The sequence below is a fragment of the Falsirhodobacter sp. 20TX0035 genome, assembly GCF_028307215.1.
Lineage (GTDB): Bacteria > Pseudomonadota > Alphaproteobacteria > Rhodobacterales > Rhodobacteraceae > Falsirhodobacter.
This window is the reverse complement of record NZ_JAQMHV010000004.1, coordinates 166,230-221,608: the sequence shown is the minus strand read 5'-3', so window position 1 is coordinate 221,608 and position 55,379 is coordinate 166,230. Positions and strand designations below refer to the sequence as shown.

Here is a 55,379-nt window from a genome sequence, read left to right as displayed (position 1 = left end):
GGCGGTGCGAGGCATAGCGGGGATCGCGCGTGTCGTTCAGCTTCTCGATGGCCAAGGTGCCTCTCCGTCTCGGGCCTTGGGTCTAGCCCGCGCGTCCCCGCGAAGCAAGGCGCGCCATTGACGCGCCGTGCCGCCGGTCGTAGCGATCACGTGTCCACAGGAGTGTTCGCATGAGTCTTGCCAACGGTCGCCATTATCTTGCCATTCCCGGCCCCTCGGTCATGCCGGACCGCGTGCTGGCCGCCATGCACCGCGCCGCGCCCAACATCTACGAAGGCGCGCTGCACGACATGGTGAACGGGATCGTGCCCGATCTGAAATGGCTGGCCGGCACTTCGCAGAACGTGGCCATCTACATCGGCAACGGCCATGCGGCGTGGGAAGCGGCGATTGCCAACATGTTCTCGCGCGGGGAGAAGGCGCTGGTCTGCGTGACGGGGCATTTCGGGCTGGGCTGGGCCGAGGCGGCGCGCGCCATGGGCGTGGAGGTTGAGGTGATCGACTTCGGTCGCAACACGCCCGTCGACCCGGGGCGGGTGGAAGGGGCGCTGCGCGCCCATCCCGACACGAAGGCCGTGCTGGTCACGCATGTCGACACGGCGACGACGGTGCTGAACGACGTGGCCGCCGTGCGCCGCGCCATCGACGCCGCCGGATCGCGGGCCCTTCTGGCGGTGGACAGCATCGCATCCTTGGGCTGCGACGTGTTCCGGATGGACGACTGGGGCGTGGACGTGCTGGTCGCGGCCAGCCAGAAAGGGCTGATGGTGCCCCCCGGCCTTGGCTTCGTGTGGTTCTCGGACCGCGCGGCCGAGGTTGCGCGATCCTCCGACCTGCGCACCCCGACATGGGACTGGACCCGCCGCGCCAACCCTCGGATGTTCCACGAACGCTTCGGCGGCACCGCGCCCACGCATCATCTGTTCGCCTTGCGCGAAGCGTTGGACATGCTGAAGGAGGAAGGGCTGGACGCCATCTGGCACCGCCACGACACGCTGGCCCGCGCGGTCTGGGCGGCGTTCGACGCGTGGGGGGCGGACAATCCGCAGATCGGCCTGAACGTGGCCGACCCCGCCCATCGGGGCCGGTCCGTCACGGCGGCGCGCTTCGGTGCGCCCCACGCCACCGCCATCCGCCGCTGGACCGAGGAAAAGGCGGGCGTGACGCTGGGCATCGGCCTCGGCATGGCCGATCCCTCCACCCCCGAATATCACGGCTTCCTGCGGGTCGCGCATATGGGCCACGTGAACGCCCACATGACCTTGGGCGTCATCGGCGTGATCGAGGCGGCGATGCTTGCCTTGGACATCCCGCACGGCACCGGGGCGATGCGGGCGGCGGCCGCGATCGTGGCGCAAGGCGCCTAGGCGCTTTTGCGCACACCATGGCGCGCGTCGGACCAAGCGCGCGCCGCATCCCCGAAGGCGGAAAACAGCGGGCGCGACACGGGATCCACGGCCGCCTGCCATTCGGGATGCCATTGCACCGATAGGGTAAAGCCGGGGGCGCCGTTGATGAAGATCGCCTCGGGCGTGCCGTCGGGCGCGTGGCCGTCAACGACCACGCGGGCGCCCGCGGTCTTGATGCCCTGGCCGTGCAGGGTGTTCGTCATCACCTCCACATTGCCCAGAAGGCGGTGGAAGGGCCCGCCTTCGGTGAAGCGCACGGCGTGGCGCAGGGCAAACTTCTCCTCGGTCGTGCCGTCAGGGGGCATGCGGTGGTTCATGCGGCCGGGCAGTTCCCGGATCTCGGGCCAGAGGGTGCCGCCCATGGCCACGTTCACCTCCTGAAACCCGCGGCAGATGCCGAAGAAGGGCTGGCCGCGTTCAACGCAAGCGCGGATCAGGGGCAGGGTGACGGCGTCGCGCTGCCGGTCGAAGGTGCCGTGGGCGGGGGTGGCGTCCTCGCCATACTCCTCGGGGTGGACGTTGGGGCGGCCGCCGGTCAGCAGGAAGCCGTCGCACAGGTCCAACAGCTCACGGGTGGAGACAAGGCGCGGATCCGAGGGAATGACGATCGGCATGCAGCCCGCGGCCTGCGCCACGGCTTCCGAGGTCAGATGCGCGCTGACATGGGCGTTGAAGCCTTCGGACAGCGACTGGTTGTTCCCGATGATTCCGATGATTGGACGTGTTGGCATGGTCTTCTCCCGCAATGCGTCCAACATAGGCGGGATGGCGGCCCCCCGGAAGGGACCGCGTTTTCGCCGGACGCCCAAAGTTCGGGCGCCCGCGCCGCCTTAACGCACGGGGGTGGTGTAGACGGGCGCTGGCGTCGGCGTTTCCGGTGTGGCCGGTGCCGCATCCGCGGCCGGGGCCGGTGCGGTGGATTCGGTGGCCGGCGCGGTGGGGGCCGCAGTGTCGTCCTCCGGGGCCGCCGTGTCGGCGGCGGGCGCGTCGTCCAGCGCCTTGGCGGTATCCTCCACCAGCGAATCCGCGGTTTCGGGCGTTTTCGACGCGTCGAGGGTGGTCGTCTCCACCGCCGCCGGGGTCACGCTGGCGGCGGGCTTCGGGGCAGACCGCTTCGGCGCGGGCGAGGGCGGCGGCAGGGTCAGCTTCGTCGGAACTTCACCAGAAGGGGTGAGCACGACGACCTTGGTCCCGTTGGGCACGCGTTCGTACAGGTCCATCACGTCCTGCTGGATCATGCGGAAGCAGCCCGAGGAGGCGCGCTTGCCGATCGTGCGCCATTCCGGAGTGCCGTGGATGCGGAAGCCGTAATCTTTGCCGTTGATGTAAAGATACAGCGCGCGCGAACCGAGCGGGTTCGTCGGTCCGCCGGGCTGGCCCTTGCGCCACTTTTCAAGGCTGGGCTGACGCTCGATCATCTCGGGCGGCGGGGTCCAGGTGGGCCAGGTGGCCTTGCGCGCCACCACGGAGGTGCCGGACCAGCCGAAGCCGTCCCGCCCGACCGAGATGCCGTAGCGGATGGCCTTGCCCTCGGGCTGCACGAGGTACAGCACCGCGTGGGCAGGGTCGATGATGATGGTGCCCGGCGCCTCGGCCGTCTGGTAGTCGACGATCTGGCGGCGATAGGCCACCGGGATCTGATCTTCCGGGATCGCGGGAACCGAAAATTTGCCGTCGCTGCGCGCCGCATAGGCGTTCTCGAAGAACTGCGGCTGGCTGACGGCGGCGGCGGCCGGAGGCTCCTTGTTGAAGCTTCCGATCTGCTCGCACCCTGCCAGTGCCGCCATCATGGCCGTGGCGGCCAGCATTGCCTTCAGTGTCATGGTCCCGTGCCTGTCGTTGCGGTCGTTCTTGGCGGTACTTAATGCAGCGAAGGCGCGGGACCACAAGTCCCGGTTCAGCCCAGCCGGACGAGGTGGTGCTTTTTCTTCCCGATCGACACCTTCAATTCGGTCCCGATCAGGTCGGAGGTGACCAGCATGTTGGCGTCACCCACCGTTTCGTTGTTGAAGCGCAGACCGCTTTCGGACACCAGCCGCTTGGCCTCCTTACCCGACGCCACGAGGCCCGCTTCCACAAGGAACTTCACGACCGACAGCCCGTCGCCCAGCGTGTCGCAGGGCAGGGTCGTCACCTCCAGCTCCCCCCCGACGCCGCCCTGTTCGAAGACGGCACGGGCGGTGGCCTCGGCGGCCTGCGCGGCTTCGGCCCCGTGCAGCAGGGTCGTGACCTCATTGGCCAGAAGCACCTTTGCCGCGTTGATCTCGGACCCCTGCAGGGCGCCCAGACGCTCGCACTCCTCCACCGGAAGCTCGGTATAGAGCTTCAGGAAGCGGCCCACGTCGGCGTCGGTCGAGTTGCGCCAGAACTGCCAGAAATCGTAGGGCGCCAGCATGTCGCCGTTCAGCCAGACCGCGCCGCCCGCCGACTTGCCCATCTTCTTGCCGTCCGACGTGGCCAGAAGGGGCGAGGTCAGGCCGAACAGCTGGCCGTCCATCACCCGCCGCGTCAGGTCCACGCCGTTGATGATGTTGCCCCACTGGTCCGACCCGCCCATCTGCAGCACGCAGCCATAGCGCTTGTGCAGCTCCAGGAAGTCGTAGGCCTGAAGGATCATGTAGTTGAATTCGAGGAAGGACAGCGACTGTTCGCGGTCCAGACGCGTCTTCACCGATTCAAAGGACAGCATCCGATTGACCGAGAAGTGACGCCCGATCTCGCGCAGGAAGGTCAGGTAGTTCAGGTTGTCCAGCCATTCGGCGTTGTTGAGCATGACGGCGTCCGTCGGCCCCTCGCCATAGGACAGGTAGCAGGCGAAGACCTGCTTCATGCCGTCGATGTTCTGCCCGATCTGCGCGTCGGTCAGCAGCGGGCGTTCTTCCGACCGGAAGGACGGATCGCCCAGCTTCGTCGTGCCGCCGCCCATCAGCGTCAGCGGACGGTGGCCCGTTTTCTGCAGCCAGCGCAGGATCATGATGTTCAGAAGGTGACCGACATGCAGCGAGGCCGCCGTCGCGTCATAGCCGATATACGCCGACACCGTGCCCGCGCGCAGTTTCTCGTCGAGGCCCTGAAGATCGGTGCAATCGGCCAGATAACCGCGGGCCATCATCACGTTCAGGAAGTCCGATTTGGGATGATAGGTCATGGTTGTTCTCATGCGTTATATCGTGCAGGGCTGCGGTATAACCCGAGGGTGGAGGTTTGACCATGTTGAATTCAGGGCCGGTCTGGGCGCTTGGCACCATGTCGGGCACGTCGCTGGACGGGGTGGACGCCGCGATGGTGCTGACGGACGGGGAGCGGGTGCTGGAGTTCGGGGCCAGCCGCTATCGCCCCTATTCCACGGCGGAACGCGCCGTGCTGCGCGCCGCCCTGGGGCTGTGGGAGGGCGAGGCGGTGGAGGCCGCCGCGCGCGTGGTGGAGGAGGCGCATGCCGACCTGCTGGCGACTTTCAGCGGCGCCGACGTGATCGGGTTCCATGGCCAGACGCTGGCCCATGATCCGCGCGGACGCGGCACGCTGCAGGTCGGATCGGGCGAGGCGCTGGCAAAACGGCTGGGCCTTCCCGTGGCGTGGGACTTCCGGTCCGAGGATGTGCGTCAGGGCGGGCAGGGCGCGCCGCTGGCGCCGTTCTTCCACTTCGCGGCGGCCCACTGGACGGGGGAGGCGCAGCCGGTCGCCTTTCTGAACCTGGGCGGCGTCGGCAACATCACTTGGGTGGATCCGCGCAAGTCCTCCCCCGAGGAGGAGGGCGCGCTTCTGGCCTTCGACACGGGGCCCGCCAATGCCCCCGTCAACGATCTGGTCGCAGCACGGTTGGGCTGGGTGCAGGATGACGGAGGGCGACTGGCGGCGACGGGTCAGGTCGACGAAGCGGTTCTGGAGGCCTTCGCAAGCCATGACTACATCTCAAGACTCCCGCCGAAGTCCCTAGATCGGAACGACTTCCACGCGGTGATGGACCGGGTAACGCATCTGTCCGATGCGGATGCCTGCGCGACGCTGACGGCCCTGATCGCGGCCACGGTGGCGGCGGGTCTGCCGCATCTTCCGGTGCCCGTGCGCCGGATCCTGGTGACGGGCGGCGGGCGGCACAACGCGACGCTGATGCAGATGCTGGCGGCGCGCACCGGCCTGGACGTGCATCCGGTGGAGGCGGTGGGTCTGGACGGCGACATGCTGGAGGCGCAGGCCTTCGCGTTCCTTGCGGTGCGCGTGGCGCGAGGGCTGCCCATCTCCGCCCCGATGACGACAGGGGTGCAGCGGGCAGTCGCGGGCGGAAGGCTGGCGGGGGCGGGTGAACCGAAGGCGGACGGGTTACCATAAGGCTCACCGGATGATCGGAAGGCCGGCGGGGCAACCGAGGGGCTGGTGGGAACAGGGTAACCCAAAGGCGGACCGGTAATCGTAAGGCTGACCGGGTGATCGGAGAGCTGGCGGGATAGTTGAAAGGCGGGGAGTGACGCCCGCACCTCAAGCCCCCTTCGGAAGCCATCGGCGCGAGCGGCTGCCGCGGAAGGCCGCAAGGCGCGGCGCGAAGGGGGCTTCCCGACGCGCCGCAGGCGATCTTCAGCCCTTCAGGATGGAGCGGCCGGCATATTCGGCCACTTCGCCCAGCATCTCCTCGATCCGGATCAGCTGGTTGTACTTCGCCAGACGGTCCGAGCGGGACAGCGAGCCGGTCTTGATCTGGCCGCAGTTCGTGGCCACGGCGAGGTCGGCGATCGTCGCGTCTTCCGTTTCGCCCGAACGGTGGGACATGACGTTGGTGAAGCGCGCGCGGTGGGCCATGTCCACGGCCTGAAGCGTTTCCGTCAGCGTGCCGATCTGGTTGACCTTCACGAGCATGGAGTTCGCGCAGCCCTTGGCGATGCCTTCGGCCAGACGCTTGGGGTTGGTCACGAACAGGTCGTCGCCCACCAGCTGGACCTTGTTGCCCAGACGGTCGGTCAGCGTCTTCCAGCCGTCCCAGTCGTCCTCGGCGCAGCCATCCTCAATCGAGATGATCGGATAGTCGGCGCAAAGGGCGGCAAGGTAGTCGACGTTCTCGGCCGAGGAGAAGACCTTGCCTTCGCCCTTCATGTCGTAGCGCCCGTCGCGGAAGTATTCCGTGGACGCGCAATCTAGCGCGAGGAAGATGTCCTCGCCCGGGCGATAGCCGGCCTTTTCGATGGATTTCAAAATGAAATCAAGCGCGTCGCGGCTGGAGTTCAGGTTCGGCGCGAAGCCGCCCTCGTCCCCCACATTGGTGTTGTGGCCGGCCGCCGACAGTTCCTTCTTCAGCGTGTGGAACACCTCCGACCCCATGCGGATCGCGTCCTTCACGTTCTCTGCCGACACCGGCATGATCATGAATTCCTGGATGTCGATCGGGTTGTCGGCGTGTTCGCCGCCGTTGATGATGTTCATCATCGGAACCGGCAGGACGCGGGCCGAGGTGCCGCCGATATAGCGGAACAGCGGCTGCGTCGTGAATTCGGCCGCGGCTTTGGCCACGGCCATGGACACGCCCAGGATCGCGTTCGCGCCCAGGCGCGACTTGTTCGGCGTGCCGTCCATCTCGATCATGGTGCGGTCGATGCCGACCTGCTCGGTGGCGTCGAAGCCCACCAGTTCCTCGGCCAGCTCGCCGTTCACGGCAGCAACAGCCTCCAGCACGCCCTTGCCCTTGTAGCGGGCGGCGTCGCCGTCGCGGCGTTCCACCGCCTCATGCGCGCCGGTGGAGGCGCCCGAGGGAACGGCGGCGCGGCCCATGGAGCCGTCTTCCAGCGTCACGTCGACCTCGACCGTAGGGTTGCCGCGGCTGTCGAGAATTTCCCGTGCGTGGATGTCGATGATGGTGCTCATTGGCCAGTCCTCCTTTGGCGCCTGCGGTGTGTCTAACGGGCCGGAAACGCCAAGGAAAGATTGTTTGCGCGAACGTCAGTCCTTCTTCGCGGGAACGCCGTACAGCTCCAGCCGGTGGCCCTTCAGGCGGTAGCCCAGCCGCGCGGCGATCTTTTCCTGAAGCGCCTCGATCTCGGGGTCCACGAACTCGATCACCTCGCCGGTGTGCAGGTCGATCAGATGGTCGTGATGCTCGCGCTCGGCATCCTCATACCGGGCGCGCCCGTCGCCGAACTCCAGCCGGTCCAGGATGCCCGCCTCCTCGAACAGCTTCACGGTGCGGTAGACGGTGGCGAGGGAGATGCGGGGGTCAAGGGCGCTGGCGCGAAGATACAACTCCTCCACGTCCGGGTGATCGCCGCTGTCGTTCAGCACGCGGGCCAGGGTGCGTCGCTGGTCCGTCATGCGCAGGCCCTTCGCCTCGCAGCGGCGTATGATATCATCGGACATGTGCGCCCCCATTTTGGCGCCCATTTAGGCGATCTTGCGGTCGGGCACCAATGAAAAACGGGAATCAACCGCAGCGCGAAAGAAAGGGTTTGATTTTCCGAAGGGCTGGATTACACGAGGCACCAGCAACATGGCACGAGTAATCATGTCGGAATCAACCTCCATGAAGCAGATCGCGGACGCCTTGGGCGTGTCGCGGGCCACCGTTTCCAACGCTCTGACGGGCAAGGGCCGGGTGTCGGCCCCGCTCGTGGAACGTGTGCGCGCCATGGCCGAGGAGATGAACTACATCCCATCGCACGCCGCGCGCAGCCTTCGCCTGGGGCGCAGCACCCTGATCGGCATGGTCGTGCCGGACTTTTCCATGCCGCTGTTCGCCAGCTTCGCCCAAGCGTTCGAGCGTGCGGCCCGTGCGCGTGGTCTCGCCCTCATGGTAGCGGACGCGCTGAACGATCCGCAACTGCAAAGGCAGCGGATGCAGGACTTTGTCGCGCGGGGCGTGGACGGGCTGGTCGTTGTGCCCATGCGCGGCGCGTTGCTTCAACTGGAAGGGCTTCCCGTGGCGCTGGCGGTTGTGGACGCCGAGGGCAATCCGGCCAACACCGCGTCCTGCGACCACCGGGCGGGCGGGCGGCTTGTGGCGGGGCATCTGGCCGATCTGGGCCACCGCCACGTGCGGATCGTGGGGGTTACCACCTGTTCCCATGTCAGCCAAGCGCGCGTGGCTGGGATGACCGAAGGCCTGCGCGCCCGCGGCGTTGAGTTTTCCGTCGACCTGATCATTCCCGGCCTCGAAGGCGGACGGGCCTACGGTCTGGCCTGGAACCGGTCCGCGACGGCCATCGCTGCGGCCTATGATGGCTGCGCCATCGGCATCGTGAACGGGTTGCTGGAGGCGGGGCATCGCGTGCCGCAGGACGTGTCCGTGTCGGGCTTTGACGACGTGATCTGGGGCCGCATCATCACCCCGCAGCTGACCACGGTGCGGCAGGACCTGTCCGCCATCGCCGATCATGCGCTGGATGTCGTGACCCGTCAGGCCGAAGGCCCGCGGATATTCCCGGTCGAACTCGTGATTCGCGGATCGACCGCACCCCCTTCCGACAGGAGAGACCCATGATCCTTCGCACCGCGCTGGCCCTTGCGGCGCTGGCCGGTCCCGCGCTTTCGCAGGACCGCACGCTGACCATCTCCGTCTACGGCATCGCCCAGGACGCCTATCGCGAGGCGCTTTACGCCCCGTTCGAGGCGCAATGCGGCTGCAAGCTGGTGATCGAATCCGGCAACAGCGTCGAACGTCTGGCTAAGCTGGAGGCGAACGCCGCGTCGCCGGTGGTGGACGTGATCGCCTTTTCCGACGCCAACGCGCTGGAGGCCGCCGCCAAGGGCCTGATCGCGCCGCTGGACCCGGCCCGGCTGACGAACCTTTCCAACATCTATGATTTCGCCCGAGATCCGGTAGGGGATGCGATGGCCGTGGGTTACACCTTCTATGGCACGTCGATCGTTTATCGGTCGGACGAGGTGACGGTGAACAGCTGGCTCGACCTCTTCTCGGACGATCTGGCGGGGTATGTGGCGCTGCCGAACATCGCGACGACGCAGGGCCCGATCACGCTGATGATGCTGCAGAAGGCCTTGGGCAAGGACGATCCCACATTTGCCGACGCCATCGACCTTGTGGCCGAACACAAGGACGACGTCGTGACCTTCTATGAACGCGGCTCTCAGATCCCGCAGCTGCTGCAGCAGGAGGAGATTCTGGCCGCCGTGGTCGGACGCTTCGGCTGGGCCAACATCGCCAAGCTGGGCCTGCCGGTGGCATGGGCGCAGCCGAAGGAAGGGCAGACGGGCGGCATGAACGTGCTGTCGATGGTGAAGGGCACAAAGGATCCGGAACTGGCGCAAGAGTTCATCGACTTCTGGCTGTCTGCCGAAGTGCAGCAGAAGCTGGCCGACGGCCTGGTGGACAGCCCCGTGAACACGCAGGTTTCGGTGGAGGGTGCGACCGCCGACGCCCTGACCTATGGCGAGGAGATGGCCGCTCAGATCCACTTCCTGCCCGCCGCCCAGCAGCTGGAACACCGCGAGGACTGGCTGTCGCAGTGGAACGCCAAGGTCGCGCAGTAACACCATGTTCCAGGACCGCCGCATCGGCCTTTGGCTTCTGGCCCCCGCGACGCTGTTCGTCGTCGTGGGGTTCCTGGTGCCCGTGATCATCCTTCTGTCGGGCGCCTTCCGCACCGACGGGGGGTGGAGCCTCGGGAACTACCTCGACTTTTTCGGATCGTCCCTGAACCGCGAGGTGTTCTGGCGCACCTTCCGGCTGGGCCTGACGGTCACGCTGGTGTCGGCCATCCTCGGCTATGGCGTGGCGATGGCGGTCGTGGACAAGGGGCCGAAGACGAAGGGACGGCTGATCGCGATGCTGGTCCTGCCGCTCATGATCTCTCCCGTCGCGCGGACCTATGCCTGGCTGGTGATCCTGGGCCGAACGGGGTTCATCAACGTGGGGCTGGAAAACCTCGGCATCATCGAACGACCGCTGCGCATCCTGTTCACGGAAACGGCGGTGTTCATCGGGCTGATCCAGCTGTTCTTCCCGCTGATGGTTCTGCCCCTGATCTCGGCGCTGGAAAACATGCCGCGCGACGTGGTGCCCGCGGCGCGGGTGCTGGGCGCGAACTGGCTGACGGTGTTCTGGAAGGTGATCCTGCCCCTGACGAAGGAGGGGCTGGTCGTAGGGGGCACGCTGGTCTTCGTAGGGTCGCTGACGGCCTATGTCACGCCCGCGATCCTGGGCGGGTCCAAGGTCCTGATGCTGGAAACGCTTCTGTATCAGCGGGTGTCGGTGGCGAACGACTACGCCTCGGCGGCGGTGATCGGGGTGATCCTGATCGCGATGTCGGTGCTGACCAACATCCTTTTGAAGAAACTCGCCAGCGTGAGGAAAGCATGAGGATCTCCGGCAACATCCTTCTGGCGGCGGTCCTTCTGTTCCTGATCGGGCCCTTTGTGATCATCTGCATCGCGGGCCTGTCGGCGGGGGAAACGCTGTCCTTTCCCCCGCAGGGCCTGTCACTGCGCTGGGTGGCGCGGGTGTTTCAGGTGGAAAGCTTCCGCAACGCCTTCGCGCTGTCGATGACGCTGGCCATCGGGGCGACCCTTGCCGCGCTGGTTCTGGGCATTCCGGCGGCCTACGCGCTGGAACGCTATCGCCCGCCGGGGGCGGAGGTGATCCGCAACATCGTGACCGCCCCCATCGTGGTGCCAGGCATCATCGTGGGCCTCGCGCTGCTGCGGCATCTGGTGATTCCGACAGGCATCGGCGTGACGGTCGCGCTGTTCATCGGCCACACGGCGCTGCTGGTGCCCTATGCCGTGCGGGTGGTGTCGGCCAGCCTGGTCAACCTGCGCCCCGACATCGAGGAAGCGGCGGTGATGCTGGGGGCCTCGCGTCTTGGCGCATTCATGAAGGTGGTCCTGCCCAACATCCGGTCGGGGATCATGGCAGCCTTCATCATAGGGTTCATCACCTCGTTCAATCAGGTGCCGGTGTCGCTGTTCCTGTCGGGTCCGGGGGTTACGACTTTGCCGATCGACATGATGTTCTACATGGAATTCAACTACGACCCCTCGGTGGCGGCGCTGTCGGGCCTTCTGGCCCTGATGTCGCTGGCGGTGGTGATGGTGGCCGAGAAAGTGTTGGGGTTGTCGCGTTATGTCTGATTTTCTGAAGCTGGACCGCCTGACGCTGGGCTATGGCGATACCGTCGCGGTGGAGGGGCTGGACTTTGCGATGCAGCCGGGGGAACTGGTGGCCCTTCTGGGCCCGTCGGGCTGCGGCAAGACCACGACCATGCGCGCCATCGCGGGCCTGATGACGCCGATGGGCGGCACGATCACGCTGGACGGGCGCGACATCACCCGCGTGCCGCCGAACAAGCGCGGGGTGGGGCTGGTCTTCCAGTCCTACGCCCTGTTCCCGCACCTGACCGTGTTCGAGAACGTGGCCTTCGGCCTGCGGCTGGCGCGCGTGGCGCGGGCGGAACTTACGCAGCGGGTGGACACGGCCCTTGCCGCCACCGGTCTTCTGCATCTGGCCCAGCGCCTTCCGCGCGAATTGTCGGGCGGCCAGCAGCAGCGCGTGGCGCTGGCGCGGTCCATCGTGGTGGAACCGAAGCTGCTGCTGCTGGACGAACCGTTGTCGAACCTGGACGCCCGCCTGCGGCTGGAGATGCGGTCCGAATTGTCCCGGTTGCAGCGCGAACTGGGGATCGCGATGATCTACGTGACCCACGACCAGTCTGAGGCGCTGGCCTTGGCCGACCGCATCATCGTCATGCGCGACGGCCGGATCGAACAGTCGGGCACGCCGGACGCGATCTATGAGCGGCCCGCGTCGGTCTTCGTGGCCGGGTTCATGGGGTTCGAGAACACCTTCGTCATCCACAACGGGCTGCTGGCCGGCATCGCCCCCATCGGGTTCGAGGTGCGGGACGCGGTGGGGCTGGCCTGGCGTCCGCATTCGGTCGTGCTGGGGCAGGGTCCGCATCGCGGCACCGTGGCCGGCGCCTCCTATCTGGGGCAGGTGGTGGAATATCTGCTGACCACGCCGCTGGGGGATATCAAGGCCGAAGCCCCCGCTTCGGCCCCGCGCCATGCGGCGGGCGACACGATCGCCTTCGACCTGCCCGAGGCCGGTGTCGTGAGGTTGCCCCGTGCGTGATCTTTGGCTGGACACCGACATGGGGTTCGACGATCTGGCGGCGTGGTGCATGCTGGCGGACCGGGTGGCGGGCGTGTCCGTCGTGGCGGGGAACGTCACGCTGGATCAGGCGGTGCGCAACGCCTGCGCCGCGCGGGCGACGTTCGGCTGGGCCGTGCCCGTTCACGCGGGCGCCCGGGCCCCGCTGGCCGGCGCACTCGTGACGGCCGATTACGTGCTGGGGCAGGACGGGATGCCGGGGACGGGGCGCAAGCTGCCCGCCACGACGGACGCGCCCGACAGCTCGGACGCGGTTGCCGCCCTGTCCGCCTGGATCGGCGCGGGCGGGGTGGAGGTCATCGCCCTTGGCCCCCTGACCAACATCGCCCTTCTGGTGCAGGCCCGCCCCGATCTGGCGGCGCGGATCCGCGTGACGTGGATGGGCGGTACTGCGTCGGGCGGCAACCATTCGGCCGCGGCGGAATTCAACGCCGCCATCGATCCGGAGGCGGTGGACGTCGTGCTAACGGCCCGGGTGGATTTGGCCATGGTGGGGCTGGACTGCTGCCGCCAGGTGTCCGTGACGATGGACGATGTTGCCGCGATTCGGGTCGTGGCGACCGAACGCGGCCAGCTTCTGGCCGATCTGCTGGAAGGCTATGTGGGAATTGCCGAGGGGCGTCCGATGGCGCTCTACGATCCGGTGGCCGCCGCCGTCCTAATCGACCCGTCGGTGGTGGAATTCCGGGCCGGCCGCGTGGACATGGAGCTGGCGGGACAGCACACGCGCGGGATGACCGTGGTCGAATGGCGCCCGCACCGGGCCTCGCCTAACGCGCGCGTCGCCGTACGGGCGGATGCGGAGAGGGTCCGGACCCTGTTCCTGAACGGACTGGTCCGGGCGGCGCAGGCATGACCGGGACGCAGGATCTGAACGACACCGCCTTGCGCGACCGTGCCGTCGCGGCCGCCACGGGGCGCGCATCCTTCGATGTGCTTCTGTGCGGGGGAACGGTGGTGGACGTGGCCACGGGGGAACTGCGGCCGGCGGATGTGGGGCTGGTGGGGGCGCTGATTGCCTCGGTTCACCCCTCCGGCTCGCGGGCGGACGCGACGCGGGTGATCGACGTTTCGGGGCGGTTCGTCGCCCCGGGGCTGATCGACACGCACATGCATATTGAAAGTTCGATGACCACGCCGCGACGCTATGCCGAGGTGGTGGTTCCGCAGGGCACGACCACCGTGGTCTGGGACCCGCACGAGGTGGGCAATGTCGCGGGGCTGGCAGGCATCGCCTGGGCGATGGACGCGATCCGCGACCTGCCGCTGCGCGTGCTGGCGCTGGCGCCGTCCTGCGTGCCCTCGGCCCCCGGGCTGGAGGTGGGGGGCGCCGTCTTCGGGGCCGAGGAGATGGCCCACATGCTGGCCATGCCGGAGATCTGCGGCGTGGCCGAGGTCATGGACATGCGCGGCGTGCTGGACCGCAGCCGGAAGATGCGCGGCATTGTGGGGGAGGGGCTGGCCTCGGGCAAGCTGGTTTGCGGCCATGCGCGGGGGCTGGGGGGCGCGGACCTTCAGGGCTACGCCGCGGCGGGCGTCACCTCGGACCACGAGATCACGTCGGGCGAGGATGTCCTTGCCAAGCTGCGCGCGGGCCTGACGGTGGAGCTGCGCGGCTCGCACGATTACGTGCTGCCGGGGGTGGTGGAGGCGCTGGGCACGCTGCCCCATCTGCCGCAGACTGTGACGATCTGCACCGACGACGTGTTTCCCGACGACCTGATCCTGCGTGGCGGCATGGTGGACGTGGTCCGGCGGCTGGTCGGCCACGGGATGCCCGCGCTGGACGCCCTGCGCGCGGCCACGCTGAACGCGGCTGGCCGCATCGGGCGGTCCGATCTGGGGCTGGTGGCGGCCGGACGTCGCGCCGACCTGATCGTGATCGAGGATCTGACCCGGTTCCGCATGGCGCATGTCTTCGCGTCGGGGCGGGAGGTGGGGCGCGACGGCGTGGCGCTGGACCGCGTGTGCGGCAAAACGGAGACTCGCTTCACCGACAGCGTGAAGGTGCCGGATCTGGTGCCGGGGGATTTCGTGCTGCGGACGACCGCGACGGGCCGCGTGGCGGTGAACACTGTCTTCCGCCCGCGCTTCACCGAACTGCGGGTGCAGGACCTGCCGGTGGAGGATGGCTGTGTCCTGCTGCCCCCGGACAAGCTGATGATGGCGGTGATCCACCGGCATGGCCAGCGCGCGGCGGTGCCGTCGCTGGGCGTGCTGGACGATTGGGGCTGCTGGACGGGGGCCATCGCCACCACGGTCGCGCATGACAGCCACAACCTGTGCGTCTTCGGCCACGATCCGGTCGCGATGGCCGCGGCGGCCAACGCGCTGCGCGACTGCGGTGGCGGCATGGCCGTGGCACAGGGCGACCGGGTTCTGGCGGTGCTGCCGCTGCCCGTCTGCGGCCTGCTGTCGGACGCCCCGGCGGAACGGACGGCCGATGCGCTGGTGCGCCTTCGGGCGGCGGCGGAGGAGGTGGCCGACTGGGCGCCGCCCCTGCGCACGTTCAAGGCGCTGGTCGGCGCCTCTCTGGCCTGCAATCCGGGACCGAGGGTGACGGATCTGGGCATCGGCGACGGGGCGACGGGGGCGCTGATCGGTCCCTTCGCGTGACATGGCGCGCGGGCTGCGCTATGGCCCGCGCAGCCGAACGAGGATGCCATGACCCCAGCCGCCCGCCTTTCCGCCGCCATGACCATTCTGGACCGCTGGCTTTCCGGTGTTCCGGCCGAAAAGGCGCTGATCAACTGGGCGCGGGGCAGCCGCTTTGCCGGATCGGGCGATCGCGCCGCGGTGCGCGATCTGGTGTTCGACGCGATCCGCTGCCGCCGCAGCTTCGCCGCGCTGGGCGGGGCGGAAACCGGGCGGGGTCTGATCCTCGGCGGGGTGCGGTCGGCCGGAACGGACCCCGCGCCGCTGTTCACCGGGGAAGGCCATGCCCCCGCGCCCGTTGTTGAGGAAGGCCGCCCGCCCGAGGGGCTGGAGGCGCTGGACTGCCCGGACTGGATCGCGCCCGCGCTCCGATCCTCCCTCGGGCCCGATTTCGCCCCGGTGATGGAGGCGTTGCGCCATCGCGCGCCGGTGTTCCTGCGCGCCGTGGGGGACCGGAACGCGGCGATCGCGGCGCTGGCCGCCGACAACATCATGGCCCGGCCCCATCCCCTCGCCAACACCGCGCTGGAGGTGGTGGAGGGCGCGCGCCGCATCCAGAACTCCGCCGCCTATGGCACGGGGCGGGTGGAGTTGCAGGACGCCGCCTCGCAGGCCGTGATCGAGATGCTGCCGCTGAAGGATGGCGACCGGGTGCTGGACTTCTGCGCGGGCGGGGGCGGCAAGACGCTGGCCATGGCGGCGCGGGCGCGGTTGGACCTGTCGGCCCATGACATCGACCCGAAGCGGATGGCCGATCTGCCGGCGCGGGCGACGCGGGCCGGCGTTTCCGTGGCACGGGTGGACACGAAGACCGCGCTGTCGCGGGACTATGACCTTGTTCTGGTGGATGCGCCCTGTTCCGGGTCCGGAAGCTGGCGGCGCGCGCCCGAGGGTAAGTGGCTCCTGACGCCGGAACGACTGGACGCCCTGAAACGGACGCAGGGGGAGATTCTGGATCAGGTCGCGCCCGCTCTGCGGCCCGAGGGCCTTCTTGCCTATGCCACCTGTTCCCTTTTGGAGGAGGAGAATCGCGCGCAGGTGGAGGCCTTCCTGTCTCGCCACGCCGGATGGCAGCAGATTGCGGAGCGCCGCTTGACGCCGCTGGAGGGGGGCGACGGATTTTACCTGGCGCTGCTGCAGGCCCCCGCCGCTTAAGCGGGGGTTAACCTTTATTTGCGACCCATCTGCCATGAAGAAGACCCACTTCCTTTCGCACGCTAATCCCCTGCTGCTTTGGGCCGCGCTCCTTCTGGGGGCGGGTCTTCTGGCACTGGGGCCGACTTGGTTCACCCGGTCCCAGGCCATGGCCGACGCGGGGCTAGCCGTGGTGGCGACCTTCTGGACGCTGGCCTTGGGGGCGGTGGTGGTGTGGACGGTGCAGGCGGTTCGCGACCGGATGCAATGCGCCGTCCTGAAGCGGCTGATGGAGCGGGATCCGGATCTGTGCCTTGCCACGGATGGGCGCGGCCGGGTGCGGTTCGGCAACGCCGCCGCCCGCGCCGCGGGAGTCGTTCCCGGTCAGACCCCGCGCTTTCCCGGCCTGTTCGCCGAGCCGGACTTCGTCGCCCTGCGTCTGCTGGCCCGCGCCCGCGCCGATGGCAGTGTGACCGAGGATGTGACCGCCGGGGCCGTCCGCTCCACCCTCAGCGTGCATGATGGGGGCAACGGCCTGTTCCTGTGGCGGCTGGAGCGGGCGGAGGTGCAGGAGATCGCGCTGCCGGAACCCGAACTGGTGCTGCCCACGCGCATCCGCTTCGAACAGGTGCCGATCCCGCTGGTGATCTTTTCCCCCGAAGGCAAGGTCCTGACCGCCAACGCCTTGGCCCGCGAAACGCTGCGGCTGGATCTGGGTGAAAAGATCACGATCTCCGACCTGTTCGAGGGATTGGGGCGGTCCATGACGGCCTGGCTTCAGGACGTGGCCGTGGGCCGGCTGGTGGCACCGGGTGAGGTGCTGCGCGTGCGCCGCGATCAGGACGCGCATGTGCAGCTGACCCTGCGCCGGATGCAGGAACGCGGGCGCGACGTGGTTCTGGGCGTGATGATCGACGCCACGGCCGTGCGCGTGCTGGAGGCGCAGTTCATCCAGAGCCAGAAGATGCAGGCCATCGGCCAGCTGGCGGGCGGTGTGGCGCATGATTTCAACAACCTGCTGACCGCGATTTCGGGCCATTGCGACCTGCTGTTGCTGCGCCACGACCATGAGGATCCGGAATACGCCGACCTGATGCAGATCCACCAGAACGCCAACCGCGCGGCGAGCCTCGTGGGCCAGCTTCTGGCCTTCTCGCGCAAGCAGACGCAGAAGTTGGAAACGCTGGAGCTGGAGGAGGTGCTGTCGGATCTGGCGCACCTGCTGAACCGCCTTGTGGGGGAACGCGTCAGCCTGCGGTTGGAGCTGGGAACCGGCCTTGGCCATATCCGGGCCGACCGGCGGCAGCTGGAACAGGTGATCATGAACCTCGTCGTCAACGCGCGCGATGCCATGCCCACGCGCGGCACCATCCGCATCGTGACCGAAGCGCTGTCCCTGACGGAGGAGCTGCACCGGAACCGCGCCGTGGTGCCGCCGGGCGACTATTCGGTGATTCGGGTCATTGACCACGGCACGGGCATCCCCGCCGACCACCTGGGCAAGATCTTCGAGCCGTTCTTCACCACGAAACGGCCGGGCGAGGGGACGGGCCTCGGCCTCTCCACCGTCTACGGCATCGTCAAGCAGACGGGCGGCTACATCTTCGTGGACAGCGTCCCGGATGAGGGCAGCACCTTCCACCTGCTGTTCCCCGTGTCGATCAAGGAGCCGGACGCGGCATCAGTCGCTCCGGCACCCGTGCGCAAGTCGCAGGAGCCCGGCGGCGGCATCGTGCTGTTGGTGGAGGACGAGGCGCCGGTGCGGGCCTTCGCCTCGCGCGCGTTGCGCCTGCGCGGCTATACTGTGCTTGAGGCCGGCAGCGCCGAGGAGGCGCTGGAACTGCTGGAGGACCCCGCCCTGGCGGTGGATGTCTTCGTGACGGATGTCGTCATGCCCGGAATGGACGGCCCCACCTGGGTGCGGGAGGCGCTGCGCCAGCGCCCTACGGCCCGCGTGATCTTCGTGTCGGGCTATGCCCAGGAAGCCTTTGCCGAGGAACAGTTGCAGTTCCCCAATTCGGTCTTCCTGCCCAAGCCCTTCTCCCTCAACGACCTGACGGAGACAGTGCAGCGCGCCTTCAGCTGATGCTGTTGTAAAGCTCATAGTCGCGGGCACAGGCCGTGCGCAGAAGCGCCTCGCCTTCCTCCGACAGGTCGGTGGATCCGGGGGGCGACACGTTCAGCCGGGGCAGCGTGATCTCGCAATCCAGCCGATCTTCGAGGAAGGCGACGAAACGGTCGATCTCCTCGTAGCGGAAGAGGTGGTCGATCCCCTGATCCCCCTTCGGTCGCAGGAAACGTTCCTGCGATCCCACATCGGCAAAGGCGGGTTGCGGGTCCGAGGCGTAGGCGCGTACGAAGTCGTCGAAGCTCATCCCGCGCGTGGCCTTCGCTTCGTCCACGGCCTGCCGGGTGCGGTAGCGGAACCAGCTGCCCAGCCAGTCCCGGGGTTCCCGCATCAGGGCCACCGTCTCGAACTCATGGCCCGAGGCCGCGCGCAGGTAGGGGCCGAGGAAACGCTGGAAGCGGTGAACCGTGGTGTGCTTCAGCAGCGGCGGGCGGACGATCGTCACGGCGGCCAGCGGCTCCAAGGCCGCCTCCACGGCGGTCGACCCGGTTTTCGGCGTTGCCAGAAAGACCAGTCGTTGTTCCCAGAATACCAGCATCGTCGTGTCGTCTCCTTCTTCGGGCCTGTGTCCCACGCACCCGTAAACCATTGCTTAAGCATTTTCAGGTGAAAAGCTTTCTTAACGAAATGACTTGCGGTCCGGGCCCGTTCCACCATATAAGAACAAGACAAGAACATCGTCAGATTTGCCCGCGGCCGGCAGCTGTGCGAAAAGGATCCCCGTATGGCGACTGCGAACCTTTTTGATTTGGACGGAAAGCGCGAAATGGACAAGGCGAAGGCGCTCGAAAGCGCACTGGCACAAATCGAACGGCAGTTCGGTAAAGGCTCGATCATGAAACTCGGGCAGGACAACGCGGTGATGGAGGTCGAGGCGACCTCCACCGGCTCGCTGGGCCTGGACATCGCACTGGGGATCGGCGGTCTGCCCAAGGGCCGGATCATCGAGATCTACGGCCCCGAAAGTTCGGGCAAGACGACGCTGACGCTGCATGTCGTGGCCGAGGAACAGAAAAAGGGTGGCGTTTGCGCCTTCGTGGACGCCGAACACGCCCTTGATCCGTCCTATGCCAAGAAGCTAGGCGTGAACCTCGACGAACTCCTGATCTCGCAGCCCGACACGGGCGAGCAGGCGCTGGAGATCGTGGACACGCTGGTGCGCTCGGGCGCCGTCAGCCTGATCGTGGTCGATTCGGTCGCGGCGCTGACGCCCAAGGCCGAGATCGAGGGCGACATGGGCGACATGCAGATGGGCTCGCAGGCCCGCCTGATGAGCCAGGCGATGCGCAAGCTGACCGCCTCCATCGGCCGGTCGAACTGCATGGTGATCTTCATCAACCAGATCCGCATGAAGATCGGCGTGATGTTCGGTTCGCCCGAAACCACGACCGGCGGCAACGCGCTGAAGTTCTATGCGTCGGTCCGTCTGGACATCCGCCGCACCGGCGCGATCAAGGACCGGGACGAGGTGATCGGCAACGCGACCCGTGTGAAGGTCGTCAAGAACAAGGTGGCGCCGCCCTTCAAGGAGGTCGAATTCGACATCATGTATGGCGAAGGCATCTCCAAGCTGGGCGAGCTGGTGGATCTTGGCGTGAAGGCGGGCGTGGTCGAGAAGTCGGGCTCGTGGTATTCCTACGGGGACGAACGGATCGGGCAGGGGCGTGAGAACGCTAAGCAGTTCCTGCGCGCCAACCCGCAGACCGCACGGTCGATCGAGGACAAGGTCCGCACGGCCCACGGCCTCGACCTCAGCTTCAAGCCGGACGCCGACGACCTGATGGAAGAGTGAGGGCCTTGTTGTAAGGCCCGGCGGGGGGTAAACGGGGGCAAGACAAGAACAGGGGCCCCCATGCCGTCGCTGAACGATATCCGATCCACCTTCCTCGACTTCTTTGCGCGGAACGGGCACACGGTCGTGCCCAGCAGCCCGCTGGTTCCGCGCAACGATCCCACGCTGATGTTCACGAACTCGGGCATGGTGCAGTTCAAGAACTGCTTCACCGGGGACGAGACGCGGGATTACGTCCGGGCGACCACCGCGCAGAAATGCGTGCGCGCGGGCGGCAAGCACAACGACCTGGACAATGTCGGCTACACGGCCCGCCACCACACCTTCTTTGAGATGCTTGGCAACTTCAGCTTCGGCGACTACTTCAAGGAACAGGCCATTCCCTTTGCGTGGGAATTGCTGACCAAGGACTTCGACATCCCCAAGGATCGCCTTCTGGTCACCGTGTATCACACGGATGACGAGGCGGCCGCCTTGTGGAAGAAGGTCGCGGGCCTGTCCGACGACCGCATCATCCGCATCCCCACGAACGACAACTTCTGGATGATGGGTCCGACCGGCCCCTGCGGCCCCTGCACCGAAATCTTCTTCGACCACGGCGACAAGATCTGGGGCGGCCCCCCCGGTTCCGCCGACGAGGATGGCGACCGGTTCATCGAGATCTGGAACCTCGTCTTCATGCAGAACGAGCAATTCGCCGACGGCTCCATGCGCGCGCTCGACATGCAGTCGATCGACACAGGCATGGGGTTGGAGCGGATCGGCGCGCTGCTGCAGGGCAAGCACGACAACTACGACACCGACCTGATGCGCAGCCTGATCGAGGCGAGCGCGCACGCGACCTCCACCGATCCGGACGGCCCGGGCAAAACGCATCACCGGGTGATCGCCGACCACCTCCGCTCCACCTCGTTCCTGCTGGCCGATGGCGTGATGCCGTCGAACGAGGGGCGCGGCTACGTTTTGCGCCGCATCATGCGCCGCGCGATGCGCCACGCCCACCAGCTGGGCGCGCAGGATCCGCTGATGCACCGCCTGGTGCCGGCGCTGGTCCGCCAGATGGGCGCGGCCTATCCCGAGCTGACGCGCGCGCAGGCCCTGATCGAGGAAACGCTGCGGCAGGAGGAGACGAAGTTCCGCCAGACGCTGGACCGCGGCCTGAAGCTGCTGGACGACGAACTGGCCGGCCTGCCCGAGGATGCGCCGCTGCCCGGCGGGGCCGCCTTCAAGCTCTACGACACCTACGGCTTCCCGCTGGACCTGACGCAGGACGCGCTGCGCGAAAAGGGCCGCGCTGTGGACACCGAAGGTTTTGAGAGCGCAATGGCCGAACAGAAGGCCAAGGCGCGCGCCAGCTGGTCCGGTTCGGGCGAAACCAAGGACGCCGCGATCTGGTTCGACCTGGCCGACCAGTTCGGCGCGACCGAGTTCCTGGGCTATGACACCGACGTCGCGGAGGGCCAGATCCAGGCTATCGTGGCGCAGGGTGCGGCCGCGGCCAAGGCGGCCGTGGGCGACGTCGTGCAGATCGTGCTGAACCAGACCCCGTTCTATGGCGAAAGCGGCGGTCAGGTGGGCGACGCGGGCGATCTGTCGACCGACACCGGCCGCGCGCGCATCACCGACACCAAACGCAGCCAAGGCCTGTTCATCCACTCGGCCGAGGTCGTGGAGGGCGAGATCGCCACCGGGCAGGGTGCGGAGCTGGTCGTTGACCGGGCGCGCCGCGGGGCGATCGAAAGCAACCACTCCGCCACGCACCTTTTGAACGAGGCGTTGCGCCGCACTCTGGGCGATCACGTCGCCCAGCGGGGCAGCCTGAACGCCCCGGACCGTCTGCGCTTCGACTTCAGCCACGCCAAGGGCCTGACCCCGGACGAGATCGTGGCCGTGGAGGCCGAGGTCAACGCGCTGATCCGCCAGAACGGCGAGGTGGTGACCCGTGTCATGGCGCCGGACGACGCGCGCGAACTGGGCGCGCAGGCGCTGTTCGGCGAAAAATATGGCGACGAGGTGCGCGTTGTGTCGATGGGCCGTCTGGACGGCTCCGGCAAGGGGATGGATGCGGCAACCTATTCGCTGGAACTCTGCGGCGGCACCCATGTGGGGCGGCTGGGAGAGATCGGCCTGTTTGTTCTGCTGAGCGATTCGGCCTCCTCGGCCGGGGTGCGGCGGATCGAGGCGCTGACGGGCGACGCGGCCCTGTACCACCTGTCCGAGCAGGTGAAGCGGCTGTCCGAGGTTGCGGCCGTGCTGAAAGCATCCCCCGCCGAGGTGGTGGAGCGCACGCGGGCGCTGGTCGAGGAACGCCGCGCGCTGGCCAATGAATTGGCGCAGCTGAAGCGCGAAGCGGCGATGTCCGGCGCGGATGGCGAGGCGAAGGAGATCGGCGGCGTGCGCTTCCTGTCGCGGATCGTTCAGGGCGTGTCGGGCAAGGAGCTTCCGGGTCTGATCGACGAGATGAAGGGCAAGATCGGCTCGGGCGCCGTTCTCCTCATCTCCGACACGGGCGGGAAGGCGGCGCTGGCTGCAGGTGTCACCGCGGATCTGACCGGGCGCCTGTCGGCCGTGGATCTGGTGAAGGCGGCGGCCGAAGCGCTTGGCGGCAAGGGCGGCGGTGGCCGTCCGGACATGGCGCAGGCCGGTGCTGCGGACGCGTCAAAGGCGGAAGAGGCCGTGAAGGCCGTCGAAACCATGTTGGAGGGTTGAATGTCTGCACTCTGGATCACCCATGTCGAAGTGACCGATCCCGACAGCTATGCGCTGTACGCCAAGGCGGCGGGGCCGGCGATCGCGGCCCATGGCGGCGTGTTTCTGCACCGCAGCGGCCCTTATGTGCAGCTTGAGGGAAGGGAGCGGAAGCGCAACGTCGTGGTCCGCTTCCCGTCGATCGATGCGGCCGTGACCTGCTACAACTCGGATGAATATCAGGCGGCGCTGGCGTATGCCAGGAACGCCTCCGTCCGCGATCTGGTGGTGGTCGAAGAGCTTGAATAAGCCCCTCGGCCAAACCCACCGCTCATGAAAAAGGCCGCCCCTCGGGGCGGCCTTTCCATTTATTCCGCAGCGCGCGACTGGCGCTTGCGCTCGTGGGGGTCCAGGAAGCGCTTGCGCAGGCGAACGGCCTTGGGCGTGACTTCCACCAGCTCGTCATTGTCGATATAGGCGATGGCCTGTTCCAGCGACATGCGGACAGGGGGCGTCAGGCGGACGGCTTCATCCGTGCCCGATGCGCGGACGTTCGTCAGCTTCTTGCCCTTCAGCGGGTTCACCTCGAGGTCGTTCTCGCGGCTGTGCTCCCCGATGATCATGCCGACATAGACCGGCTCCTGCGGGTTGATGAACAGGTGCCCGCGATCTTCCAGGTTCCACAGCGCGTAGGGAACCGCCGTGCCGTTTTCCATGGAGATCAGGACGCCGACGCGACGGCCCTCGATCGGGCCCTTGTGGGGCGCCCATTCGTGGAAGACGCGGTTCAGCACGCCCGTGCCGCGCGTGTCGGTCAGGAACTGGCCGTGATAGCCGATCAGGCCGCGCGACGGGACATGCGCGATGATGCGCGTCTTGCCGGCGCCGGCGGGCTTCATCTCCACCAGGTCGCCCTTGCGGGGTCCGGTCAGCTTTTCGATCACGGTGCCGGTGAACTCGTCGTCCACGTCGATCGTGACTTCCTCGATCGGCTCCATCCGCTGGCCGTCCTGTTCCGAGAACAGAACGCGGGGGCGCGAGATCGACAGCTCGAACCCTTCGCGGCGCATGTTCTCGATCAGCACGCCCATCTGGAGTTCGCCACGGCCCGCCACGTCGAAAGCTTCGCCGCCGGGGGTGTCGGTGATCTTGATGGCGACGTTGACCTCGGCTTCCTTCATCAGGCGGTCGCGGATGACGCGGGACTGGACCTTGCTGCCGTCACGGCCCGCCAGCGGCGAGTCGTTGATGCCGAAGGTCACGGAGATGGTCGGCGGGTCGATCGGCTGGGCCGGGATCGCCGTGTCCACTTCGGGGGCGCACAGCGTGTCGGCCACGGTGGCCTTGGTCATGCCGGCCAGCGTGACGATGTCGCCAGCCTCACCGACCTCGATCGGGTTCTGGGACAGGCCGCGGAAGGCGAGGACCTTGGACACGCGGAACTGCTCGATCCGCTCGCCATCGCGCGACAGGGCCTTCAGGGTGTCGCCGGCCTTGACGGTGCCCGCCTCGACGCGGCCGGTCAGGATGCGGCCGATGAAGGGGTCGGCCGACAGCGTGGTTGCCAGCATCTGGAAGGGTTCTTCCATGCGGGCCAGTTGCTTCGGCGCGGGGACGTGCTTCAGGATCAGGTCGAACAGGGCCGACAGGTCCTTGCGCGGGCCGTCCAGCTCCATGTCCGCCCAGCCGGAACGGCCGGAGGCGTACATCGCGGGGAAGTCCAGCTGCTGGTCGTCGGCGCCAAGGCTCGCGAAGAGATCGAACACCTCGTCCAGCGCGCGATCAGGTTCGGCGTCGGGCTTGTCGACCTTGTTCAGCACCACGATCGGGCGCAGACCCAAGGCCAGCGCCTTGGAGGTCACGAATTTCGTCTGGGGCATCGGGCCTTCGGCCGCGTCGACCAGCAGGACGACGCCGTCCACCATGCTCAGGATACGCTCCACCTCGCCGCCGAAATCGGCGTGGCCGGGGGTGTCGACGATGTTGATGCGCGACCCGTTCCATTCCAGCGAGGTGCATTTCGCAAGGATGGTGATCCCGCGTTCGCGTTCGATGTCATTGCTGTCCATCGCACGTTCGGCCACGGCCTGGTTGTCGCGAAACGCGCCCGATTGCTTCAGAAGCTCGTCCACCAATGTGGTCTTGCCATGGTCGACGTGCGCGATGATCGCGATGTTGCGGAGTTCCATCCGATGCCCTTTAGATGCTGCGCTGTCGCGATACACGGGGTTGGCGCAAATTGCCAGCCCCGAGTGCGGAAGGGCCGCCGCAGGACCGGAAATGAAAAACGCAGAGCGGGGGGTCCCGTCTCTGCGTCGAAGGCCGTGCGCGTTTGGAAACGCGGAAAGGCGATGCCGTATCAGCCGATGCCGATGAACGACAGGATGGCGACAACGATGACCACAAGGCCGACAAGATAAATGATGCTGTTCATCACGTTCCTCCAGTTTCTGCGCCACCGCGACGCTCGTGACCTAACGTCATGAACGCAAACCGGTTCCGTCCCTCCGGAACGAAGACGGCCCGGAGTTTCCTCTGGGCCGTTTCAGATCAGGCCAGCGCCTTGTTCAGGTATTCGTCCACCTTTTCAAGATAGCCCATGGTGGTCAGCCACTGCTGGTCCGGACCGACCAGCAGGGCGAGGTCCTTGGTCATGAACCCGTCCTCGACCGTCTGGACGGTCACCTTTTCCAGCGTGGTGGCGAAGTTCGCCAGCGCCGCGTTGTTGTCCAGCTTCGCGCGGTGCTTCAACCCGCCGGTCCAGGCAAAGATCGACGCGATGGAGTTCGTCGAGGTCTCCTTGCCTTTCTGGTGCTGGCGGTAGTGGCGCGTGACCGTGCCGTGCGCCGCTTCCGCTTCCACCGTCTTCCCATCCGGCGTCATCAGGACCGAGGTCATCAGGCCGAGCGAGCCGAAGCCCTGCGCGACAGTGTCCGACTGAACATCGCCGTCGTAGTTCTTGCAGGCCCAGACATAGCCGCCCGACCATTTCATCGCCGAGGCGACCATGTCGTCGATCAGGCGGTGTTCGTAGTGGATGCCGGCGGCCTTGAACTGGTCGGCGAACTCCTCGTCATACACCTTCTGGAACAGGTCCTTGAAGCGGCCGTCATAGGCCTTGAGGATGGTGTTCTTGGTCGACAGGTAAACCGGCCAGCCTTTGACCAGACCGTAGTTCATCGACGCGCGGGCGAAGTCGATGATCGACTCGTCCAGGTTGTACATCGCCATGGTCACGCCGGCGCCGGGAGCCTGGAAGACCTCGCGCTCGATCGTTTCGCCATCCTCGCCCACGAACTTGATCGTCAGCGTGCCCTTGCCGGGGAAGCGGAAGTCGGTCGCGCGGTACTGGTCGCCGAAGGCGTGACGGCCGACGACGATCGGCTGGGTCCAGCCCGGAACCAGACGGGGCACGTTGCGGCAGATGATCGGCTCGCGGAAGATCACGCCGCCAAGGATGTTGCGGATCGTCCCGTTGGGCGAACGCCACATCTGCTTCAGGCCGAACTCCTCCACCCGCGCTTCGTCCGGAGTGATGGTCGCGCATTTGACGCCGACGCCGTATTGCTTGATCGCGTTGGCCGCGTCGATCGTGATCTGGTCGTTGGTGCGGTCGCGCTCCTCGATCCCAAGGTCGTAGTATTTCAGGTCCACGTCCAGATAGGGCAGGATCAGCTTCTTCTTGATGAAGTCCCAGATGATCCGGGTCATCTCGTCGCCGTCAAGCTCGACGACGGGGTTGGCTACCTTGATCTTCGACATGAATGTCCTCGGGTGGTTGCAGGTTTCGGGGATAGGTGTAGCGCGGGGAAAATCAAAAGGAAAGTATGCAGATGTATACGATCACGGGAAGAAGGCGGCGACCTGCGCGCGCAGCCACGGCCAGACCTGCGGCAGCCCACGCGCGATCTTGGCACCGACGCGGCGATCGATCTGTTCCAGCGTGACGTCGTAATCCTTCCAGGATCCGCCGCCATTGGCGAGGTTCTGAAGAACGGGCTGCACGCGGTCCAGCGATTTCGCGAAGATGGCGGTGGGGGTGGCGTTGGCCTCGAACTCCTCCCAGATGCAGCGGAATTCAGTGGCCTGATCGGCGGGCAGAAGGCCGAAGATGCGGTCGGCGGCCCGCGCCTCGGCCGCTTGCTGCGCGGCGGAGGCGTGGGCCGTGCCGTTCTGCGAATGGATCGGGACGTCGCCCGTGTCGATCTCCACCAGGTCGTGCAGGATCAGCATCTTCAGGGCACGGGGCATGTCCACGTCGGCGGGGGCGTGGTCGGCCAGCACCATGGCGTAAAGGCTCAGGTGCCAGCTGTGTTCGGCCGAATTCTCGAACCGCGACCCGTCGCACAGGCGGCCCGCGCGCAGGACACCCTTCAGCCGGTCCGCCTCTTGCAGGAACGCGAATTGCTGCGAGAGGCGGTCGGTCATGTCAGCGGCTCGTCTCGCCCAGACGGCGCTTCACGTAGCCGCTGACCGTGTCGATCATCGGCTTCATGTGCGTCTCGTCGTCCTTGAAGAAGTGGTCGGCGCCCTCGATCACCTCATGGGTAATGGTGATGCCCTTCTGTTCGTGCAGCTTGTTGACCAAGCTGACCGTGTCCTTGGGCTGGGCCACGCGGTCGGCCGACCCGTTCACGATCAGGCCGGAGGCCGGGCAGGGCGCGAGGAACGAGAAATCGTACATGTTGGCAGGCGGTGCGACGGACACGAAGCCCGTGATCTCGGGCCGGCGCATCAGAAGCTGCATGCCGATCCACGCCCCGAACGAGAAGCCCGCAACCCAGCAATGCTTGGCGTTCTGGTTCATGGATTGCAGGTAATCCAGCGCCGAGGCCGCGTCCGACAGCTCTCCGATGCCCTGGTCGTATTCGCCCTGGCTGCGGCCCACGCCGCGGAAGTTGAACCGCAGCACCGTGAAGCCCAGATTGTAGAAGGCGTAGTGCAGGTTGTAGACGACGCGGTTGTTCATCGACCCGCCGAATTGCGGATGCGGGTGCAGCACGATGGCGATCGGCGCGTCGCGTTCCTTCTGGGGGTGATAACGTCCTTCCAGACGTCCCTCGGGACCGGCGAAAATCACTTCGGGCATCGTGCGCCTTCTTCTTGCGGGCGCAGCGCGCCATTACTTTAGAATCGTTCCAAAAAGGCTTGACAATCGGGGCCCTTCGGGATGGAAAGCAGTTAAGCGGCCGGGGGGCCGACGTCAATCTATCTGGGGCGGACCGGACATGAAACTGTCGACCAAGGGGCGATACGCGATGGTGGCGCTGGCGGATCTGGCGTTGCAGCGGAATGCGGGGCTGGTCTCGCTGGCCGAGGTGTCGAAGCGGCAGGACATCTCCCTTCCGTATCTGGAGCAGTTGTTCGTGAAGCTGCGCCGCGCGGGTCTGGTGGAGGCGGTACGCGGTCCCGGCGGCGGCTACCGCCTGTCCCGCAGCCCCGACGCCATCCGTATCAGCGAGATCATGGAGGCGGTGGAGGAGCATGTGAACGCCATGCACAGCGGCGCCGGCGCCTCGGGCGGGGTGTCGGGCAGCCGTGCGCAATCCATGACGAACCGGTTGTGGGAAGGGCTGTCGGCGCATGTCTATGTCTTCCTGCACCAGACGCGCCTGTCGGATGTGATCAGCAACGGGATGGCCCCGTGCCCCGCCGTGCCCGCCCTGTTCCGGGTGGTGGACGAGGAATGACGCCCCGCGTCTATCTGGACTGGAACGCGACGACGCCGCTGCGGCCCGAGGCCCGCGCCGCCATGATCGCGGCGATGGACGTGGCGGGGAACCCGTCCTCGGTCCATGCCGAGGGGCGGGCCGCGAAGGCGCTGGTGGAAAAGGCGCGGGCGCAGGTGTCGGCGGCGCTTGGCGCGGACGGGGCGGACGTGGTCTTTGTCTCCAGCGCGACGGAGGCTGCGGCCCTGGCCTGCGCCGGGCGCGGACTGGTCTGTTCGGAGATCGAGCATGAGGCCGTGTCGGCCTGGTGCGACGCGGTGCTGCGCACCGATGCGAACGGGCAGGTGGCCGTGGACGACCCCGCGCGCACCGCCCTTCAGCTTGCCAATTCCGAAACCGGAATCCTGCAGGCCCTGCCGGAGGGGCTGGCCGTCAGCGATCTGACGCAGGCCTTCGGCAAGGTGCCCGTGGCCTTCAACTGGCTGGGCTGCGACATGGCGCTGGTGTCGGCGCACAAGCTGGGCGGCCCGAAGGGGATCGGCGCGCTGGTGATCCGCCGCGGGCTGGACGTGGCCGCGCAGATGAAGGGCGGCGGGCAGGAGATGGGCCGCCGGGCCGGGACTGAGAACATTCTGGGCATCGTAGGCTTTGGCGCAGCCGCCGAAGCCGCGGCGCGCGACCTGTCGGACGGGGTCTGGGAGCGGGTTGCGGAAATTAGAAACATTCTCGATTCCTCGTTGTGCGGGGAGGGGAATGTGACTATTTCGGTCGGGAAGGACGTGGCGCGCCTGCCCAACACCCTGTGTCTGGTCACGCCGGGCTGGAAGGGTGAAACGCAGGTGATGCAGATGGATCTGGCGGGGTTCGCCGTTTCGGCGGGGTCCGCCTGTTCCAGCGGCAAGGTCCGGCAGAGCCGGGTGCTGCGGGCCATGGGATTTGACGAGGTGGGGGCGTCGTCGGCGCTGCGCATCTCGCTTGGACCGGATGTGACGAAGGATCAGGCGGACCGTTTCGCCGATGCCTGGACAAAGGCGCGGGCGCGGCATCTGGCCCGCCTCGCGTAGATGGAGAGAAAAATGGCTTTGGAAGACACGCTCCCCGAGATCGAAGTGCGCGAAGGCGTCGATCGCGAGACGATCGAAACCGTGCAGGCCATGGCCGGCAAGTACAAGTACGGCTGGGACACCGAGATCGAGATGGAGTTCGCGCCGAAAGGCCTGAACGAGGACATCGTCCGCCTGATCTCGGCCAAGAACGATGAGCCGGAGTGGATGACCGAATGGCGTCTGCAGGCCTATCGCCGCTGGGTGGAGATGGCGGAGCCGAAATGGGCGATGCTCAACTACCCCGAGATCGACTACCAGGACATCTACTATTACGCCAAGCCCAAGAGCATGGAGGTGAAGCCGAAGTCGCTGGAGGAGGTCGATCCCAAGCTGTTGGCCACCTATGAGAAGCTGGGCATCCCGCTGAAGGAGCAGGCGCTTCTGGCGGGCGTGGAAGGCGCGGACGAGCCGCGGCGCGTGGCCGTGGACGCCGTCTTCGACAGCGTGTCCGTGGGCACGACTTTCAAGGCGGAGCTGGCCAAGGCCGGCGTGATCTTCTGCTCCATCTCCGAAGCGATCCGCGAATATCCGGAGCTGGTGAAGAAATACCTCGGCACCGTGGTGCCGCAGTCGGACAACTACTTCGCGACGCTGAACTCGGCCGTCTTCTCGGACGGGTCGTTCGTCTACATCCCGGAAGGCGTGAAATGCCCGATGGAGCTGTCGACCTATTTCCGCATCAACGCGGAAAACACGGGGCAGTTCGAACGGACGCTGATCATCGCCGACAAGGGATCCTATGTCAGCTACCTGGAAGGCTGCACGGCGCCCAAGCGCGACACGAACCAGCTGCACGCGGCGGTGGTGGAACTGGTGATCCTTGAGGATGCCGAGATCAAGTATTCGACCGTCCAGAACTGGTTCCCGGGCGACGAAGAAGGCAAGGGCGGCATCTACAACTTCGTGACCAAGCGCGCGGATTGCCGTGGCGACCGGGCGAAGGTGATGTGGACGCAGGTGGAAACCGGTTCGGCCATCACGTGGAAATACCCGTCCTGCATCCTGCGCGGCGAGGCATCGCAAGGCGAGTTCTACTCGATCGCCATCGCCAACAACGCGCAGCAGGCCGACACCGGCACCAAGATGATCCACCTTGGCAAGAACACCCGCTCGCGCATTGTTTCCAAAGGGATTTCCGCCGGGAAGGCGCAGAACACCTACCGCGGTCAGGTCACCATGCATCCGCGCGCGCAGAACAGCCGGAACTACACCCAGTGCGACAGCCTGCTGATCGGCGACAAGTGCGGGGCGCACACGGTCCCGTATATCGAGGTGAAGAACAACTCCTCACGCGTGGAGCATGAGGCGACGACGTCCAAGGTGGACGACGACCAGCTGTTCTACTGCCGCTCGCGCGGGATGGACGAGGAGGAGGCGGTCGCGCTGGTCGTGAACGGCTTCTGCAAAGAGGTGCTGCAGGCCCTTCCCATGGAGTTCGCCATGGAAGCCCAGGCGCTGGTCGCCATCAGCCTTGAGGGGAGTGTCGGCTGATGACGCTCGCCCCGATGCGGGAACGTCTTCGGGCGTATCGGGACGGATCGCCCCTCGCGCTGGCCGCGATGGAGCAGGTCCGCACCCGCATCGAGGGGCGGGACGTCATCTTCACGCTGAACATGCAGCGTGATCCGATCCAGAACCAGCACCGACTTGGCCGCTTCTACGAGGCGGAGGAGTTGGACTCCCTGCGCGAGGTGCTGCCGGAGGGGATGGTCGTGCTGGACGTGGGCGCCAATGTGGGCAACCACGCGCTGTGGTTTGCCCTGTTCGGCGGCGCGTCCCGCGTGGTCGTGGTCGAACCCAATCCGCTGGCGCTGGAGCCTTTGGTCGCGAATGTCCTGTCCAACGGGCTGGACGGGGTCATCGATCTGGACCGGATCGGCTTCGGCCTGTCCAACCGGAACGAGGGTGGCTTCTTCATGAAGGCGCACGATCGCAATCTGGGTGCCACCAAGATGTTCGCCGACGCCGGCGGCAATCTGGAGGTCCGGCGCGGGGACGAGGCCTTTGCCGACCTTACGCCCGATCTGATCAAGATCGACGTTGAGGGGATGGAGGTCGAAGTCCTCCAGGGCCTTGACCAGCTGGTCGCCCGCGTACGTCCGGTCCTGATGGTGGAGGTGGATGACGCGAACCTGACCGCCTTTGCCGCCTGGGTTGAGGCGAAGGACTACATCGAACACCGCGCCTTTGGCGTGGGACGGCATAACGCCAATCATATTCTCGTGCCGGCCGAACGCGCCGGCATCACGCTTCAAGCCTGAGGAAAAAATGCTTAAGATCAACAACCTGCACGTCAAACTTGAAGAAGAGGAGAAGGTCATTCTCCGCGGCGTCGACCTGACGGTCGAAGCCGGCAAGGTGCATGCGATCATGGGCCCCAACGGGTCCGGCAAGTCGACGCTGTCCTATGTCCTGTCGGGCCGCGACGGCTATGAGGTCACCGAAGGTTCCGCCACGCTGGACGGCGAGGAGCTGCTGGAGATGGAGCCGGAAGAGCGGGCCGCCGCCGGCCTGTTCCTGGCTTTCCAGTATCCGGTGGAGATCCCGGGCGTGGGCAACATGACCTTCCTGCGGACCGCGCTGAACGCGCAGCGCAAGGCACGCGGCGAGGACGAGGTGTCGGCCGGCGACTTCCTGAAGCTGGTGCGCGAAAAGGCCGCGAGCCTGAAGATCGACGCCGACATGATGAAGCGTCCGGTGAACGTCGGCTTTTCGGGCGGTGAAAAGAAGCGCAACGAGATCCTGCAGATGGCCCTGCTGGAACCGAAGATGTGCATTCTCGACGAGACGGATTCCGGTCTGGACGTCGACGCGATGAAGCTGGTGTCGGAAGGGGTCAACGCCCTGCGCGACGAAGGCCGCGCCTTCCTGGTTATCACCCACTACCAGCGCCTGCTGGACCACATCCGCCCGGACGTGGTGCACATCATGGCCAACGGCCGCATCGTCCTGACCGGCGGGCCCGAGTTGGCGCTGGAGGTCGAGAAGAACGGCTATTCCGACATCCTCGCAGGGGCTCTCTGATGCTGGCACAGGCGAAACTGGACGCGCTGTCAGCCCGGATCGCGGGGCTGCATTTCCCGTCGACCGGCTGGCAGGGCAAGGCCCGCGGCGCCGCGCTGGAGCGGCTGACCGCGATGGGCCTGCCGGGGCGGCGTGACGAATACTGGCGCTACACTGACCCGGCCAAGCTGAACGCGGCACAGGTCCGTGCCGACCTGAACGCCTCCGACATCGCGTTCCAGGAAACGGATGCGCTTCGGATCGTGTTCACGGACGGCGTGTTCGACGCGGAATTCTCGGACGACCTGACGTTGTCGGGCGTGGAGATCACCCGCCTGGCGGATGCCGTGACGGATCTGCACTGGGCGGCCGAGATCTACGGTGTGCTGGAAGAGCGTGGGCAGAAGCCGGTTCTGCGTCCCTTTGCGGCGCTGGCCACCGCCTTCGCCACCGACGGCCTGCTGATCCGGGTGACGGGCAAGGCGGAACGGCCCATCTCGATCGTTTACCGTTCGCTTTCGGACACTTCCGACGTGATGCTGCATCACTGCGTAAAATTGGAGGAAGGGGCTGAGGTCACTCTTCTGGAAACCGGCGATGCGGGCCCGCGTCTGTTGACGAACCTTGAGGTGGACGTGGCACCTTCGGCCCGTTTCCATCATGTCCGCGCCCAGGGGCGCAGCCATCAGCGCATGGTCAACACCCACATCTTCGCCCGCGTTGCGGATGAGGCGCTGTTCAAGTCCTTCACGGCGTCGATCAACGGCGTCCTGACGCGGAACGAGGCGGTGCTGGACATCGTCGGTGACGACGCGGTGGCGCATGTGGCCGGCGTGACGGTGGGCGACGGGCCGGACTTCCTGAACGACGACACCGTCTTCATCACCCACGCGGCCGAACGGTGCGAAAGCCGTCAGGTCTTCAAGAAGGTGTTGAAGAACGGGGCCACGGGCGTCTTCCAGGGCAAGATCCTGGTGAAGCCGGGCGCGCAGAAAACGGATGGCTACCAGATCAGCCAGAGCCTGCTTCTGGACGGCGACAGCCAGTTCCTGGCCAAGCCTGAGCTGGAGATCTATGCCGACGACGTGAAATGCTCCCACGGCTCCACCTCCGGCGCGATCGACGAGACGGCGCTGTTCTACCTCCGCTCGCGCGGGGTGCCGCAGCGCCGGGCGCAGTCCCTCTTGGTGCTGGCCTTCCTGGCCGAGGCACTGGCCGAGATCGAGGACGAAACGCTGGCCGAGGATCTGCAGCTGCGTCTGGAATCCTGGCTTGACCGTCACGAGGACTGATCATGGCGGGACCGCTCCGTTCTGCCATCGCGCTGTCGATCCGCGAACCGCGCGCCGGGGTGCGCGCGGTTCTGTCCGCGCTGCCGGAACGGGGCGCCCGGCAGGAGCTGTTCCTGCTGGCAGCCATCCTGCCCACACTGCTGATCTTCCTTGTGCTGGGTCTGTCGGGCGACATGACGCTGGCGCCCGCGGGTCCGCTGATCCTGCTTCTGATGCAGGTGGCGGGGCTTCTTCTGATCACGGCGCTTGCCTATGGCCTGTGCCGGTGGCGGGGCGGGGTCGGGACCTTTTCTGACTGTCTTGCGGCACTGGCCTGGTTGCAGGTGATCATGGCCGCGGTGCAGGCCGCGCTTCTGGTCGTGGAGCTGGCGCTGCCGTTCATGGGCATCTTTGCGGGGATCTGCACCATCGGTCTGGCGCTGTGGCTGGCCGCGCATTTCCTGGCCGAGGTTCACGGGTTCAAAAGCGTGCAGGTCGTCGGTTTCGGCATCGTCGGCTTTATCTTCGCGATGTTCATCATTTTGGGATGGCTCACATCCCTTGCGGGAGGCGGCAATGTATGACGTTCAGGCGGTCCGCCGCGATTTTCCGATCCTGTCGCGCGAGGTGAACGGCAAGCCGCTCGTCTACCTCGACAACGGTGCCTCGGCGCAGAAGCCGCAAGCGGTGATCGACGCGATCACGCGGGCCTACAGCTACGAATACGCCAACGTGCACCGCGGCCTGCACACGCTGTCCACCACCGCGACCGAGCGGTACGAGGCGGTGCGGGGCACGGTCGCGCGGTTCCTGAACGTAGCGGACCCAGAGGAGATCATCCACACGGCCGGGTCCACCAACGGGATCAACCTCGTCTCCTATGGCTGGGCCGCGCCACGGCTTCAGGCGGGGGATGAGATCGTCCTGACGATCATGGAGCATCACGCCAACATCGTGCCGTGGCACTTCCTGCGCGAACGTCAGGGCGTGGTGCTGAAATGGGTGGAGTGCGATGCCAAGGGCGACATCGATCCGCAGGCGGTGATCGACGCCATCGGGCCGCGCACGAAGCTGGTGGCCGTGACGCACATGTCCAATGTCACGGGCACCGTGCTGGACGTGGCGGCGATCTGCCGGGGCGCGCAGACCAAGGGGGTTCCGGTTCTGGTGGACGGGTCGCAGGCGGCGGTGCACATGCCGGTCGACGTGTCGGCCATCGGTTGCGACTTCTACGCGATCACGGGCCACAAGCTTTACGGGCCCAGCAGCTCCGGCGCGATCTTCATCCGGAAAGAACGGATGGCCGAGATGCGCCCCTTCATGGGCGGCGGCGACATGATCGACACCGTGACCCGCGACACTGTGACCTACGCCCGTCCCCCCTTGCGGTTCGAGGCGGGCACGCCCGGCATCGTGTCCCAGATCGGGTTCGGCGCGGCGCTGGAATATATGATGGCGCTTGGGATGGACAACATCGCGGCGCATGAACGGCGGCTGCGCGACGTGGCGCGGGATCGGCTGGCGGGGCTGAACTGGCTGAACGTGCAGGGGCAGTCCGACACCAAGGGCGCGATCTTCTCCTTCACGCTGGAAGGGGCGGCCCATGCCCATGACGTGTCCACGATTCTGGACCAGCGCGGGATCGCAGTTCGGGCGGGCACCCATTGCGCCTTGCCGCTGCTGCAGCATCTGGGCGTGGGGGCCACCTGCCGCGCCAGCTTCGGCCTTTACAACACCGAAGGTGAGATCGACGCCCTCGTCTCGGGCCTCGAGCTTTGCCACGATCTTTTCGGATAGAAGGCCGCTTGTCACCGGCCGACACCCCTGCTACAGACAGGCCAAGGCACCCATAGCTCAGCTGGATAGAGCGTTGCCCTCCGAAGGCAAAGGTCGCACGTTCGAATCGTGCTGGGTGCACCATTATCCAAAGACATTCGCGGCAAGAATCCCTTGGTGGAAGTCTGGACGCTGCTTTTGTGCGTCTGGGTGATACCAAGCAGTTTACAGCGTGGGCTGCATCTGCCCACGAGCTTGCTGGCGGAAGTGATCCCCATTCCTTTTGAAACAGTGCGGCTGAAGCGGTTCATTGCGCACTCGGCGAGGGTCATGTCAGCTCGAATGCTCGGCGACGGTTGCATCCCGTACGATGCACCGCCGCCTGCGGGCATAACCCCGGACGTCCAGTGTTCACCCATGAAGGATACACGTCAACCCGACGCCGTGACTTCACATATATAAAATTTGTAAAAGTTGGAGCTAGGCGGCTATTCTTGGATGCAGGGCGTCGGACCTCACCGCCTAGCTCCAACACCCGCTAGCCATCACATAAGGAGCTAATCGTTACTCGGGTGACGGGTAAGTGATATCTACCGCAACCGGCAATTGCGTCAATCCCAAGAGTGGCAATTCGTTAAAAAATAGTTAATGTGCTCCACAACTTATGGTTGTGCTGTCTTGTTGCCTGCATGATTTGCATGGCTCCGAGGTGTCTATTTTGGTCTGCAGGTTGCCGACCGGATCAGCCCGAAACCTTCTTCACGAACTGCGATCTCAGACCCATGGGGCCGATGCCCGGGATCTTGCAGTCGATGTCGTGATCGCCGTCCACCAAGGTGATATTGCGCACCTTCGTGCCCACTTTCACCGTCAGCGACGACCCTTTCACCTTCAGATCCTTGATCACCGTCACCGTGTCGCCGTTCTGCAGGATGTTGCCGACGGCGTCGCGCACGGGGGCATCCTCGGCCGCGGACACCTGCCATTCATGCCCGCATTCGGGGCAGATCAGCAGCGGATCCTGTTCATAGCTGTGGGGCGAGGCGCATTCGGGGCAGGGGGGAAGATCTTGGGTCATGTGCCCCGTATATCCGGCGGTTGGCAGGCCCGCCAGCGGCCATGCGCCGCCACCTCACGGCGTTTTGCCCTCGACAGAATCGGCCACTGGGGCTGTTATCGCCTTTCCTATCCATCATAGGGACGTTCCAATGTCTTCCGAAGTGCTTCTGACCCGCCCGAACCATCGCATCGTTCATCATCGCCCCGAACGGTCGCGGAAGACGAGGGTTCTGATCACCTTCGGAGAGAGCGGAATGTCGGACGCTGGCCCCTGGACGCAACTGGCGCTGGAGCGGGGGCACGAGACGATCCACATCTCCTCCGCCTCGGCTTATCAGGGATTGGAGGTCGAAGATGTTGCGGAGGCGCTGACGTCGGTTTTGGACGGGCGGAAGGCCATCACCTGCGGGTCGGGGGTGGGGGGCTATGCCGCCATCTACTTCGGCAGTGCGATCGCGTCGCAGATCATCGCCTTCTCTCCGCGCCATGACGGGCATCCGACGCTGGGCCGGGGTGCGGCGGGGGGCGAATGGACCCATGCCGAAGCGCTGACCGATCTTGCGAAGCATGAGGGAACCGCGACCGTGGTTTTCGACCCGGCTGACGCGGCGGCGCAGACGCTTGTCGCCCAATGGTTGCAGCCGGCATATCCGCAAGCGCAATCGCAGCCGTTGTTTCTAGCGGGAACGGACACCGCCCGGGCGCTGGACGAGGCGGGGCAGCTTGTTCCCTTTCTTGAGAAGAGCCTGAACGGCTATGTCCCGAAGAAGGTGAAGCCCATCTTCGCGCCGAACAGTGCAAAGGGCCTGTGGGCGCAGGGCCTTTCCTTGTGGTTCGAAGGCGACACGAAGAACGCGCTGGCCACCATGCTGCAATCCGCACGCACCGCGCCGGAGGCCGGCACGCTGATGGACATCGCCGCGCGGGCGCAGTCCGTGTCGGATGGCGATGCGTTGCGCGCTGTCGCGTCCCTTGTGGGGGAGCATGAGCTGTGGGCATCGATGAACGGGAAGACCGCGCGTCTTCTGCTGAACGCCCAGCGCAAGGCGCCAGCCGTCGCGAACGGCTGATGATCCCCTTCGTTTGATCTGGCGGGCCGTCCCAAGGGGCGGCCCGCTTTGCATTCAGGATCCGGCACCGATGGACGAACACATGGACGGCCGCAGGCAGCGTCAGCGCATCATGATCGCAATGGCGGTTGCCCTGATGCGAAAGGCTGCGGACTGGCCGGATCAGGGAATACCATTCTCTTTCTCGGCGCTACTTTGCCGAATCCATTCTGTTGTAAAACACGACAAGCCCTGTCGTAATTAAGACAACGGAACAGGGAGGATGACCCCGTGATGCAGCGATTTTCCATTCGGTTGACCTCGGCCGCCTTGGCCATGGCGCTTTCGGTGGCGGGGCAGGCGGCCTATGCCGAGCAGCTTCTGAACGTCAGCTACGACCCGACGCGCGAGCTGTACCGCGACGTGAACGCGCAGTTCGCGGACTGGTGGGTGAAGCAGGGCCACGACAAGCCCCAGATCCAGACCAGCCATGGCGGATCGGGCAGCCAGGCCCGCGCGGTGGTGGACGGGCTGGACGCGCAGGTGGTGACGCTGGCGCTGGCACCCGACATCGACCGCATCGCCGACACGGGCAAGATCCCCGAGGATTGGCAGACGAAGCTGCCGCACAACGCGTCGCCCTACACCTCGACCATCGTGTTCCTTGTGCGCAAGGACAACCCGAAGAACATCAAGGACTGGCCGGACCTGATCAAGGACGGGGTGGAGGTGATCACGCCGAACCCCAAGACTTCGGGCGGGGCGCGCTGGAACTACATGGCCGCCTGGGCCTGGGCGGAAAAGGCGGGGCAGGACCCGAAGGCCTTTGTGGGCGAGCTGTTCAAGCATGTGCCGGTGCTGGACAGCGGCGCGCGCGGCGCCACGACCACCTTTGCTCAGCGCGGCATGGGCGACGTCCTGCTGGCCTGGGAAAACGAGGCCTACCTGGCCCTGAACGAGATCGGCGACGATTTCGAGATCGTGGTCCCCTCGGTGTCGATCCTGGCCGAACCGCCGGTGGCGGTGGTCGAAGGCAACATCAAGACCGACGATCAGCGGGCGCTCGCGCAGGGCTATCTCGAATGGCTCTACACGCCCGAGGCGCAGGCGATCGCGTTCAAGCACTACTACCGCGCCTGGGACACCTCCAAGGCCGATCCGGAAGACGTGGCACGGCTGCCGCAGCTTGAACTGGTGAACATCGCGGATCTGGGAGGCTGGGATAAGGTTCAGGCCGAACAGTTCGGGGATGGCGGCGTGTTCGACCAGATCTACACGGCGAAATGATGCGGATCGCCCGTTCCTCCCCCATGCCCGGGTTCGGGCTGGCGATGGGGATCACGGTGACGATGCTGTCGCTGGTGGTCCTCCTCCCCATCGCCGCGCTGATCCTTCAGGGGGCCAGCCTTGGCCCGTCCGCCTGGTGGGCGGCCGTCAGCAGCCCGCGGGTGGCGGCGGCGCTGTACCTGTCGTTCCGGCTGGCGCTGTTCGCGGCGCTGTTTAACCTCGTGTTCGGGGTGCTGCTGGCCTGGGTGCTGGTGCGCTACCGCTTTCCGGGCCGCAAGCTGATCGACGCGGCGGTGGATCTTCCCTTCGCGCTGCCGACGGCGGTGGCCGGGATCGCCCTGACCGCGCTCTATGCGCCGAACGGGGTGCTGGGCGCCGCGCTGCCGTGGAAGATCGCCTACACCCAGTGGGGCATCTTCGTGGCGCTGGTCTTCGTGGGCCTGCCCTTTGTCACCCGCACCGTCCAGCCGGTGGTGGAGGAGCTGGACCGCGAGGTGGAGGAAGCCTCCGCCAGCCTGGGCGCCAGCCGCGGGATGACGCTGCGCCGCGTGGTGCTGCCGACGCTGCTGCCCGCCGCCCTGACGGGCTTCGCGCTGTCCTTGGCGCGGGCTGTGGGGGAATACGGATCCGTCATCTTCATCGCGGGCAACATTCCATTGAAGACCGAGATCGCTCCCCTTCTGATCGTCATCCGCCTGGAGGAGTTCGACATCGCGGGCGCGGCGGCGATCGGTCTTGCGATGCTGGCGATCTCCTTCTCCATGCTGTTCATCATCAACGCGGTCCAGATCTGGAGCCGTCGGAGGATCGGTCTTGTCTGACATCCCAGTGCCCCGCGCCGCCACCGAAGAGTCGCGGATCGTGCGCCTTGTCCTGATCCTTCTGGCCGTGGGCGGCCTGGCGATCCTGGTGGCCGCGCCGCTGATCGCCGTCTTCGCCCAGGCCCTGTCCGACGGGGGGCGGGCGGCGGTGGCCTCCCTGGCCCAGCCTGACGCGTGGGAGGCGATCCGCCTGACGCTGATCGTGGCCGCCGTATCGGTGCCGGTGAACGCGATCTTTGGGATCGCGGCCGCTTGGGCCATCACCAAGTTCGACTTCCCGGGCAAGACGGTGCTGATCACGCTGATCGACCTGCCGTTCTCCGTCTCTCCGGTGGTGGCGGGGCTGTGCTTCGTGCTGCTGTTCGGCAGCCATTCCCTGCTGGGCAGCTGGTTGATCGGCAACGGCTACCCCATCGTCTTCGCCTTGCCGGGCATCATCCTGGCCACCGTCTTCGTGACCTTTCCCTTTGTCGCCCGCGAACTGATCCCCGTGATGATCGAACAGGGCCGCGCCGAAGAGGAGGCCGCCCTGACCCTCGGCGCCTCCGGCTGGCGGGTGCTGCGGACGGTGACGCTGCCGAACATCCGCTGGGCGCTTCTGTATGGCGTGCTGTTGTGCAACGCGCGCGCCATGGGCGAATTCGGGGCCGTCGCCGTCGTCTCCGGCAAGATCCGGGGGGAAACCGCCACCATGCCCATCACGATCGAGATGATGTACAACGAATACCTGTCCGTCGCCGCCTTCAGCATGGCCGCCCTGCTGGCCCTGCTGGCGCTGGTCACCCTTGCCATCAAGTCCCTGCTGGAATGGCGCTATGCCGACCAGCTTGCCGCCACCCGCCGCCATTGAGGTCCATCATGCACATCCAGATCGACGAGATCGCCAAGACCTTCGGCGCGACCACCGCTTTGCATCCCCTGGCACTGAACCTGCCCTCGGGCGCGCTGGTGGCGCTGCTGGGGCCCTCAGGATCGGGCAAGACGACGCTGCTGCGCATTTTGGGTGGGTTGGAGTTTCCGACCTCTGGCCGGGTGCTGTTCGACGGCGTGGACGCGACCGGCCTGACGGTGCAGGAACGGCGGGCGGGCTTCGTCTTCCAGTCCTATGCCCTGTTCCGCCACATGACCGTGTTCGAGAACATCGCTTACGGCTTGCGCGCGCGTCCCCGCCGGACCCGCCCCGAAGCGGCCGAGATCACCCGTCGCGTCACGAAGCTCTTGGACCTGATCCAGCTGCCGGACATCGGGCAGCGCTATCCCAGCCAGCTGTCGGGTGGTCAGCGCCAGCGCGTGGCCTTGGCCCGGGCCCTTGCGATCGAGCCGCGGATGCTGCTGCTGGACGAACCTTTCGGCGCCCTCGACGCACGTGTCCGCAAGGAGTTGCGGCAGGGCCTGCGCGAGATCCACGACACGACGGGCCTGACCACCGTCTTCGTGACCCACGATCAGGATGAAGCGATGGAACTGGCGGATCTGGTGGTCGTGATGTCCATGGGCCGCATCGAGCAGGTCGGCCGCCCCCAGGACATCCGCGCCGCCCCGGCAACGGCCTTCGTGCGGGAGTTCATCTCGGCTTGAAATTGCCTGCTCGTGTATTTGAAATTGATTGAAATGTGGAGGTCTATCTATCCCGGCCCTCGAAACCTCTGCATTGGCCGCGACTTTTGATGTCCGCTGATGAGGGATCGGCACTTCGATCCGGATAAATGCACGCCCGTGTCGATCTGCTGGGGCAAGGCACGTGGCGGTGGCCTACAATCTCGGCTCCCGTCGAACGAATGCAGTTAAATTGCACCGGGATGTTCAATCAGTATGTAGGTTATCTTTGTCGGGCATGAGAGTTTGAGTGATCAAGAGATCATCGTCATCCGCTCCGACGCGAGCGTGCGGGCGCACGGTGAATCGGGCTACGGACGACAACATCTACATGACCCTTAGGCCCATAAGGACAGCCTGACGTTCAGGGTGACCCAGCGACGACTGGTGAAATCTGCTCCCGATGTTGCGCGCTTATGGAAAGTTGTGCTCCACAACATCAAGCGGGTCATGAATGTCATGCTGATCACCGAGGTGATGGTTGGTTCAGGATGATCATGTTGTCCAGGAAGCACTCGTGACCTCTGTAGCCTACGCGGCTTGATGATATGCTGATCCGAAGGCGGGATCGGTGTGCCCCTTGATGCCGTGAGCCGGGTGAACAATTTCTCCTGTGGGGTCAAGGATGACCTATCGTACTACCTCTTCCACTTCTTCCGAAGCAGGAAGCTGTCATGCCGACAAGGTGGGAGGCAAGGTTGTACCAGATCGTTTACCACTCCACGCTTTCAGACGGCGGCGGACAGGCTCATCGAAAAGGTAGGTTCCGATCCAGGCGATGATAAGAACCGACAGAATGATGGAGATGCCGATCTGAGCTTTGTAATCTTCCCATGAGTTACCAAGAAGTATCTTGAGCACTCCTGTTTGAAGCAGAATAACAGGAGCATGCAGAATGTAGATCCCGTAGGACATGCGGCCCAGATGATTGCATAGGAAGGCGGCAAGTCCATTAACTTGTCGGGCGCCACCCGCTATAACGGTAACAGGAAACACCACTGCGATCCAAAACATCGACAATGCTATTGCGTCTCGAGGAATGAAGACGAATGCGAAGCACAGCATGTACACGTAGATTGGAAGTTTTGGCGTAGCGAGCCTGTGAAGTTGATGCCGATAAATCAGTATGCCCACCCCGAATGATAGCCAGAAGCGGGCGGATCCGCCCAAGGCAGTCGCCATGCTCCAGCCCATGTCCAGGGTGTCGAAGTGAAGGCCTTGTTGGAGCAGAATTGCCAAAGACACGGCGATGACGACAAGAAGCATTCTTGTCCCGAGATGTATCGCGAGGATGGCGTAAAGGATGTTGTACCAGAGTTCTAGGCTCAGGCTCCACGCGGACGAAGCGAATGGGTAAGGCGTAAAGCCCCACTCTACAGCCTCCGGCCAAGGAGCCAGGAAGACAGTCGCAGGCAAGACCCTCAATAACTCCGAAGCGGTGGGCGCTCCCTCCATGTTCATCAGATACTTGGTAATGAAATAAAAAGCACCAAGGCAGCATGCCATAAGGTAAAGCGGATAGAGCCTGAGAACCCTGGTCCATACAAATGACAGGAATGGCCGGCTCCCGTTCGTCAAGGAGCGCTCATACGTGAGGGCGATGACAAAACCGCTCATGAGGAAGAACATGTCAACGGCCAGGAAAGAGCCTTGGAGGAATCTCAGGCCACCGAAGTAATCACCCAGATGATATAGCAGAATGCAAATTGCCGCTATTCCGCGCGCGCCATCTAGCAAAAGGTAATGCGCTCTCTTCTCACTCATCATAATCTACTAAATAAAAACGCCAAAAAGTGCGTTGTTTCCACAGCAGTGTGCCAGTTGTTTGTATGGCTCTACGTTGTGCTCATATACGAATAACGTAGCACGGGTTGTAAATTTCTCAGATAATTAGCTACGATTTTAATATTTAGTGAGTATCGCGCCTGTTCGCTGAGTCCGCAAAGCATAGCTTTGTTATTCCTGCAGGGATGACCGAGTTGGTCAAGCGCTACGCGGGTGCGCCTTCGGTGCCGCTGACCCGGCTGGAAGAGCAGAGTCTTGAGTTGCTAGAAAAGGGCCTGATCAGCGGGATCGCGTAACCGTTGTCGGTGATGCCGCAAGGGGGTCCTTACAGGGCGCTACGGAGGAAGCGGATGCTGGTTTCAGGCAGGTATCGTCAGCGTCAGGATGACTCATTGCAACGACACCGTTTGCGCCCGCACAACGTGTGAACGGCGGCAACTGTTCTCGACCCAAGTTCTGCGTACGAAACACACGAGCGTCAGCAAGCGTGACGTGGGATGTAGCGGTCACGCTTCCTTATGGATAAATGGATGATGCATGTCCTGGCGCGTGGGGACCGGACGTGCGCGTGGACGTCCGAGGCCACGGCGTGATGATGTCTCTGCTCTTCTGTGTGGAGCCGTTCAAGACGAAGATTTGCCGTCATTTGCATATTCAAGCCGATGGTAGGCCCGGAGGGACTCGAACCCCCAACCAAGGCGTTATGAGCGCCCTGCTCTGACCATTGAGCTACAGGCCCGGCAGAATGTGCCTACGTCGAAGCTCGGCCCTGGTCAAGCCGCGTTGCGTGCCGGGCGGTGATCGTCTAAACGCGGGCGAAAGGATCCTGGGGGCTGGCATGACAAGCAAGAACGGACTGACCTATGCCGAGGCGGGCGTGGACATCGACGCGGGCAACGCGCTGGTGGAGCGTATCAAGCCGGCCGCAAAGCGCACGGCGCGCAGCGGCACGGTGTCCGGGCTTGGCGGCTTTGGCGCCCTGTTCGATCTGAAGGCAGCGGGCTACACGGACCCGATCCTCGTGGCGGCCACCGACGGGGTGGGCACCAAGCTGCGCATCGCGATCGACACGGGCCGCGTGGACACGATCGGCATCGACCTTGTCGCCATGTGCGTGAACGACCTTGTCTGCCAAGGGGCGGAGCCGCTGTTCTTCCTCGATTATTTCGCCACCGGCAAGCTGGACGTGGATCAGGCGACGGCCATCGTCGAGGGGATCGCGGCGGGCTGTGAAGCCTCGGGCTGCGCGCTGATCGGAGGCGAGACGGCCGAGATGCCGGGCATGTACCACAAGGGCGATTTCGATCTGGCCGGTTTCGCCGTTGGGGCGATGGAGCGGGGCACGGCGCTGCCGGAAGGTGTCGTGGCGGGTGACGTGCTTCTGGGCCTTGCCTCGGACGGGGTGCATTCCAACGGCTATTCGTTTGTCCGCAAGGTGGTGGAGATGTCGGGCCTTGGCTGGGACGCCGCCGCGCCCTTTGCCGAAGGCTTGCTGGGCGACGCCCTGCTGACGCCGACGCGGCTCTACGTGAAACCCTCGCTGGCTGCCATCCGCGAAGGTGGGGTGCATGCGCTGGCCCACATCACCGGCGGCGGGCTGACCGAGAACCTGCCACGCGTGCTGCCGGAAGGCCTTGGCGCGCAAATCGACCTGAACGCCTGGACCCTCCCGCCCGTCTTCCGCTGGCTGGCCGAGGTGTCGGGCATCCAGCAGCCCGAACTGCTGAAGACGTTCAACTGCGGCATCGGCATGATCCTGTCCGTGTCCGCCGACCGGGCGGAGGCGCTGGAAGCGCTGCTGGCCGGGCAGGGCGAGACCGTGACCCGCCTTGGCCACGTGGTGGAGGGCGAGGGCGTCTCCTACACCGGCGCCCTGCTGTGAAGCGCGTCGCGATCCTGATTTCGGGCGGCGGGTCCAACATGGTGGCGCTGGCCCGCAGCATGACGGGCGATCACCCGGCGCGCTGCGTGCTCGTGGCCTCCAACGATCCGCAGGCCACGGGGCTGGCCCGGGCCGCCGAAATGGGCATCGCGACGGCGGCGGTCGATCACCGCCCGTTCAAGGGCGACCGCGCCGCGTTCGAGGCCGCGCTGCTGGAGCCGATCCTTGCGGCCGCGCCCGACATCGTCTGCCTGGCCGGTTTCATGCGCGTGCTGACGCCCGGTTTCGTGCAGCGGTTCGAAGGGCGGATGCTGAACATCCACCCGTCCTTGCTGCCGAAATATCCCGGCCTTCACACCCATCAGCGCGCCATCGACGCGGGCGACGCCGAAGCCGGCTGCACCGTGCACGAGGTGACGGCCGTTCTGGACAACGGCCCGATCCTCGGCCAGTCGCGCGTGCCCGTCCTGCCGCAGGACACGGCGGCCGATCTCGCCGCGCGCGTTCTGGTGGAGGAGCATCGCCTGTATCCCGACTGTCTTCGGGCCTTTGCCGCACGTTAGGGCGCTTTTCCCCGTTCGCGATCTCGGCTAGACGGAAATGGTCGGACAAACCGGCGGCAAGAGGGCAGAGATGCGGACCATCACCACCACCCAAGAGCTTGAGGACATCTGCCAGCGCGCGAAGGCCCAGGCTTATGTCACGCTGGACACCGAGTTCCTGCGCGAGCGCACCTACTGGTCCAAGCTGTGCCTGATCCAGATGGCGCTGCCCTCGGGCGACGCGGTCCTGATCGACCCGATTGAGGGGGAGATGGATCTGGCGCCCTTGTATGACCTTTTCCGCTGGGAACAGACGGTCAAGGTGTTCCACGCCGCCCGTCAGGATCTGGAGATCTTTTTCGTGGAAGGCGGGGTCTTCCCGAAGCCCCTGTTCGACACGCAGATCGCGGCCATGGTCTGCGGCTATGGCGAACAGGTCGGGTATGAAACGCTGGTCCGCAAGATCGCGCGCGAAAACCTCGACAAGACCTCGCGCTTCACGGACTGGTCCCGCCGCCCGCTGTCCGAGGCGCAAAAGCAATACGCGCTGGCCGACGTAACGCATCTGCGGGTGATCTACGAGAACCTTTCGGCGCAGATTCGGAAGTCGGGGCGCGAACACTGGGTGGCCGAGGAGCTAGCGATCCTTGTCGATCCCGCCACCTACACCGTCCACCCCGAGGACGCGTGGCAGCGGATCAAGACCCGCACCAATTCGGGACGCTTCCTGGCCATCGTCAAGGAACTGGCGCGCTTTCGCGAAACCTACGCGCAGGGCAACAACGTGCCCCGGTCGCGGGTGATGAAGGACGACGCGCTGCTGGAGCTGGCCTCCACCAAGCCCGCAAATGTCGACGATCTGGGCCGGTCGCGCCTGCTGCTGCGCGAAGCGCGGCGCGGAGAGATCGCGGACGGCATCCTTGCCGCCGTGAAGGCGGGACAGGAGATGGCGGCCGACAAGATGCCGAAGCCCGATCCGGTGAAGGATCAGGTGCAGGTCAACCCGGCTCTGGCCGACCTCTTGCGCGTTCTGTTGAAGGCGAAGTCCGAGGATCTGGGCGTGGCGCCGAAGCTGATCGCCTCCTCCGCCGATCTGGACGCGCTGGCGGCGGGCGACCGGGACATCGCGCCCCTGAAGGGCTGGCGGATGGAGGCGTTCGGAAACGACGCGCTGCGCCTGTGCCGGGGCGAGATCGCCCTGTCGGCAAAGGGCAACAACGTCCGCGTCGTGACGCTTTAACGGCTGGACAGGGCGTTCGTCGCCCCGCGCACCACGATCCGGTTCACGCCGGCCAGTGTTTCGTTGGTCAGCGCCGTCGCGGCTAAAATCGTGCGGGTGACCGGGGTGCCGGCCGGCTGCGGGTCCTTGGGTGCGTTCACCCGGAACTCCAGCGTCAGGGTGCCGTTTTCGACCGGCTGCGCCACAAGGGCGGGGCTGTACCAGCCCAGTGTCGGGGCCTGTCCCGCGGCCCGCACGATCGCGCCGTCGGGGGTGCGGTCGACCTCCACGCTCGTGACCTGCTGGATCAGGACGCGTGTGTCTTCCGCCACCTTCGCGGTCCCCATCCCCTCCGGCGTCGGGCTGTTTCCGCCCGAGTTCAGCCATCGTCCGGGATTCAGGCCCCCGCAGCCGGCAAGGGCGGTGGTCAGGATCAGGGCTGCAAGCAACGGGCGGGTCATCGGTGCACTCTCCTTCTGCGTCGCGACGTTGCTAGCCTATCGCTTCCGTGTTGGGAAGGTGGGCTGGACCTTGCCCCACCGCTCGCATACCTCTGACCCGAGGACACAGGAGAGCATCATGGCCACGCAGGCTTTCGAGGACATCGCCGCCACGTTCGAGTTTCTGGACGACTGGGAGGAGCGGTATCGCCACGTGATCGAGCTGGGCAAGGCCATGCCGCCCATGCCGGACGCGCTGAAGGCCCCGTCAACCAAGGTCGAAGGCTGCGCCAGCCAGGTCTGGCTGCACCCGCGGATCGAGAATGCGCGCTTCGACTTCGAGGGCGACAGCGACGCGCTGATCGTGCGTGGCTTGATCGCCGTGCTGCACGCACTTTATGCGGGGGTTCCGGTGGAGGAGATCGGCAAGATCGACGCCGGGGCCGAGCTGGCCCGGCTGGGGCTGGACCGCCACCTGTCGGCGCAGCGGTCCAACGGGGTGCGCGCGATGGTCACGCGCATCCGGGACGTGGCGGCGGCGGCCTAAAGCCGCTCCACCGTCACCTTGCGCATGTCGAAGGCGATGTGGCCCGCCAGACGGGCCGCGTCGGCGTGCGGGGTCTCCACGCTCCACGCCACGGCCGGGGTGGTGGTGGAGGCGTCCACCAGCGCGAAGTGCTGCGTGGTGCCCAAGGCGCGGTCCTCGCGCCCTTCGGCGTCCAGGAAGGCCATCGCCACATCCTCGCGCGGGAAGAGGATGATGGGGGCGAGGGTGTCCTCCTCCAGCTCCAGCGCGTCGGCCGTTTCGGCCAGAACCGCCCCATCGCTGCGAACGACCCAGCGGCCCGGAACCTTGCGGATACGGATATCAGACGCCATGGGCACCTCCATTTGTTGCGATGGGGGCATCATACATGGGATGTTAACGCTGTCACCCCTTAAAGCGGGCGGCCCCTACAGCGGGGCCGCAGCCGTGACCAGCCATTCGCGCGCAGCGTCCGACAAGCGGGGGCCGACCCGCTCCAGGACCTGCGCGTGATAGGCGTCCAGCCAGTCCCGTTCGTCCGGCGCAAGGCGGGCGGAAAGGATCAGGCGGCGGTCGAAGGGCACAAAGGTCAGCGTCTCGAACCGCAGCTGGTCGCGATCGTCCGCGCCGGGGGGCGCCGGTTCCACCACGATCAGGTTTTCCAGCCGGATACCGAAGGCCCCTTCGCGGTAATAGCCGGGCTCGTTCGACAGGATCATGCCGGCTTGCAGCGGCACTTCCGAAATGCGGCTGATGCGCTGCGGGCCTTCGTGCACCGACAGGAAGGCGCCCACGCCGTGGCCCGTGCCGTGGTTGAAGTCGCGCCCGTCCAGCCACAGGTGGAAGCGGGCGATCGGGTCCAGATCGCGCCCGGCCAGCCCCTTGGGCCAGCGCACGCGCGACAGGTTGATCAGCCCCTGCACCACGCAGGTGTAGGCGTCCCGCGCCTCGTTCCCCGGATCGCCGATGGCCATGGTGCGGGTAATGTCGGTGGTGCCGTCGGCGTATTGCGCGCCGGAATCGACCAGAAGCAGTTCGTTCCGGCCCACGGGGCGGTCCGTGTCCTCGGTCACGCGGTAATGCATCATCGCGCCATTGGGGCCCGCGCCGCAGATCGTGTCGAAGCTGATGTCGTGCAGGGCGTTCGTGGCGCGGCGATAGCCTTCCAGCGCGGTGACCACGGCGATCTCGGTCAGGTGGCCCTTCGGCGCTTCCCGGTCCAGCCAGGCGAGGAATTCGATCACGGCGGCGGCGTCGCGCAGATGCGCCTCGCGCATGCCGGCGATCTCGGCCCCGCTCTTGCAGGCCTTCGGCAGGCGGCACGGATCGTCGAGGCCGAGGATCTTGGTCCCTTCCTCCTCCAGCGTCAGGCGCAAGGCAAGAGGGGCGGTCGCCGGGTCCAGCTGCACCGGCCCCTTCAGCGCGCGCAGGGCGGCGGTGAAGGCGGTCGGCGCGTGCAGCGACACCTGAGGGCCCAGATGATCCAGAACCTCGGCCGGGATCTTGGCGGGATCGGTGAACAGGTCCACCCGCGCGTCGTCGTGCAGGATGGCGAAGGCGTGCAGGACGGGGTTGCGCGGAACGTCCGCACCCCGGATGTTCAACAGCCAGCACACGCTGTCGGGCAGGGTGATGATGGCCGCCTTGCCCTTCAGGTCCTTTGCCAGATCCTCACGCTTCTGTTGCGACGTGCGGCCGGCCAGCGCGTCGGGATGAAGGAAGGCCAGACCCTGCGGGGGCGCGGGCTGGTCCGACCAGATGCGGTCCACGAGGTTCGCCACTGGGCGAAGGGTCACCCCGGCCTCGCGCAGCTTGGAGATGTCGTCCTGCGTGTGCAGCCACGGGTCGAACCCGATCTCGCCATGCGTGCGGTCCATGATCCAAGGGCCGGGCAGCACGTCGGGCCAGGGGACGGGGGTGAAATGATCCAGCGCCACCTGCGCCTTCACCTGCGTGCGGTAGCGGCCGTCGATGAAGACGCCCGCCTGATCCGCCAGCACCACGCAGAACCCGGCCGATCCGGTGAAACCGGTCAGCCAGGCCAGCCGGTCGTCCCGGGCCGCCACGTATTCGCCCTGATGGACATCGGCGCGCGGCACGAGGAAGCCCGCCAGACCCTCGTTGCGGATCTGCTGGCGCAGGGCGGCCAGCCGGGGCGGGCCCTGTTCGGGGCTGGCCGAGGAGGTGAAGGTCTGGAACATCAGCCGACTTTCTTCATGCCCAGCACGCGGGCGCGTTTTCGCGGATCGCTGTCGAACAGCGAGGCGAGCTGTTCGGTCATGGCCCCCGCCAGCTGTTCGACATCGGTGATGGTGACCGCACGCTGGTAGTAGCGGGTCACGTCATGGCCGATGCCGATGGCGATCAGCTCGCACGCCTTGCGGCGTTCGACCATCGCGATCACGTCGCGCAGGTGCTTTTCAAGGTAGTTCGCGGGGTTCACCGACAGGGTGCTGTCATCCACCGGCGCCCCGTCCGAGATGACCATGAGGATCTTCCGCGCCTCGGGGCGGGCTGTCAGGCGCCGGTGCGCCCATTCCAGCGCCTCGCCGTCGATGTTCTCCTTCAGGAGGCCCTCCTTCATCATCAGGCCAAGGTTCGGGCGCGTGCGCCGCCACGGCGTGTCGCCACCCTTGTAGATGATGTGGCGCAGGTCGTTCAGGCGGCCGGGCTGAGGCTTGCGCCCGTCGGCCAGCCACGCCTCGCGCGATTGGCCGCCCTTCCAGGCGCGGGTGGTGAAGCCCAGGATCTCCACCTTCACCTGGCAGCGTTCCAGCGTGCGCGCCAGAACATCTGCGCAGATCGCCGCGATGGAGATGGGACGCCCGCGCATAGATCCCGAATTGTCCAGAAGCAGCGTCACGCAGGTGTCGCGGAACTCGGTGTCGTGTTCGACCTTGAAGGACAAGGGCGTGGTCGGGTTGGCGATGACCCGGGCCAGACGGCCGGCGTCGAGGATGCCCTCCTCCAGATCGAACTCCCACGCACGGCTCTGCTGCGCCTGAAGGCGGCGCTGCAGCTTGTTCGCGAGACGGCTGACAGCACCCTTCAGCGGCTCCAGCTGCTGGTCCAGATAGGCGCGCAGGCGTTCCAGCTCCACCGGGTCGGCCAGATCCTCGGCGTGGATCTCCTCGTCGAAGCGGGTGGTGAAGGCGGCGTAGTTCGGATCGGCGTCGGAATGCACGGCGGGGGGCGGGGGCTCGTTCGGCGCCTCGCCCTCGGGCATCTCGGCCTCTTCGCCCTCCTGCTGCTCGTCGCTTTCCTCGGTCGCGACCTGCGCCTGGCTGGCGTCCTGCTGCTCTTCCTGGCTGCGTTCGGGGGTGGCGTCGTCGGGCTGGTCGTCCGCGCCGTCCTGATCGGCCGAGGATTCGGGTTCCTGATCGTCTTGCTCCGCCTCGTCCGAGGCGTCGTCGGACGGATCGTCCATGTCCGGGTCTTCGCCCAGCTGGTCGGCATAGCCCATGTCGGCGATCATCTTGCGCGCCATGCGGGCAAAGGCCGCCTGATCGTCCAGCGTGCCGCTCAGGTCCCCCATCTCGATCCGGTCGCGCCACAACTCCATGACGTTCGCGGCCGAAGCCGGCAGGTCGCGCCCCGTGGCCAGATGGCGCACGAGGTAGCCCGCGGCCACCGCCAGCGGCGCGTCCACGGCCTTCTTGATCTGGCCATAGCCCTTGCGGTCAGCCTCATGCGCGATCTTGGCGTCGATGTTGGTCGCCGTGCCGGGCATGTCGCGCGCGCCCATCGCCTCGCAGCGGGCCGTTTCCATCGCCTCCAGGATGTCGCGCGCCATGGGCCCGGTGGGGGCGTAGCGGGCGGCGGTTCCTTCGTCGTGATAGCGATGGCGCAACGCGAAGGCGTCCGCCGTGCCGCGCGCCAGCAGAACCTCGTCCCGCGTCATGCGGCGGGTAACCTGCGGCAGGCGCATGCCTTCGCGCGTCAGGCCGGGCGGGTCGACCGAATAGCTGACCGTCAGCTCCCGGTCCCGGGCCATGGTCTTCGTCGCCTCGGCCAAGGCCTTCTTGAACGGGTCGGCGGGGTTATCGGGCTGTTTGCTCATGATGCCTCCGGGGGCGGGCGCCTCACTTCATTGCGGTCGAGGCGGCGCTTTCGGGCAGCTCTTCGCCAAAGCAGCGCTGGTAGAACTCGGCCACGGTCTGGCGTTCCAGCTCGTCGCACTTGTTCAGGAAGGTCAGGCGGAACGCGTAGCCCACGTTGCGGAAGATCTCGGCGTTCTGGGCCCAGGCGATCACGGTGCGCGGCGACATGACGGTGGACAGGTCCCCGTTCATGAAGGCGGTGCGGGTCATGTCGGCCAGCGTCACCATCTGGCCGATTTCTTTCCGGCCCTTCTCGGTGTTGTAGTGGGGCGCCTTCGACAGGACGATGTTCACCTCGGCGTCGTGGCGCAGGTAGTTCAGCGTGGCCACCAGGCTCCACCGGTCCATCTGGCCCTGGTTGATCTGCTGGGTGCCGTGATACAGGCCCGTCGTGTCGCCCAGGCCCACGGTGTTGGCCGTCGCGAACAGGCGGAAGGACGGGTGGGGGGTGATGATCTCGTTCTGGTCCAGCAGCGTCAGCTTGCCGTTCGCCTCCAGCACGCGCTGGATCACGAACATCACGTCGGCGCGGCCCGCGTCATATTCGTCGAAGACGATGGCGCAAGGGTTGCGCAGCGCCCAGGGCAGGATGCCTTCCTGGAACGCCGTGACCTGCTTGCCGTCGATCAGCTTGATCGCGTCCTTGCCGATCAGGTCGATCCGCGACACGTGGCTGTCAAGGTTCACGCGCACCGACGGCCAGTTCAGGCGGCTGGCCACCTGTTCGATATGCGTGGATTTCCCCGTGCCGTGATAGCCTTGGATCATGACGCGCCGGTTATAGGCAAAGCCCGCGAGGATGGCGAGCGTGGTGTCCGGATCGAACTTGTAGGTGGAATCCTCCTCGGGCACGCGGTCCGTGCGTTCGGCGAAGCCTTTCACCTTCATGTCGGTGTCGATGCCGAAAACCTCGCGGACAGAGATTTCCTCGGTGGGTTTTGCGGGCAGGTCCAGCATGACGTCTTCTCTCCTGATGGCGTACCCGTTTGATGTAACATTCACAAACGTGGTGCAAGGGCGGAACCCCGGAAAGCGTGTCCCGTTTCGTTCATGGCAACATCGGAGGAGTTATCCATGCGCTTTGACAACAAGATCGTGGTCGTGACCGGAGCGGGCTCGGGCATTGGCGAGGCGACGGCCCGCCGCTTCTCGGCCGACGGGGCCACGGTTCTTCTGGTGGCACGGAGCGAGGAGAAGTTGTCGAAGGTGGCAGCCAGCCTGCCATCCGACCGGACCGAATGGATCAGCGCCGACCTGTCGACCGAGGAAGGCGCCCGGGCGTTGGCCGCAAAGGCGCAGGCGATGGGCGGCGCGGACGTTCTGGTCAACAATGCGGGCATCGCGGTGGGCGGCACGATCGAGGAGGTGAGCGTCGAAGACTGGAACAAGCAGATCCAGACGAACCTGACCGGCTATTTCCTTGTGACAAAGTTCTTCTGGGACCAGCTGAAGGCCAAGAAGGGGAACGTCGTGATGACGTCGTCCGTGTCCGGTCTTGGCGGCGACTGGGAGATGTTCGCCTACAACGCGTCCAAGGGCGGGATCACCAACATGGTGCGCGCGCTGGCGCTGGACGGGGCGAAGCTGGGCATCCGCGTGAACGCCGTGAACCCGGCGCTGACGAAGTCCGACATGACCAAGGACATGCTGGACGACGCGGCGCTGATGGCCAAGTTCCGGGAACGCCAGCCGCTGGAAGCGCCGGCCGATCCGTCGGGCGTGGCGGACGCCATCGCCTTTCTTGCGTCCCCCGACGCGCGGCTGATCACCGGGGTGAACCTGCCCGTCGATGGCGGCGTCATGGCCTCCAACGGGCAGCCCCCGCAATGATCACTCGCGGAAGTGGCGGCTGTCCTTGATCTGGTCCCAGGCCCAGACGACCTCCTGCAGCCGCTCCTCGTCCGCACGGTTGCCGCCGTTCATGTCGGGGTGCAGGTCCTTCACAAGGCTCTTGTACTGCTTGCGGATCTCGATGCGCGTCCAGGTGTCGCGCGCGTCGAGGATTTCCAGCGCCTTGCGTTCGGTCGGCGGCAGCTTGCGGGTGGCCGTTGACTTGCCGGGGTTCTGGGTCGCCTTTTCCCCGAGGATCTGAAGCGGGTCGTTCACGCCTAGGCGGGACCAGACATGGCCTTCGTCCGGCCGCTTGGTCGGCCCCCACTGCCGGTCCTGCTCCAGAAAGGCCGAAAAATCGTCCTCTGTCTTGCCTTGGAAGAAGTTCCACTTCAGGTTGTACTCGCGGACGTGCTCCTTGCAGAACCACACGTACTGGTCCAAGTGATCTGGGGACAGCGGCGCGCGGTACAGCCCCGCCTCGGAACAGCCGGGGGCCTGACAGGTCCGTGTCGATGTTTCCTGCGCCCCCGACATGCCACGCCGGCCTGTCTTGCGGCGTTTTTTGTCCGTGGACACGCGCATGTCGAAGTCGAAGGGGGATTTGGTCATCGTCAGGGCCTTTCCGAGTCGGAGGCGTGAGTTTAGACATTTGAGCGCCGAGGAGAAGAGGGGCCGCCATCACAATGACCATCACCGAGCAGATACATGCCTGTCTTCAGGACGCTTTTCACCCGACCCGGCTGGTCGTCACCGACGACAGCGAAAGCCATCGCGGCCATTCCGGTTTCCGCGAAGGGGAGGAGACCCATTTCAACGTGAAGATCCGGGCCGCGGCCTTTGCGGGCCAGTCGCGGATCGCCCGCCACCGGGCCGTGCACGCGGCGCTTGGGGATATCGTGCGGCGCATCCATGCGCTGGCACTGGATGTGGACGCCTGAAGGAAAGAATTCAATGACCGTTCGTCTTGCCGACTACACCCCGTTCTCACACCCGCTGGACCGCGTGGCGCTGACCTTCCGCCTGTCGCCCGATGCCACGCGCGTTCTTGCTGTGTTCCAGTTCGGGAAAGGCGGCACCTCGCTGCGGCTGGACGGGGAACAGCTGCGCCTGATCGCCTGCAGCATCGACGACGTGCCGGTGGACGCCGTGCCGGATGCCACCGGTCTGACCCTGACCGTGCCCGATCGCCCCTTCGTGCTGGAAACGGAGGTGGAGATCGCCCCCGCGGCCAACACCGCTCTGGAAGGCCTTTACATGTCGAACGGCATGTATTGCACGCAGTGCGAGGCGGAGGGCTTCCGCAAGATCACCTTCTATCCCGACCGTCCTGACGTGATGGCCCGGTTCCACGTGCGCGTCGAAGGGGATCTGCCGGTCCTGCTGTCGAACGGCAACCTTGTGGCGCAAGGCGACGGCTGGGCCGAATGGGACGATCCCTGGCCCAAGCCCGCCTATCTGTTCGCGCTGGTGGCGGGCGATCTGGTGGCGCATTCGGACCGCTT

52 protein-coding genes and 2 tRNA genes (1 of these 54 only partly in view) are annotated in these 55,379 nt (G+C 65.9%); 35 read left to right on the top strand and 19 right to left on the bottom strand.

Features of this window, described 5'->3' with window-relative positions; translation table 11 throughout:
* Window positions 1–170 precede the first annotated feature (170 nt).
* Window positions 171–1,367 (top strand): pyridoxal-phosphate-dependent aminotransferase family protein, encoded by a 1,197-nt coding sequence (locus PIJ50_RS07715; protein ID WP_271974142.1) that lies wholly within the window; start codon window positions 171–173, stop codon window positions 1,365–1,367.
* Here PIJ50_RS07715 and PIJ50_RS07710 read toward each other — a convergent pair.
* The 3 genes from PIJ50_RS07710 to tyrS all read right to left on the bottom strand — a co-directional run bounded on the left by PIJ50_RS07710 (window position 1,364) and on the right by tyrS (window position 4,557).
* Window positions 1,364–2,140 carry a gamma-glutamyl-gamma-aminobutyrate hydrolase family protein gene (locus tag PIJ50_RS07710; RefSeq protein WP_271974141.1) on the bottom strand — a complete coding sequence of 259 codons (777 nt, stop codon included), beginning with the start codon at window positions 2,138–2,140 and terminating at the stop codon, window positions 1,364–1,366. The genes PIJ50_RS07715 and PIJ50_RS07710 overlap by 4 nt on opposite strands.
* 99 nt (window positions 2,141–2,239) lie before the next feature.
* A complete protein-coding gene (locus PIJ50_RS07705) occupies window positions 2,240–3,232 on the bottom strand; it encodes a L,D-transpeptidase (RefSeq protein WP_271974139.1) in 993 nt (330 codons plus the stop codon).
* 74 nt (window positions 3,233–3,306) lie between these two features.
* Entirely contained in the window at window positions 3,307–4,557 is a 1,251-nt protein-coding gene (gene tyrS, locus PIJ50_RS07700; protein WP_271974137.1) for a tyrosine--tRNA ligase, read from the bottom strand.
* A gap of 62 nt (window positions 4,558–4,619) precedes the next feature.
* Between tyrS and PIJ50_RS07695 the strand changes: the two genes are divergently transcribed.
* On the top strand, window positions 4,620–5,738 hold the full coding sequence (locus tag PIJ50_RS07695; RefSeq protein ID WP_271974135.1) for an anhydro-N-acetylmuramic acid kinase: 1,119 nt from the start codon (window positions 4,620–4,622) through the stop codon (window positions 5,736–5,738).
* Window positions 5,739–5,981: 243 nt separating this feature from the next.
* Here the strand turns inward: PIJ50_RS07695 and eno are convergent, their stop codons facing one another.
* Both eno and PIJ50_RS07685 read right to left on the bottom strand, forming a co-directional pair.
* The gene (gene eno, locus PIJ50_RS07690; RefSeq protein ID WP_271974134.1) at window positions 5,982–7,259 is read right to left on the bottom strand and encodes a phosphopyruvate hydratase; all 1,278 of its coding nucleotides are present in this window, start codon (window positions 7,257–7,259) and stop codon (window positions 5,982–5,984) included.
* A 75-nt stretch (window positions 7,260–7,334) separates the two neighbouring features.
* Window positions 7,335–7,748 (bottom strand): Fur family transcriptional regulator, encoded by a 414-nt coding sequence (locus PIJ50_RS07685; RefSeq protein ID WP_271974133.1) that lies wholly within the window; start codon window positions 7,746–7,748, stop codon window positions 7,335–7,337.
* A 145-nt stretch (window positions 7,749–7,893) separates the two neighbouring features.
* On the opposite strand from PIJ50_RS07685, the gene PIJ50_RS07680 reads away from it, so the two are divergent.
* Genes PIJ50_RS07680 through PIJ50_RS07640 form a run of 9 tightly spaced genes read left to right on the top strand, consistent with a single transcriptional unit; the run spans window position 7,894 to window position 18,391 of the window.
* The gene (locus PIJ50_RS07680; RefSeq protein WP_271974131.1) at window positions 7,894–8,868 is read left to right on the top strand and encodes a LacI family DNA-binding transcriptional regulator; all 975 of its coding nucleotides are present in this window, start codon (window positions 7,894–7,896) and stop codon (window positions 8,866–8,868) included.
* A complete protein-coding gene (locus PIJ50_RS07675; protein ID WP_271974129.1) occupies window positions 8,865–9,878 on the top strand; it encodes a polyamine ABC transporter substrate-binding protein in 1,014 nt (337 codons plus the stop codon). Before PIJ50_RS07680 ends, PIJ50_RS07675 begins: the two co-directional genes overlap by 4 nt.
* Window positions 9,879–9,882: 4 nt before the next feature.
* Window positions 9,883–10,707 (top strand): ABC transporter permease, encoded by an 825-nt coding sequence (locus PIJ50_RS07670; RefSeq protein ID WP_271974127.1) that lies wholly within the window; start codon window positions 9,883–9,885, stop codon window positions 10,705–10,707.
* Window positions 10,704–11,477, top strand: a complete 774-nt coding sequence (locus PIJ50_RS07665) for an ABC transporter permease (RefSeq protein ID WP_271974126.1) — start codon at window positions 10,704–10,706, stop codon at window positions 11,475–11,477. The genes PIJ50_RS07670 and PIJ50_RS07665 overlap by 4 nt, the downstream gene beginning before the upstream one ends.
* Window positions 11,470–12,477 carry an ABC transporter ATP-binding protein gene (locus PIJ50_RS07660; protein ID WP_271974125.1) on the top strand — a complete coding sequence of 336 codons (1,008 nt, stop codon included), beginning with the start codon at window positions 11,470–11,472 and terminating at the stop codon, window positions 12,475–12,477. The genes PIJ50_RS07665 and PIJ50_RS07660 overlap by 8 nt, the downstream gene beginning before the upstream one ends.
* Entirely contained in the window at window positions 12,470–13,372 is a 903-nt protein-coding gene (locus tag PIJ50_RS07655; RefSeq protein WP_271974122.1) for a nucleoside hydrolase, read from the top strand. The genes PIJ50_RS07660 and PIJ50_RS07655 overlap by 8 nt, the downstream gene beginning before the upstream one ends.
* Window positions 13,369–15,132 carry an adenine deaminase gene (locus PIJ50_RS07650; protein WP_271974120.1) on the top strand — a complete coding sequence of 588 codons (1,764 nt, stop codon included), beginning with the start codon at window positions 13,369–13,371 and terminating at the stop codon, window positions 15,130–15,132. The genes PIJ50_RS07655 and PIJ50_RS07650 overlap by 4 nt, the downstream gene beginning before the upstream one ends.
* 48 nt (window positions 15,133–15,180) lie before the next feature.
* The gene (locus PIJ50_RS07645; RefSeq protein WP_271974118.1) at window positions 15,181–16,326 is read left to right on the top strand and encodes an RsmB/NOP family class I SAM-dependent RNA methyltransferase; all 1,146 of its coding nucleotides are present in this window, start codon (window positions 15,181–15,183) and stop codon (window positions 16,324–16,326) included.
* A gap of 34 nt (window positions 16,327–16,360) precedes the next feature.
* A complete protein-coding gene (locus PIJ50_RS07640; RefSeq protein WP_271974117.1) occupies window positions 16,361–18,391 on the top strand; it encodes an ATP-binding protein in 2,031 nt (676 codons plus the stop codon).
* Here PIJ50_RS07640 and PIJ50_RS07635 read toward each other — a convergent pair.
* The gene (locus tag PIJ50_RS07635) at window positions 18,384–18,971 is read right to left on the bottom strand and encodes a hypothetical protein (protein ID WP_271974115.1); all 588 of its coding nucleotides are present in this window, start codon (window positions 18,969–18,971) and stop codon (window positions 18,384–18,386) included. The genes PIJ50_RS07640 and PIJ50_RS07635 overlap by 8 nt on opposite strands.
* 186 nt (window positions 18,972–19,157) lie before the next feature.
* On the opposite strand from PIJ50_RS07635, the gene recA reads away from it, so the two are divergent.
* From recA to PIJ50_RS07620, 3 genes are read left to right on the top strand one after another with little or no spacing between them, the layout of a single operon-like run.
* On the top strand, window positions 19,158–20,225 hold the full coding sequence (gene recA / locus PIJ50_RS07630; RefSeq protein WP_271974113.1) for a recombinase RecA: 1,068 nt from the start codon (window positions 19,158–19,160) through the stop codon (window positions 20,223–20,225).
* Window positions 20,226–20,285: 60 nt separating this feature from the next.
* Entirely contained in the window at window positions 20,286–22,934 is a 2,649-nt protein-coding gene (gene alaS, locus PIJ50_RS07625) for an alanine--tRNA ligase (RefSeq protein ID WP_271974111.1), read from the top strand.
* Window positions 22,935–23,222 (top strand): DUF1330 domain-containing protein, encoded by a 288-nt coding sequence (locus tag PIJ50_RS07620; protein WP_271974109.1) that lies wholly within the window; start codon window positions 22,935–22,937, stop codon window positions 23,220–23,222.
* A 59-nt stretch (window positions 23,223–23,281) separates the two neighbouring features.
* Here PIJ50_RS07620 and typA read toward each other — a convergent pair whose 3' ends face one another.
* From typA to PIJ50_RS07600, 4 genes are all read right to left on the bottom strand, one after another.
* Window positions 23,282–25,102 (bottom strand): translational GTPase TypA, encoded by a 1,821-nt coding sequence (gene typA / locus PIJ50_RS07615; protein WP_271974107.1) that lies wholly within the window; start codon window positions 25,100–25,102, stop codon window positions 23,282–23,284.
* A 361-nt stretch (window positions 25,103–25,463) separates the two neighbouring features.
* Complete coding sequence (locus PIJ50_RS07610) at window positions 25,464–26,675, bottom strand: NADP-dependent isocitrate dehydrogenase (RefSeq protein ID WP_271974105.1); 1,212 nt, start codon at window positions 26,673–26,675, stop codon at window positions 25,464–25,466.
* 81 nt (window positions 26,676–26,756) lie between these two features.
* Window positions 26,757–27,341 (bottom strand): HD domain-containing protein, encoded by a 585-nt coding sequence (locus PIJ50_RS07605; RefSeq protein ID WP_271974102.1) that lies wholly within the window; start codon window positions 27,339–27,341, stop codon window positions 26,757–26,759.
* 1 nt (window position 27,342) lies between these two features.
* Window positions 27,343–28,002: an alpha/beta hydrolase gene (locus PIJ50_RS07600; protein ID WP_271974101.1), complete on the bottom strand. Its 660-nt coding sequence runs from the start codon at window positions 28,000–28,002 to the stop codon at window positions 27,343–27,345.
* Between the two features lie 139 nt (window positions 28,003–28,141).
* On the opposite strand from PIJ50_RS07600, the gene iscR reads away from it, so the two are divergent.
* The 9 genes from iscR (at window position 28,142) to PIJ50_RS07555 (ending at window position 35,882) form a co-directional block, all read left to right on the top strand.
* Window positions 28,142–28,603, top strand: a complete 462-nt coding sequence (gene iscR / locus PIJ50_RS07595; protein ID WP_271974099.1) for a Fe-S cluster assembly transcriptional regulator IscR — start codon at window positions 28,142–28,144, stop codon at window positions 28,601–28,603.
* On the top strand, window positions 28,600–29,646 hold the full coding sequence (locus tag PIJ50_RS07590; protein ID WP_271974097.1) for a cysteine desulfurase family protein: 1,047 nt from the start codon (window positions 28,600–28,602) through the stop codon (window positions 29,644–29,646). The genes iscR and PIJ50_RS07590 overlap by 4 nt, the downstream gene beginning before the upstream one ends.
* A gap of 12 nt (window positions 29,647–29,658) precedes the next feature.
* On the top strand, window positions 29,659–31,179 hold the full coding sequence (sufB, locus tag PIJ50_RS07585; RefSeq protein ID WP_271974096.1) for a Fe-S cluster assembly protein SufB: 1,521 nt from the start codon (window positions 29,659–29,661) through the stop codon (window positions 31,177–31,179).
* Window positions 31,179–31,949: an FkbM family methyltransferase gene (locus PIJ50_RS07580; RefSeq protein ID WP_271974095.1), complete on the top strand. Its 771-nt coding sequence runs from the start codon at window positions 31,179–31,181 to the stop codon at window positions 31,947–31,949. The genes sufB and PIJ50_RS07580 overlap by 1 nt, the downstream gene beginning before the upstream one ends.
* A gap of 7 nt (window positions 31,950–31,956) precedes the next feature.
* The gene (gene sufC / locus PIJ50_RS07575; RefSeq protein ID WP_271974093.1) at window positions 31,957–32,712 is read left to right on the top strand and encodes a Fe-S cluster assembly ATPase SufC; all 756 of its coding nucleotides are present in this window, start codon (window positions 31,957–31,959) and stop codon (window positions 32,710–32,712) included.
* 2 nt (window positions 32,713–32,714) lie between these two features.
* Window positions 32,715–33,983, top strand: a complete 1,269-nt coding sequence (locus PIJ50_RS07570) for a SufB/SufD family protein (protein WP_271974192.1) — start codon at window positions 32,715–32,717, stop codon at window positions 33,981–33,983.
* 2 nt (window positions 33,984–33,985) lie between these two features.
* A complete protein-coding gene (locus tag PIJ50_RS07565; RefSeq protein ID WP_271974091.1) occupies window positions 33,986–34,546 on the top strand; it encodes a Yip1 family protein in 561 nt (186 codons plus the stop codon).
* Window positions 34,539–35,759, top strand: coding sequence for a cysteine desulfurase (locus tag PIJ50_RS07560; RefSeq protein WP_271974090.1), 1,221 nt, complete (start codon window positions 34,539–34,541; stop codon window positions 35,757–35,759). The genes PIJ50_RS07565 and PIJ50_RS07560 overlap by 8 nt, the downstream gene beginning before the upstream one ends.
* A 46-nt stretch (window positions 35,760–35,805) precedes the next feature.
* Window positions 35,806–35,882, top strand: a tRNA-Arg gene (locus PIJ50_RS07555).
* A 598-nt stretch (window positions 35,883–36,480) separates the two neighbouring features.
* Here the strand turns inward: PIJ50_RS07555 and PIJ50_RS07550 are convergent.
* The gene (locus PIJ50_RS07550) at window positions 36,481–36,816 is read right to left on the bottom strand and encodes a zinc ribbon domain-containing protein YjdM (protein ID WP_271974089.1); all 336 of its coding nucleotides are present in this window, start codon (window positions 36,814–36,816) and stop codon (window positions 36,481–36,483) included.
* 130 nt (window positions 36,817–36,946) lie between these two features.
* On the opposite strand from PIJ50_RS07550, the gene PIJ50_RS07545 reads away from it, so the two are divergent.
* The 5 genes from PIJ50_RS07545 (at window position 36,947) to PIJ50_RS07525 (ending at window position 41,532) form a co-directional block, all read left to right on the top strand.
* Window positions 36,947–37,867: a hypothetical protein gene (locus PIJ50_RS07545; RefSeq protein WP_271974087.1), complete on the top strand. Its 921-nt coding sequence runs from the start codon at window positions 36,947–36,949 to the stop codon at window positions 37,865–37,867.
* A 273-nt stretch (window positions 37,868–38,140) separates the two neighbouring features.
* Window positions 38,141–39,133 (top strand): sulfate ABC transporter substrate-binding protein, encoded by a 993-nt coding sequence (locus PIJ50_RS07540; protein ID WP_271974085.1) that lies wholly within the window; start codon window positions 38,141–38,143, stop codon window positions 39,131–39,133.
* The gene (gene cysT, locus PIJ50_RS07535; protein WP_271974083.1) at window positions 39,133–39,954 is read left to right on the top strand and encodes a sulfate ABC transporter permease subunit CysT; all 822 of its coding nucleotides are present in this window, start codon (window positions 39,133–39,135) and stop codon (window positions 39,952–39,954) included. The genes PIJ50_RS07540 and cysT overlap by 1 nt, the downstream gene beginning before the upstream one ends.
* Complete coding sequence (cysW, locus tag PIJ50_RS07530; protein ID WP_271974081.1) at window positions 39,947–40,804, top strand: sulfate ABC transporter permease subunit CysW; 858 nt, start codon at window positions 39,947–39,949, stop codon at window positions 40,802–40,804. Before cysT ends, cysW begins: the two co-directional genes overlap by 8 nt.
* Before the next feature lie 8 nt (window positions 40,805–40,812).
* A complete protein-coding gene (locus PIJ50_RS07525; protein WP_271974080.1) occupies window positions 40,813–41,532 on the top strand; it encodes a sulfate/molybdate ABC transporter ATP-binding protein in 720 nt (239 codons plus the stop codon).
* Between the two features lie 690 nt (window positions 41,533–42,222).
* Here the strand turns inward: PIJ50_RS07525 and PIJ50_RS07520 are convergent.
* Both PIJ50_RS07520 and PIJ50_RS07515 read right to left on the bottom strand, forming a co-directional pair.
* Window positions 42,223–43,314, bottom strand: coding sequence for an acyltransferase family protein (locus tag PIJ50_RS07520; protein ID WP_271974079.1), 1,092 nt, complete (start codon window positions 43,312–43,314; stop codon window positions 42,223–42,225).
* Between the two features lie 684 nt (window positions 43,315–43,998).
* A tRNA-Ile gene (locus tag PIJ50_RS07515) sits at window positions 43,999–44,074 on the bottom strand.
* Window positions 44,075–44,173: 99 nt separating this feature from the next.
* Here PIJ50_RS07515 and purM point away from each other — a divergent pair.
* The 3 genes from purM to rnd all read left to right on the top strand — a co-directional run bounded on the left by purM (window position 44,174) and on the right by rnd (window position 46,999).
* Window positions 44,174–45,217, top strand: a complete 1,044-nt coding sequence (gene purM / locus PIJ50_RS07510) for a phosphoribosylformylglycinamidine cyclo-ligase (RefSeq protein ID WP_271974078.1) — start codon at window positions 44,174–44,176, stop codon at window positions 45,215–45,217.
* Complete coding sequence (gene purN / locus PIJ50_RS07505; RefSeq protein WP_271974076.1) at window positions 45,214–45,780, top strand: phosphoribosylglycinamide formyltransferase; 567 nt, start codon at window positions 45,214–45,216, stop codon at window positions 45,778–45,780. The genes purM and purN overlap by 4 nt, the downstream gene beginning before the upstream one ends.
* A gap of 70 nt (window positions 45,781–45,850) precedes the next feature.
* Window positions 45,851–46,999: a ribonuclease D gene (rnd, locus tag PIJ50_RS07500; protein ID WP_271974075.1), complete on the top strand. Its 1,149-nt coding sequence runs from the start codon at window positions 45,851–45,853 to the stop codon at window positions 46,997–46,999.
* Here rnd and PIJ50_RS07495 read toward each other — a convergent pair.
* Window positions 46,996–47,439: a hypothetical protein gene (locus PIJ50_RS07495; RefSeq protein WP_271974073.1), complete on the bottom strand. Its 444-nt coding sequence runs from the start codon at window positions 47,437–47,439 to the stop codon at window positions 46,996–46,998. The two genes, rnd and PIJ50_RS07495, sit on opposite strands and share 4 nt — an antisense overlap.
* Window positions 47,440–47,557: 118 nt before the next feature.
* Between PIJ50_RS07495 and PIJ50_RS07490 the strand changes: the two genes are divergently transcribed.
* A complete protein-coding gene (locus PIJ50_RS07490; protein WP_271974071.1) occupies window positions 47,558–47,965 on the top strand; it encodes a SufE family protein in 408 nt (135 codons plus the stop codon).
* On the opposite strand, the gene PIJ50_RS07485 is transcribed toward PIJ50_RS07490, so the two are convergent.
* The 4 genes from PIJ50_RS07485 to cobS all read right to left on the bottom strand — a co-directional run bounded on the left by PIJ50_RS07485 (window position 47,962) and on the right by cobS (window position 53,001).
* Window positions 47,962–48,297, bottom strand: coding sequence for a DUF427 domain-containing protein (locus PIJ50_RS07485; RefSeq protein WP_271974069.1), 336 nt, complete (start codon window positions 48,295–48,297; stop codon window positions 47,962–47,964). The genes PIJ50_RS07490 and PIJ50_RS07485 overlap by 4 nt on opposite strands.
* A gap of 75 nt (window positions 48,298–48,372) precedes the next feature.
* Complete coding sequence (locus tag PIJ50_RS07480; RefSeq protein WP_271974068.1) at window positions 48,373–50,145, bottom strand: aminopeptidase P family protein; 1,773 nt, start codon at window positions 50,143–50,145, stop codon at window positions 48,373–48,375.
* Window positions 50,145–52,004 carry a cobaltochelatase subunit CobT gene (gene cobT, locus PIJ50_RS07475; RefSeq protein WP_271974066.1) on the bottom strand — a complete coding sequence of 620 codons (1,860 nt, stop codon included), beginning with the start codon at window positions 52,002–52,004 and terminating at the stop codon, window positions 50,145–50,147. Before cobT ends, PIJ50_RS07480 begins: the two co-directional genes overlap by 1 nt.
* Window positions 52,005–52,026: 22 nt before the next feature.
* Window positions 52,027–53,001, bottom strand: coding sequence for a cobaltochelatase subunit CobS (gene cobS / locus PIJ50_RS07470; RefSeq protein ID WP_271974064.1), 975 nt, complete (start codon window positions 52,999–53,001; stop codon window positions 52,027–52,029).
* A 117-nt stretch (window positions 53,002–53,118) separates the two neighbouring features.
* Here cobS and budC point away from each other — a divergent pair, with 117 nt between their 5' ends.
* A complete protein-coding gene (gene budC / locus PIJ50_RS07465; protein ID WP_271974063.1) occupies window positions 53,119–53,874 on the top strand; it encodes a meso-2,3-butanediol dehydrogenase in 756 nt (251 codons plus the stop codon).
* Here budC and PIJ50_RS07460 read toward each other — a convergent pair whose 3' ends face one another.
* Complete coding sequence (locus tag PIJ50_RS07460) at window positions 53,875–54,486, bottom strand: J domain-containing protein (protein ID WP_271974061.1); 612 nt, start codon at window positions 54,484–54,486, stop codon at window positions 53,875–53,877. It abuts the gene before it with no gap.
* Window positions 54,487–54,560: 74 nt separating this feature from the next.
* Here PIJ50_RS07460 and PIJ50_RS07455 point away from each other — a divergent pair, with 74 nt between their 5' ends.
* Window positions 54,561–54,815 (top strand): BolA family protein, encoded by a 255-nt coding sequence (locus tag PIJ50_RS07455; protein ID WP_271974060.1) that lies wholly within the window; start codon window positions 54,561–54,563, stop codon window positions 54,813–54,815.
* A 13-nt stretch (window positions 54,816–54,828) separates the two neighbouring features.
* A protein-coding gene (pepN, locus tag PIJ50_RS07450; protein WP_271974058.1) for an aminopeptidase N crosses the window boundary here: on the top strand, window positions 54,829–55,379 show its beginning. The gene runs 1,936 nt beyond the window's last position; only the first 551 of its 2,487 coding nucleotides appear in the window; it begins with the start codon at window positions 54,829–54,831; its stop codon lies off the right edge, out of view.

What these genes read in the sequence shown, in the direction of transcription:
- PIJ50_RS07495 (WP_271974073.1), bottom strand. Translation starts at nt 47,439, where the DNA reads ATGACCCGCCCGTTGCTTGCAGCCCTGATCCTGACCACCGCCCTTGCC.
- PIJ50_RS07520 (WP_271974079.1), bottom strand. Translation starts at nt 43,314, where the DNA reads ATGAGTGAGAAGAGAGCGCATTACCTTTTGCTAGATGGCGCGCGCGGA.
- PIJ50_RS07550 (WP_271974089.1), bottom strand. Translation starts at nt 36,816, where the DNA reads ATGACCCAAGATCTTCCCCCCTGCCCCGAATGCGCCTCGCCCCACAGC.
- PIJ50_RS07705 (WP_271974139.1), bottom strand. Translation starts at nt 3,232, where the DNA reads ATGACACTGAAGGCAATGCTGGCCGCCACGGCCATGATGGCGGCACTG.
- PIJ50_RS07610 (WP_271974105.1), bottom strand. Translation starts at nt 26,675, where the DNA reads ATGTCGAAGATCAAGGTAGCCAACCCCGTCGTCGAGCTTGACGGCGAC.
- cysT (WP_271974083.1), top strand. Translation starts at nt 39,133, where the DNA reads ATGCGGATCGCCCGTTCCTCCCCCATGCCCGGGTTCGGGCTGGCGATG.
- cobT (WP_271974066.1), bottom strand. Translation starts at nt 52,004, where the DNA reads ATGAGCAAACAGCCCGATAACCCCGCCGACCCGTTCAAGAAGGCCTTG.
- PIJ50_RS07480 (WP_271974068.1), bottom strand. Translation starts at nt 50,145, where the DNA reads ATGTTCCAGACCTTCACCTCCTCGGCCAGCCCCGAACAGGGCCCGCCC.
- PIJ50_RS07695 (WP_271974135.1), top strand. Translation starts at nt 4,620, where the DNA reads ATGTTGAATTCAGGGCCGGTCTGGGCGCTTGGCACCATGTCGGGCACG.
- PIJ50_RS07565 (WP_271974091.1), top strand. Translation starts at nt 33,986, where the DNA reads ATGGCGGGACCGCTCCGTTCTGCCATCGCGCTGTCGATCCGCGAACCG.
- PIJ50_RS07545 (WP_271974087.1), top strand. Translation starts at nt 36,947, where the DNA reads ATGTCTTCCGAAGTGCTTCTGACCCGCCCGAACCATCGCATCGTTCAT.
- PIJ50_RS07660 (WP_271974125.1), top strand. Translation starts at nt 11,470, where the DNA reads ATGTCTGATTTTCTGAAGCTGGACCGCCTGACGCTGGGCTATGGCGAT.
- rnd (WP_271974075.1), top strand. Translation starts at nt 45,851, where the DNA reads ATGCGGACCATCACCACCACCCAAGAGCTTGAGGACATCTGCCAGCGC.
- PIJ50_RS07525 (WP_271974080.1), top strand. Translation starts at nt 40,813, where the DNA reads ATGCACATCCAGATCGACGAGATCGCCAAGACCTTCGGCGCGACCACC.
- budC (WP_271974063.1), top strand. Translation starts at nt 53,119, where the DNA reads ATGCGCTTTGACAACAAGATCGTGGTCGTGACCGGAGCGGGCTCGGGC.
- PIJ50_RS07580 (WP_271974095.1), top strand. Translation starts at nt 31,179, where the DNA reads ATGACGCTCGCCCCGATGCGGGAACGTCTTCGGGCGTATCGGGACGGA.
- PIJ50_RS07710 (WP_271974141.1), bottom strand. Translation starts at nt 2,140, where the DNA reads ATGCCAACACGTCCAATCATCGGAATCATCGGGAACAACCAGTCGCTG.
- tyrS (WP_271974137.1), bottom strand. Translation starts at nt 4,557, where the DNA reads ATGACCTATCATCCCAAATCGGACTTCCTGAACGTGATGATGGCCCGC.
- alaS (WP_271974111.1), top strand. Translation starts at nt 20,286, where the DNA reads ATGCCGTCGCTGAACGATATCCGATCCACCTTCCTCGACTTCTTTGCG.
- PIJ50_RS07650 (WP_271974120.1), top strand. Translation starts at nt 13,369, where the DNA reads ATGACCGGGACGCAGGATCTGAACGACACCGCCTTGCGCGACCGTGCC.
- PIJ50_RS07670 (WP_271974127.1), top strand. Translation starts at nt 9,883, where the DNA reads ATGTTCCAGGACCGCCGCATCGGCCTTTGGCTTCTGGCCCCCGCGACG.
- iscR (WP_271974099.1), top strand. Translation starts at nt 28,142, where the DNA reads ATGAAACTGTCGACCAAGGGGCGATACGCGATGGTGGCGCTGGCGGAT.
- PIJ50_RS07665 (WP_271974126.1), top strand. Translation starts at nt 10,704, where the DNA reads ATGAGGATCTCCGGCAACATCCTTCTGGCGGCGGTCCTTCTGTTCCTG.
- sufB (WP_271974096.1), top strand. Translation starts at nt 29,659, where the DNA reads ATGGCTTTGGAAGACACGCTCCCCGAGATCGAAGTGCGCGAAGGCGTC.
- PIJ50_RS07485 (WP_271974069.1), bottom strand. Translation starts at nt 48,297, where the DNA reads ATGGCGTCTGATATCCGTATCCGCAAGGTTCCGGGCCGCTGGGTCGTT.
- PIJ50_RS07680 (WP_271974131.1), top strand. Translation starts at nt 7,894, where the DNA reads ATGTCGGAATCAACCTCCATGAAGCAGATCGCGGACGCCTTGGGCGTG.
- PIJ50_RS07455 (WP_271974060.1), top strand. Translation starts at nt 54,561, where the DNA reads ATGACCATCACCGAGCAGATACATGCCTGTCTTCAGGACGCTTTTCAC.
- PIJ50_RS07635 (WP_271974115.1), bottom strand. Translation starts at nt 18,971, where the DNA reads ATGCTGGTATTCTGGGAACAACGACTGGTCTTTCTGGCAACGCCGAAA.
- PIJ50_RS07645 (WP_271974118.1), top strand. Translation starts at nt 15,181, where the DNA reads ATGACCCCAGCCGCCCGCCTTTCCGCCGCCATGACCATTCTGGACCGC.
- typA (WP_271974107.1), bottom strand. Translation starts at nt 25,102, where the DNA reads ATGGAACTCCGCAACATCGCGATCATCGCGCACGTCGACCATGGCAAG.
- purM (WP_271974078.1), top strand. Translation starts at nt 44,174, where the DNA reads ATGACAAGCAAGAACGGACTGACCTATGCCGAGGCGGGCGTGGACATC.
- PIJ50_RS07685 (WP_271974133.1), bottom strand. Translation starts at nt 7,748, where the DNA reads ATGTCCGATGATATCATACGCCGCTGCGAGGCGAAGGGCCTGCGCATG.
- PIJ50_RS07540 (WP_271974085.1), top strand. Translation starts at nt 38,141, where the DNA reads ATGCAGCGATTTTCCATTCGGTTGACCTCGGCCGCCTTGGCCATGGCG.
- eno (WP_271974134.1), bottom strand. Translation starts at nt 7,259, where the DNA reads ATGAGCACCATCATCGACATCCACGCACGGGAAATTCTCGACAGCCGC.
- PIJ50_RS07460 (WP_271974061.1), bottom strand. Translation starts at nt 54,486, where the DNA reads ATGACCAAATCCCCCTTCGACTTCGACATGCGCGTGTCCACGGACAAA.
- PIJ50_RS07605 (WP_271974102.1), bottom strand. Translation starts at nt 27,341, where the DNA reads ATGACCGACCGCCTCTCGCAGCAATTCGCGTTCCTGCAAGAGGCGGAC.
- PIJ50_RS07600 (WP_271974101.1), bottom strand. Translation starts at nt 28,002, where the DNA reads ATGCCCGAAGTGATTTTCGCCGGTCCCGAGGGACGTCTGGAAGGACGT.
- PIJ50_RS07490 (WP_271974071.1), top strand. Translation starts at nt 47,558, where the DNA reads ATGGCCACGCAGGCTTTCGAGGACATCGCCGCCACGTTCGAGTTTCTG.
- sufC (WP_271974093.1), top strand. Translation starts at nt 31,957, where the DNA reads ATGCTTAAGATCAACAACCTGCACGTCAAACTTGAAGAAGAGGAGAAG.
- PIJ50_RS07620 (WP_271974109.1), top strand. Translation starts at nt 22,935, where the DNA reads ATGTCTGCACTCTGGATCACCCATGTCGAAGTGACCGATCCCGACAGC.
- recA (WP_271974113.1), top strand. Translation starts at nt 19,158, where the DNA reads ATGGCGACTGCGAACCTTTTTGATTTGGACGGAAAGCGCGAAATGGAC.
- cobS (WP_271974064.1), bottom strand. Translation starts at nt 53,001, where the DNA reads ATGCTGGACCTGCCCGCAAAACCCACCGAGGAAATCTCTGTCCGCGAG.
- PIJ50_RS07715 (WP_271974142.1), top strand. Translation starts at nt 171, where the DNA reads ATGAGTCTTGCCAACGGTCGCCATTATCTTGCCATTCCCGGCCCCTCG.
- PIJ50_RS07590 (WP_271974097.1), top strand. Translation starts at nt 28,600, where the DNA reads ATGACGCCCCGCGTCTATCTGGACTGGAACGCGACGACGCCGCTGCGG.
- PIJ50_RS07675 (WP_271974129.1), top strand. Translation starts at nt 8,865, where the DNA reads ATGATCCTTCGCACCGCGCTGGCCCTTGCGGCGCTGGCCGGTCCCGCG.
- PIJ50_RS07640 (WP_271974117.1), top strand. Translation starts at nt 16,361, where the DNA reads ATGAAGAAGACCCACTTCCTTTCGCACGCTAATCCCCTGCTGCTTTGG.
- PIJ50_RS07560 (WP_271974090.1), top strand. Translation starts at nt 34,539, where the DNA reads ATGTATGACGTTCAGGCGGTCCGCCGCGATTTTCCGATCCTGTCGCGC.